General features: G+C 73.5%; 46 protein-coding genes and 1 pseudogene (1 of these 47 running past the window's edge). 29 read left to right on the top strand and 18 right to left on the bottom strand.

Annotation, left to right across the window (positions count from 1 at the left end):
* Together ABD296_RS12160 and ABD296_RS12165 are read right to left on the bottom strand one after the other, a co-directional pair.
* Window positions 1-1,295, bottom strand: a pseudogene (locus tag ABD296_RS12160) (helicase-associated domain-containing protein); the annotation flags it as partial.
* Between the two features lie 202 nt (window positions 1,296-1,497).
* Complete coding sequence (locus ABD296_RS12165) at window positions 1,498-2,115, bottom strand: TetR/AcrR family transcriptional regulator (protein ID WP_344265097.1); 618 nt, start codon at window positions 2,113-2,115, stop codon at window positions 1,498-1,500.
* Between the two features lie 167 nt (window positions 2,116-2,282).
* On the opposite strand from ABD296_RS12165, the gene ABD296_RS12170 reads away from it, so the two are divergent.
* A complete protein-coding gene (locus ABD296_RS12170) occupies window positions 2,283-2,762 on the top strand; it encodes a GNAT family N-acetyltransferase (protein ID WP_344265100.1) in 480 nt (159 codons plus the stop codon).
* Window positions 2,763-2,823: 61 nt separating this feature from the next.
* On the opposite strand, the gene ABD296_RS12175 is transcribed toward ABD296_RS12170, so the two are convergent.
* Window positions 2,824-3,300, bottom strand: coding sequence for a hypothetical protein (locus ABD296_RS12175; RefSeq protein ID WP_344265102.1), 477 nt, complete (start codon window positions 3,298-3,300; stop codon window positions 2,824-2,826).
* A 355-nt stretch (window positions 3,301-3,655) separates the two neighbouring features.
* Here ABD296_RS12175 and ABD296_RS12180 point away from each other — a divergent pair, with 355 nt between their 5' ends.
* Window positions 3,656-4,306 carry an HAD family hydrolase gene (locus ABD296_RS12180; RefSeq protein WP_344265105.1) on the top strand — a complete coding sequence of 217 codons (651 nt, stop codon included), beginning with the start codon at window positions 3,656-3,658 and terminating at the stop codon, window positions 4,304-4,306.
* A 145-nt stretch (window positions 4,307-4,451) separates the two neighbouring features.
* Window positions 4,452-4,847, top strand: a complete 396-nt coding sequence (locus ABD296_RS12185) for a cold-shock protein (protein WP_344265108.1) — start codon at window positions 4,452-4,454, stop codon at window positions 4,845-4,847.
* Between the two features lie 56 nt (window positions 4,848-4,903).
* Here the strand turns inward: ABD296_RS12185 and ABD296_RS12190 are convergent, their stop codons facing one another.
* Window positions 4,904-6,328 carry an MFS transporter gene (locus ABD296_RS12190; protein ID WP_344265111.1) on the bottom strand — a complete coding sequence of 475 codons (1,425 nt, stop codon included), beginning with the start codon at window positions 6,326-6,328 and terminating at the stop codon, window positions 4,904-4,906.
* Window positions 6,329-6,506: 178 nt separating this feature from the next.
* Between ABD296_RS12190 and ABD296_RS12195 the strand changes: the two genes are divergently transcribed.
* Window positions 6,507-7,364, top strand: a complete 858-nt coding sequence (locus ABD296_RS12195) for a DUF3027 domain-containing protein (RefSeq protein ID WP_344265114.1) — start codon at window positions 6,507-6,509, stop codon at window positions 7,362-7,364.
* Between the two features lie 77 nt (window positions 7,365-7,441).
* Window positions 7,442-10,423 (top strand): sacsin N-terminal ATP-binding-like domain-containing protein, encoded by a 2,982-nt coding sequence (locus ABD296_RS12200; RefSeq protein ID WP_344265117.1) that lies wholly within the window; start codon window positions 7,442-7,444, stop codon window positions 10,421-10,423.
* Here ABD296_RS12200 and ABD296_RS12205 read toward each other — a convergent pair.
* The gene (locus tag ABD296_RS12205) at window positions 10,420-10,791 is read right to left on the bottom strand and encodes a DUF2530 domain-containing protein (protein WP_344265120.1); all 372 of its coding nucleotides are present in this window, start codon (window positions 10,789-10,791) and stop codon (window positions 10,420-10,422) included. The two genes, ABD296_RS12200 and ABD296_RS12205, sit on opposite strands and share 4 nt — an antisense overlap.
* 36 nt (window positions 10,792-10,827) lie before the next feature.
* Entirely contained in the window at window positions 10,828-11,391 is a 564-nt protein-coding gene (locus tag ABD296_RS12210; protein ID WP_344265123.1) for a TetR-like C-terminal domain-containing protein, read from the bottom strand.
* A 110-nt stretch (window positions 11,392-11,501) separates the two neighbouring features.
* On the opposite strand from ABD296_RS12210, the gene ABD296_RS12215 reads away from it, so the two are divergent.
* The 3 genes from ABD296_RS12215 to thpR all read left to right on the top strand — a co-directional run bounded on the left by ABD296_RS12215 (window position 11,502) and on the right by thpR (window position 14,494).
* Window positions 11,502-11,969, top strand: a complete 468-nt coding sequence (locus ABD296_RS12215; protein ID WP_344265126.1) for a MarR family winged helix-turn-helix transcriptional regulator — start codon at window positions 11,502-11,504, stop codon at window positions 11,967-11,969.
* 550 nt (window positions 11,970-12,519) lie between these two features.
* A complete protein-coding gene (locus ABD296_RS12220) occupies window positions 12,520-13,761 on the top strand; it encodes an MFS transporter (protein WP_344265349.1) in 1,242 nt (413 codons plus the stop codon).
* Between the two features lie 109 nt (window positions 13,762-13,870).
* Window positions 13,871-14,494 carry an RNA 2',3'-cyclic phosphodiesterase gene (gene thpR, locus ABD296_RS12225; RefSeq protein ID WP_344265129.1) on the top strand — a complete coding sequence of 208 codons (624 nt, stop codon included), beginning with the start codon at window positions 13,871-13,873 and terminating at the stop codon, window positions 14,492-14,494.
* Here thpR and ABD296_RS12230 read toward each other — a convergent pair.
* The gene (locus tag ABD296_RS12230; protein ID WP_344265132.1) at window positions 14,431-16,605 is read right to left on the bottom strand and encodes a hypothetical protein; all 2,175 of its coding nucleotides are present in this window, start codon (window positions 16,603-16,605) and stop codon (window positions 14,431-14,433) included. The genes thpR and ABD296_RS12230 overlap by 64 nt on opposite strands.
* 472 nt (window positions 16,606-17,077) lie before the next feature.
* Window positions 17,078-18,112: a hypothetical protein gene (locus tag ABD296_RS12235; protein WP_344265135.1), complete on the bottom strand. Its 1,035-nt coding sequence runs from the start codon at window positions 18,110-18,112 to the stop codon at window positions 17,078-17,080.
* 240 nt (window positions 18,113-18,352) lie between these two features.
* On the opposite strand from ABD296_RS12235, the gene ABD296_RS12240 reads away from it, so the two are divergent.
* Entirely contained in the window at window positions 18,353-19,231 is an 879-nt protein-coding gene (locus ABD296_RS12240) for a class II glutamine amidotransferase (protein ID WP_344265351.1), read from the top strand.
* A gap of 73 nt (window positions 19,232-19,304) precedes the next feature.
* On the opposite strand, the gene serC is transcribed toward ABD296_RS12240, so the two are convergent.
* Complete coding sequence (serC, locus tag ABD296_RS12245) at window positions 19,305-20,444, bottom strand: phosphoserine transaminase (RefSeq protein WP_344265138.1); 1,140 nt, start codon at window positions 20,442-20,444, stop codon at window positions 19,305-19,307.
* A gap of 10 nt (window positions 20,445-20,454) precedes the next feature.
* Entirely contained in the window at window positions 20,455-20,790 is a 336-nt protein-coding gene (locus ABD296_RS12250) for a hypothetical protein (RefSeq protein ID WP_344265141.1), read from the bottom strand.
* A 208-nt stretch (window positions 20,791-20,998) separates the two neighbouring features.
* On the opposite strand from ABD296_RS12250, the gene ABD296_RS12255 reads away from it, so the two are divergent.
* The gene (locus ABD296_RS12255; RefSeq protein WP_344265144.1) at window positions 20,999-23,890 is read left to right on the top strand and encodes an ABC transporter substrate-binding protein; all 2,892 of its coding nucleotides are present in this window, start codon (window positions 20,999-21,001) and stop codon (window positions 23,888-23,890) included.
* Between the two features lie 91 nt (window positions 23,891-23,981).
* On the opposite strand, the gene ABD296_RS12260 is transcribed toward ABD296_RS12255, so the two are convergent.
* Window positions 23,982-25,091: a citrate synthase 2 gene (locus tag ABD296_RS12260; protein ID WP_344265147.1), complete on the bottom strand. Its 1,110-nt coding sequence runs from the start codon at window positions 25,089-25,091 to the stop codon at window positions 23,982-23,984.
* Window positions 25,092-25,183: 92 nt separating this feature from the next.
* Here ABD296_RS12260 and pdxH point away from each other — a divergent pair, with 92 nt between their 5' ends.
* Window positions 25,184-25,954, top strand: coding sequence for a pyridoxamine 5'-phosphate oxidase (pdxH, locus tag ABD296_RS12265; protein ID WP_344265150.1), 771 nt, complete (start codon window positions 25,184-25,186; stop codon window positions 25,952-25,954).
* Entirely contained in the window at window positions 25,951-27,312 is a 1,362-nt protein-coding gene (locus tag ABD296_RS12270) for an MFS transporter (RefSeq protein WP_344265153.1), read from the top strand. The genes pdxH and ABD296_RS12270 overlap by 4 nt, the downstream gene beginning before the upstream one ends.
* A gap of 66 nt (window positions 27,313-27,378) precedes the next feature.
* Here the strand turns inward: ABD296_RS12270 and ABD296_RS12275 are convergent, their stop codons facing one another.
* The gene (locus ABD296_RS12275) at window positions 27,379-28,083 is read right to left on the bottom strand and encodes a UdgX family uracil-DNA binding protein (protein ID WP_344265156.1); all 705 of its coding nucleotides are present in this window, start codon (window positions 28,081-28,083) and stop codon (window positions 27,379-27,381) included.
* Between the two features lie 100 nt (window positions 28,084-28,183).
* On the opposite strand from ABD296_RS12275, the gene ABD296_RS12280 reads away from it, so the two are divergent.
* The 3 genes from ABD296_RS12280 to ABD296_RS12290 all read left to right on the top strand — a co-directional run bounded on the left by ABD296_RS12280 (window position 28,184) and on the right by ABD296_RS12290 (window position 32,442).
* A complete protein-coding gene (locus tag ABD296_RS12280) occupies window positions 28,184-28,885 on the top strand; it encodes a metal-dependent transcriptional regulator (protein ID WP_344265159.1) in 702 nt (233 codons plus the stop codon).
* Window positions 28,886-29,119: 234 nt separating this feature from the next.
* Complete coding sequence (locus ABD296_RS12285) at window positions 29,120-31,447, top strand: ATP-binding SpoIIE family protein phosphatase (RefSeq protein ID WP_344265162.1); 2,328 nt, start codon at window positions 29,120-29,122, stop codon at window positions 31,445-31,447.
* Complete coding sequence (locus ABD296_RS12290) at window positions 31,447-32,442, top strand: zinc-dependent alcohol dehydrogenase family protein (RefSeq protein WP_344265165.1); 996 nt, start codon at window positions 31,447-31,449, stop codon at window positions 32,440-32,442. The genes ABD296_RS12285 and ABD296_RS12290 overlap by 1 nt, the downstream gene beginning before the upstream one ends.
* Before the next feature lie 192 nt (window positions 32,443-32,634).
* Here the strand turns inward: ABD296_RS12290 and ABD296_RS12295 are convergent, their stop codons facing one another.
* Window positions 32,635-33,453, bottom strand: a complete 819-nt coding sequence (locus ABD296_RS12295; protein ID WP_344265168.1) for a class I SAM-dependent methyltransferase — start codon at window positions 33,451-33,453, stop codon at window positions 32,635-32,637.
* Window positions 33,454-33,586: 133 nt separating this feature from the next.
* Window positions 33,587-33,751 (bottom strand): hypothetical protein, encoded by a 165-nt coding sequence (locus ABD296_RS12300; RefSeq protein ID WP_344265171.1) that lies wholly within the window; start codon window positions 33,749-33,751, stop codon window positions 33,587-33,589.
* A gap of 105 nt (window positions 33,752-33,856) precedes the next feature.
* Here ABD296_RS12300 and ABD296_RS12305 point away from each other — a divergent pair, with 105 nt between their 5' ends.
* The 4 genes from ABD296_RS12305 (at window position 33,857) to ABD296_RS12320 (ending at window position 38,624) form a co-directional block, all read left to right on the top strand.
* Window positions 33,857-34,255, top strand: a complete 399-nt coding sequence (locus ABD296_RS12305) for a hypothetical protein (protein ID WP_344265174.1) — start codon at window positions 33,857-33,859, stop codon at window positions 34,253-34,255.
* A gap of 153 nt (window positions 34,256-34,408) precedes the next feature.
* On the top strand, window positions 34,409-36,448 hold the full coding sequence (locus ABD296_RS12310) for an MFS transporter (protein ID WP_344265177.1): 2,040 nt from the start codon (window positions 34,409-34,411) through the stop codon (window positions 36,446-36,448).
* A 138-nt stretch (window positions 36,449-36,586) separates the two neighbouring features.
* Window positions 36,587-37,720: an acetyl-CoA C-acetyltransferase gene (locus ABD296_RS12315; RefSeq protein ID WP_344265180.1), complete on the top strand. Its 1,134-nt coding sequence runs from the start codon at window positions 36,587-36,589 to the stop codon at window positions 37,718-37,720.
* A 109-nt stretch (window positions 37,721-37,829) separates the two neighbouring features.
* Window positions 37,830-38,624, top strand: a complete 795-nt coding sequence (locus tag ABD296_RS12320) for an enoyl-CoA hydratase-related protein (RefSeq protein WP_344265183.1) — start codon at window positions 37,830-37,832, stop codon at window positions 38,622-38,624.
* A gap of 50 nt (window positions 38,625-38,674) precedes the next feature.
* On the opposite strand, the gene ABD296_RS12325 is transcribed toward ABD296_RS12320, so the two are convergent.
* Complete coding sequence (locus ABD296_RS12325; protein WP_344265185.1) at window positions 38,675-39,439, bottom strand: IclR family transcriptional regulator; 765 nt, start codon at window positions 39,437-39,439, stop codon at window positions 38,675-38,677.
* Between the two features lie 340 nt (window positions 39,440-39,779).
* Here ABD296_RS12325 and ABD296_RS12330 point away from each other — a divergent pair, with 340 nt between their 5' ends.
* Together ABD296_RS12330 and ABD296_RS12335 are read left to right on the top strand one after the other, a co-directional pair.
* Window positions 39,780-41,762: an acyl-CoA dehydrogenase family protein gene (locus tag ABD296_RS12330; RefSeq protein ID WP_344265189.1), complete on the top strand. Its 1,983-nt coding sequence runs from the start codon at window positions 39,780-39,782 to the stop codon at window positions 41,760-41,762.
* A 268-nt stretch (window positions 41,763-42,030) separates the two neighbouring features.
* Window positions 42,031-42,849: a class I SAM-dependent methyltransferase gene (locus ABD296_RS12335; protein WP_344265192.1), complete on the top strand. Its 819-nt coding sequence runs from the start codon at window positions 42,031-42,033 to the stop codon at window positions 42,847-42,849.
* 217 nt (window positions 42,850-43,066) lie between these two features.
* On the opposite strand, the gene ABD296_RS12340 is transcribed toward ABD296_RS12335, so the two are convergent.
* The 3 genes from ABD296_RS12340 to ABD296_RS12350 all read right to left on the bottom strand — a co-directional run bounded on the left by ABD296_RS12340 (window position 43,067) and on the right by ABD296_RS12350 (window position 47,864).
* Window positions 43,067-46,108 carry a helix-turn-helix transcriptional regulator gene (locus tag ABD296_RS12340; RefSeq protein ID WP_344265195.1) on the bottom strand — a complete coding sequence of 1,014 codons (3,042 nt, stop codon included), beginning with the start codon at window positions 46,106-46,108 and terminating at the stop codon, window positions 43,067-43,069.
* Between the two features lie 42 nt (window positions 46,109-46,150).
* Window positions 46,151-47,215, bottom strand: a complete 1,065-nt coding sequence (locus ABD296_RS12345; protein WP_344265197.1) for a CaiB/BaiF CoA transferase family protein — start codon at window positions 47,213-47,215, stop codon at window positions 46,151-46,153.
* A gap of 118 nt (window positions 47,216-47,333) precedes the next feature.
* Window positions 47,334-47,864: a hypothetical protein gene (locus ABD296_RS12350; RefSeq protein ID WP_344265199.1), complete on the bottom strand. Its 531-nt coding sequence runs from the start codon at window positions 47,862-47,864 to the stop codon at window positions 47,334-47,336.
* Between the two features lie 124 nt (window positions 47,865-47,988).
* On the opposite strand from ABD296_RS12350, the gene ABD296_RS12355 reads away from it, so the two are divergent.
* The 8 genes from ABD296_RS12355 to ABD296_RS12390 form a co-directional block, all read left to right on the top strand.
* Entirely contained in the window at window positions 47,989-49,707 is a 1,719-nt protein-coding gene (locus ABD296_RS12355; protein WP_344265201.1) for an LLM class flavin-dependent oxidoreductase, read from the top strand.
* A gap of 181 nt (window positions 49,708-49,888) precedes the next feature.
* Window positions 49,889-51,016 carry an FAD-dependent oxidoreductase gene (locus ABD296_RS12360; RefSeq protein WP_344265204.1) on the top strand — a complete coding sequence of 376 codons (1,128 nt, stop codon included), beginning with the start codon at window positions 49,889-49,891 and terminating at the stop codon, window positions 51,014-51,016.
* A 113-nt stretch (window positions 51,017-51,129) separates the two neighbouring features.
* Window positions 51,130-53,061 (top strand): WD40 repeat domain-containing serine/threonine protein kinase, encoded by a 1,932-nt coding sequence (locus ABD296_RS12365; protein ID WP_344265207.1) that lies wholly within the window; start codon window positions 51,130-51,132, stop codon window positions 53,059-53,061.
* A 52-nt stretch (window positions 53,062-53,113) separates the two neighbouring features.
* Window positions 53,114-54,043 carry a deoxyribose-phosphate aldolase gene (deoC, locus tag ABD296_RS12370; RefSeq protein WP_344265210.1) on the top strand — a complete coding sequence of 310 codons (930 nt, stop codon included), beginning with the start codon at window positions 53,114-53,116 and terminating at the stop codon, window positions 54,041-54,043.
* A 2-nt stretch (window positions 54,044-54,045) separates the two neighbouring features.
* Window positions 54,046-55,476, top strand: a complete 1,431-nt coding sequence (locus ABD296_RS12375) for an aldehyde dehydrogenase family protein (RefSeq protein ID WP_344265213.1) — start codon at window positions 54,046-54,048, stop codon at window positions 55,474-55,476.
* Window positions 55,469-56,320, top strand: a complete 852-nt coding sequence (locus tag ABD296_RS12380) for an aldehyde dehydrogenase family protein (RefSeq protein WP_344265216.1) — start codon at window positions 55,469-55,471, stop codon at window positions 56,318-56,320. Before ABD296_RS12375 ends, ABD296_RS12380 begins: the two co-directional genes overlap by 8 nt.
* 84 nt (window positions 56,321-56,404) lie before the next feature.
* On the top strand, window positions 56,405-57,352 hold the full coding sequence (locus tag ABD296_RS12385) for a hypothetical protein (RefSeq protein ID WP_344265219.1): 948 nt from the start codon (window positions 56,405-56,407) through the stop codon (window positions 57,350-57,352).
* A 254-nt stretch (window positions 57,353-57,606) separates the two neighbouring features.
* Window positions 57,607-57,671: the 5' end (the start) of a DUF2630 family protein gene (locus tag ABD296_RS12390; RefSeq protein ID WP_344265222.1), read on the top strand. It continues 187 nt past the right edge of the window; 65 of the gene's 252 nt are visible here — the first part of the coding sequence; the start codon lies at window positions 57,607-57,609; its stop codon lies beyond the right edge, outside the window.

Raw genomic sequence — 57,671 nt, forward strand, 5'->3', positions numbered from 1 at the left:
CCGCGCTCCGCGCCGGCGAGGATCTCCAGCGCCGCGCGGCGGGCGGCGGGCGCGCTGCTGCGCACCATCGCCTCGCTCAGCGCGTTGATCAGCCGGTCCCGGTCGTCGCGCTCCCCGGCGAGGCCCGCGGCGCGATCCGACTTCAGCCAGCCGCGCGCCAGCTCCGTCCAGCGGCCCGCGGTGTCGCGCATCAGCCACAGGTCGTAGGCGGGGGTCGGCAGCCACTCGCCGTCCAGGTCGCCGCTGCGGGTCAGCAGCCCCGCCGCGTACGCGATCTCGACCAGCAGCGCCGCCTTCCACTCCGGGACGTCCAGCAGGGTCGCGGCGTTGCGCAGGTCGCGGACGGCCAGCCCGCCGCTGCGCAGCACCGGCGGCGGCTCCAGGCCCCAGCGTTCCAGCAGCTCCTCGGTGAGCCGGACCGCGTTGAACGCCTCGCCGGCGGCGGCGCGGACCACCATGTCCTCGCTGCGGGACGCGCCGGACGGCTCCGCGCCGAGCGGCGGCGGTTCGGCGGGCAGGTCCTGGAACAGCCGCCCGCCGCGCAGGTGCAGCGCGACCTCGCGGGGCAGGGTGACCGTCCGGTCGTCCTCGGCGGCGAGGAGGCCGCGGGCGAGGAGACGCTCGATCGGGGTGGCGGCGGTGTCGATCCGGACGGCGCGGCGCGCGTCGGCGACCCGCCCGACCGGCGGGCCCCAGGCGAGCGCGTCCAGCGCGGCGCGTGCCTCGGGGCCGGCGGCCTCGACCAGCGGCGCCGGGTCGGCCAGCAGCTCGGCGAGCCGGCGCAGCAGCCGCGCCGCGTCGGCGAACCCGCGCGGCTCCTCGCCCTGCAGGTCGGTGACCAGCGCGGCGAGCCGCTCGGTGGGGTACCCGGCGAACACCTCCTGGACCGCCGGGCCGAGCCCGGCCGGATGCGGGAGGCCCTGCCGGACGCCCGGGGCGGCGGTCAGCGTGCCCTCGCCGGCGCCGTCCGCGGCGCCCTTCCCGCTGACCCACACCAGCCCGAACCGCATTAGCCGGTCGACCGCGTCCTCGGCCCGGCCCGGGGTGACGCCGAGCGCGCCGGCCAGCGTCTCCGGCCGCACCGGCGGCGGCAGCACGAGCACCGCCTCCAGCGCCGCGAGCGTGAACCGGTCGAGCCGGTCGAGCGCGCGGGACACCGCGGCGGGCGTGGCGGCGCGGGCGGCGAGCGCGGTCAGGTCGGCGGGGACGGGCGCGAGCAGTTCGGGACGCGCGGACAGCAGCGCGCGCAGCTCCTCGTCGGCTCGCGCGCGCAGCCAGTCCGCATACGAATCCATGCCGTTCGCCACCTTAGTGTCGCGTGCGCCCCGGCTCGCCGCGCCCGTGCGGTGGCGCGTTCGCGCACGTCGGACGCTGCGAGCAGGACCCTCCCAGAGTAAGAGGCGGCGCGGTGCGGCCGGTGCGATGCCGCGGCGCGGGGAGGAACGCGCGCCGGACGGGCCGTCCGGCGCGATGAGGGGACCGGCCGGCGGCGGCCGGTCAGGTCGCCGGGGTGCGCTCCAGGTCGACCAGCCCCAGCCCGAGCCGGGCCCAGCTCTCCACGAACCGCTTCTCGTCGATCCGCGTCGGCGGCTCGTACATCGACTCGTTGGCCAGCCAGTAGTTGACCACCGCGCCGCCCAGGATCGAGGCGACGGCCGCCCAGTCCTCGTCGGCGCCCGCGTACTCCGGCTGCTGCGACAGCCAGGTCGCGATCCCGTCGTACAGCGGGTTGACGATGCCCTCGCGCATCTCGGCGACCAGGTTCGGGAACTGGTCGAGGTCGCGGAACAGCACCCGGATCAGGTCCTGCTCCTCGCGCATCTTGGCCAGGCCCGCCTGGCAGGTCATCCGCAGCCGCACCTCCAGCGGGCGGTCGGCGAACACCTCCGCCTGGTCGAGGACCGTGTTGATCTGCCGGCGGGTCCGCTCGATGTGCTCGCGGATGGCGGAGGCGAGCACCTCCTCCTTGGACCGGAAGTGCCGGTACAGGCCCCCAGCGCCCGGGGACAGCCCGGCCGCCGCCTCGATCTCGGCGACCGAGGTCGCCGCGTAGCCCCGGTCGGCGAACAGGCGGAGCGACTCGGCCACGATCCGCTCGCGCGTAGATGTCGTCATAGTGATGAATTCCTCCGCAAGAACAGTAAGGCATCCGGGACCTGCGGACCCCTGCCCCGGCCCGGCGCGCCCGAATTCGTGACGCGTCTCGCCCCGCGCCGGGGTGCGGCTAGAGTTCGTTGCCCCGCGCCCCTGTGCCGGAAGGGGCGTCCCCGGAAGGGTCGACGATGTTCATGTCTCCGCGGAAGGCGGCCGACGGGGCCTTCCTCCCCGAGGACTTCGTGGTGCCCACGCTGGTCGCCGGACCCCGCTTCCAGATCCGCCCGATCACCGTGCACGACGTGGTGAAGGACTACGGCGCGGTGATCGGCAGCCTGGACCGGCTCGCCGGCCGGTTCGGGCCCGAGTGGGGCTGGCCGGACCGCGAGTTCACCTTCGAGCAGGCGTTGATCGACGTGGCGTGGCTGCAGAAGGAGGGCCAGCTGCGCCGCTCCTTCAGCTACGTGGTGAACACGCCGGACGGCGAACGCCAGCTCGGCCGCATCCACGTCGCGCCGTCGGACGAGCCCGGCGCGGACGCGGTCGTGGTGTTCTGGGTGCGCTCCGACGAGGAGGACCGGGCCCTGGAGAAGGACCTCGAGGACTTCGTCCGCGAATGGGTCACCACCGCGTGGCCGTTCGAGGTCGTCCGCTTCCCGGGCCGCTAGCCCTCCCGCCGGGCCGTGCCGGTCGAGCGTGCCGGTCGAGCGTGCCGGTCGAGCGTGCCGGTCAGGCCGCGCGGCGGACGGCGCTCACGATGATCCGTCCGATGACGAGGTAGACGAGCGCGGCGAGGCCGTAGTTGACGGCCACGTCGACCTTGGCGTTGTCGGGCTGGAAGACGTCCTTGAACTGCCAGGCCAGCTCGTCCGCGCGGGCGCCGAACCAGTGCACGATGTCGTTGCCGGTGTTCGCCTCGAACACCACGAACAGGATGTGCACCGCCAGGATCAGCACCGCGATCGTCGTGACGACCGAGATCACGGTGGCGAGGAGGCCGACGCCGCGCTTGCGGGCGGCCGCGGCGGACCCGCCGAACGGCCGCCGGGCGCGGTGCTCGCCGGGGTCGATGCGCGTCCCGGTCATGGCGTGCCGCGCGGTCGCGCCCGTCCCGGCGGGCTCCGTCCGCCCGGTCTCCGGGTTCACCGTGCGGTCGTGGTCGTCCGCCCTGTTGTCCGCCCTGTCTTCCGCCCTGTTGTCCGCCATGGGGGGTTGCCCTCCTTCGCCGGGCCGGCCTGCGGCTGATCGTCCTTGGGGTTCGGGTGGCTCGTTCGAGCCCTACGTTTTCCCTGGTCAAACGGTTTTCGGCAGGGGGTGCGGGCATAACCACGACACGGGCGGCCGCCCGGGACCCGGCGAACCAGACCGGGCCGGGGCATCGAAGGCTCCCGCGCCAAGAGTTCCCGCGCTCTCCTACTCGGATCCCGTCGCATCGCCACTACCGGGAGAGCGCGGGTACTTGCGTCCGGGGCCGGTCCTGGTGGACCCGCTCGGACGGGACCGTCCCACGCGGCACCCGGCGTTGGCAATCGCTCCATACCGGACCTTTACCCTGTGGGACGTGCTGGACCTTGATTCGCCGAAGATTCCCCGTCCGGATGGTGCCGGATTCGCCGTCGGCTTCGACCTCGACCTCACGCTGGCCGACACGCGCGCCGCGATCGGCGCGGTGTACGCGGCCATCGCCGCGGAGACCGGCGTCCCCATCGACGTCGACGCGGTCGTCAGGCGGCTCGGCCCGCCGCTGGAGGACGAGCTGGCGTACTGGTTCCCGCCCGAGCGGATCCCCGCCATGGCGGACCTGTACCGGGCGATCTACCCCGACATAGCGCTCCCGGCGACCGTGGAGATGCCCGGCGCCGCCGCGGCGCTGGCGGCCGTCCGGGCGGCGGGCGCCCGGGTGGTCGTGGTGTCGGGGAAGAACCAGCGGGACACCGAGCGCACCGTCCGCTACCTGGGCCTGGACGTGGACGCGGCCGTCGGCGGGCTGTTCGGCGCCGACAAGGGGGCCGCGCTGCTCGCACACGGCGCCCGCGCCTACATCGGCGACCACACCGCCGACGTGGACGCCGCCCGCGCCGCGTCCGCGGTGGCCGTCGGGGTAGCGACCGGCTCGTTCGACTCGGCCGCCCTCGCCGCCTACGGCGCGGACGTCGTCCTGCCCGATCTGCACGCCTTCCCGGAGTGGCTGTCGGGGTTCCGGGCCGCCTGATATCGGGGTGCCGCGGGGCGGGGGGCCGGGATAGCTTCATCCCGTTGCCCCAAAGGGATTCGCAGGGGTCCCGGCATGTTCACCGGCCCCCGGTGAGGCACTAATCTTGGGGTCGATTCAGGACGATTACCGAACGAGGTCTCCCGTGCCGACTGGCAAGGTCAAGTGGTACGACTCCGACAAGGGATTCGGCTTCCTCACCCGCGACGACGGCGGTGAGGTCTTCGTGCACTCCTCGGCGCTGCCGGGCGGTGTGACGACGCTCAAGCCTGGCCAGCGCATCGAGTTCGGCGTGGTCGAGGGGCGGCGCGGCCAGCAGGCGCTGCAGGTCCGCGTCCTGGAGAGCCTGCCGTCGGTCGAGCGGACCATCGCCAAGCAGCGGCGCAAGAAGCCGGACGAGATGGTCGTCATCACCGAGGACCTGATCAAGCTGCTGGACGGGATCTCCAACACCTACCGGCGCGGCAAGCACCCGGCCCCGGCCGACGCGAAGAAGATCGCGACGGTGCTGCGCGCGGTCGCCGACGACATCAGCACGTAGCCGTCCACCTCCGACTGCGGCCGCGTCAGGGCGTAAGCGTCCCCTGAGGCGAACGGTCAGGCGCGCATCTCGGGGTGGGCGTCCTTGATCGGGGTGCCCGCCCGGGAGCGGACGCGGCGCTGGGCGCCGGCCCGGCGGGTCAGCAGCAGCGCCAGCGACAGCGTGAGCGCCGCCGCGACGATCGCCAGCGCGACCCGGCCGTCCGCGACGATCGACATGCCGAGGCCGAGCAGCCCGCCGACCACCCAGGACAGCTGGTGCAGGGTCTCGGTCACCGCGAACGTGGACGAGCGGACCTCCTCGCCGATCTCCCGCTGGACGACCGCGTCCATCGACAGCTTGCCGAGGACCTGGCCGAGCCCGGCGGCGAGCGAGACGGCGAGCGCCGCCCACAGGCCGAAGAACAGCGCGGAGACGGCCGTGACGGCGGTGACGGCGGCGAGCGTCGCCGACACGATCAGCCGGGGCGCCCGCGCCTTCATCCAGGCGCCGAGCGCGGTGCCGATCAGGCCGCCGGCGCCCGCGAACGCCGCCAGCAGGCCGAGCGCGACGTTGTGCGACACCGGGTCGAACCGCTCCTCGCGCAGCAGGAACGCCAGGTAGAGCACCAGGAAGCCGGACAGCGCGCGCAGCACCGCGTTCGCCTGCATCGCCTCCGCGACGATCGGGCCGACGCGGGGGAGGGTCCGCCAGTGCCTCGCGGCCGGCTCGGCCGGTTCAGGCGGCGTGTCCGCGCCGGTGTCCGCGGCTGTGGAGGCCGCGGGGGCCTTGCCGGTGTCGGGGACGTCCACCCGCTTGGGCAGCCGCATCGCGAAGACGATCCCGAGCAGGAACATCGCCGTGCCGATGCGCAGCACCCAGCCGGTGCCGATCAGCACGGCCAGCCCCGCGCCCGCCGGGGCGGCGATCGAGGAGCCGACCAGCCCGGCGAACGACGCGCGCGCGTTCGCCGTCACCAGCGTGATCTCCTCGGGCAGCAGCTGCGGCGTCACTGCGGCCCGCAGCACCCCGTACGCCTTGGAGACCACCAGCACGCCGAACGCGGCGGGCAGGAAGGTGATCGGGTCGTTGTGCGCGACGGCGCCCGCCATCCCCCAGCACAGCAGCCCGCGGATCGCGAACGTGCTGGCCAGCGCGTACCGGCGGACGTGCCGCATCCGGTCCAGCGCCGGGCCGATCAGCGGCGCGACGAGCGCGAACGGCGCCATCGTCACCAGCAGGTACAGGGCGACCTGGCCGCGCGCCTGGTTGACGTCCAGGCCGAAGAACAGCGACCCGGCCAGCGCGACGGTGACCAGCGCGTCCCCGGCCGAGTTCAGCGCGGACGCCTCGATCAGGACGCCGAGGCCGCTGCGCCCCGCGCCGTGCGCGTGGGTGACCCGGCGGGTGAGCCGCCCGGCCCCGCACACCGTCGTGCGGACACCGCGCAGCGTGTGGCCCGCGCCGCCCATACCGGCGCGCACGGAGCGTCCCAGTCCCATCGCGCCCTGATCTCTCCTTGCGGGGTCGTTGCGGTGGCCCGGCCGCCCTCGCGGCCCGCCTCGTCGCGGATCCGGCCACCTGCTTGAGGGTACGTTCCCTTCTGGCGGGCCGGATCACCTCGCGCCGGGCAGGAGCCCGTGTGTCGGGTCATCCCCCGTGATGCGCGAGAATCGACGTGTGAGCCCAACGCGTCAGTCCAGCCCCGCGCGTCCCGCCGCCGCGCGCACCGTCTCCGGGCCTGCCCGCCGGACCCGCACGCCCGCCGTCGACCCCGCCTGCGCCGAGGCCGCGGACCTCGCGCGGACGGCCGCCGAGGAGACCGCCCATCCGTCGCCCGTCGGCGAGCACCTCGGCATGCACGCCGAGGGCGACCGGGTGGTCACCCACTACTTCGCCGCGCTGGATCCGGCCTACACCGGGTGGCGCTGGGCCGTCACGGTCACCCGTGCCGCCCGCGCCAAGATCGTCACGGTGAGCGAGTGCGTGCTGCTGCCCGGCGACGACGCGCTCCTCGCCCCCCAGTGGGTGCCGTGGCTGGATCGGCTGCGCCCGGGCGACCTCGGCCCCGGCGACCTGCTGCCGACCACGCCCGACGACGTCCGGCTCGCGCCCGGCTACGCGCAGATCGACGACGCGGCCGAGCGCGAGGTGCAGTGGGAGCTCGGCCTCGGCCGGGTCCGGGTGCTGTCCCGCGAGGGCCGCGACGAGGCCGCCGCCCGCTGGTACGACGGCGTCGCGGGCCCCCGCGCGCCGATCGCCGCGTCCGCGCCCGCCCAGTGCTCCACCTGCGGGTTCTACGTCGCGCTGGCCGGTGGGCTGCGGCAGGTGTTCGGGGTGTGCGCCAACGAGTACGCCCCCGACGACGGGCGCGTGGTGTCGGCCGACCACGGCTGCGGCGCGCACTCCGAGGCGGTCAACCTGCCTGCGGCGTCCGAGCACAACCCGCCGGTGATCGACGAGCTGGGCTACGACGTCGTCCCGTCCGCGGGCGAGGAGGCCGAGCCCCTGGACGACGAGGCGCTCGGGCACAGCTGACGACGAGCGGGCCGGTCCGGGGCGCCGAGGGGATTCCTTCGCGCCGCGGCCCGCGCGCGGCGAGGGTGGTGACGGCGGTGGTCCCTGACCCGTTCGGCACGCGCGTCCTGCGCGACCGCGTCCTGCGCGCCTGGGGCGAGTCCCCGGCGCGCTTCCGCGAGGACGCCAACACCGAGGAGGACCACGCCCTCGGCGGCTACCGCGACCGCGTGGTCATCGAGCTGGCGCAGAACGCCGCGGACGCCGCGCTCCGCGCAGCCGTTCCCGGACGGCTGCGCCTGGCCCTGGACACGGTCGCGGCGGAGCTGACGGCCGCCAACACCGGCGCGCCCCTGGACGCCGCCGGGGTCGAGGCCCTGTCCACGCTCCGGGCGTCCGCGAAACGCGATGACGCGGGCGCGGTGGGCCGCTTCGGCGTGGGCTTCGCGGCCGTCGTCGCCGTCACCTCGAACCCGTCCATCGCCTCCGCGACGGGCGGGGTCGAGTGGTCGGAGGAACGGGCCCGGGAACTGGTGCGGGGCCTTCCGGACGTGGCCGGCGAGCTGGCGCGGCGGGAGGGGCGCGTCCCGCTGCTGCGGCTGCCGTTCGCGGCGGACGAGCCGCCGGAGGTGCCGGACGGGTTCGACACCATCGTCCGGTTGCCGTTGAGGGCGGGCGCGGTCGACTCCGTGCGGCGCCAGCTTGAGCAGGTGGACGCGGCGTTGATGCTGGCGCTGCCCGCATTGGAATCGGTCGAGATCGACGTCGACGGGGACGTGCGGGTGGTGTCCGCCGAGCGGCCCCACCCCGGGACGGTCGTCGTCGACGGGCAGGTGTGGCAGACCGTCGAGGCGCATGGGACGACGCCGGCGGAACTGCTGGAGGACCGGCCCGTGGAGGAGCGCGCGCGGGCGGTGTGGCAGGTCCGGTGGGCGCTCCCGGAGGGCGGGCTTCCGGAAGGGACGCCCGCCGTCGTGCACGCGCCGACCCCCAGCGACGAGCGCCTCGACCTGCCCGCGTTGCTCATCGCGTCGTTTCCGCTGGCGCCCGACAGGCGGCACGTCGCGCCGGGCCCGCTGACCGACTTCCTGGTGGACCGGGCCGCCGATGCCTACGTGGCCCTGCTGAAGGCGCGCCCCGCCGATCCCCGGTTGCTCGACCTGGTGCCCGGCCCGGTGGGCGCCGGCGAACTGGACGCGCGGCTGCGGCGGGCCGTCCGCGAGCTTCTCCCCGAAGCGGCGCTGCTGCCCGTCCCGGACGACCCCGAGGGCCGCCGGATGCGCGGCCGGGACGCGGTGGCGCTGGACGCCCCGGCGGCGTTCCTGGACCTCCTCGCGGGCCGGGCCGGCGAGGACACCGTGGTCGGCGGGCTGCTGCCGCCCGGCTGGCCCGCGCGCAGCCCCGCGCTCGGCGCGCTGGGCGTCCGCCGCGTCGAGCTCGCCGACGTCGTGGACGAGCTGGCCGCTGTGGACCGGGGACCGCGCTGGTGGCACCGGGTCTACGAGGCGCTCGCCGAGGCCGCCAGGGACGCCCTGGGGGCGCTCCCGGTGCCGCTGGCGGGCGAGACGGCCCGGACGGTGCGCGGGCCGCGCGGCCTCCTGGTCGCGGACGGCGTCGATCCGGCGGGCCTGGACGCGCTCGGCCTGCGGTTCGTCCATCCGGACGCGTTCCATCCGCTGCTGCTCAGGCTGGGCGCGGTCGAGGCGGGCCCGCGGGCGGTGCTCGCCGACCCTGCGGTGCGGGCCGCGGTGGAGGATTCCTTCGACGCCGACGACCCCGACGCGGTCGCCGAGGCCGTGCTGGGCCTGGTCGCGGCGGCCCGGCTCGATCCCGGGGACGAGCCGTGGCTCGCGGAGCTGGCGCTCCCCGCCGACGACGGCGATCTCTACCCCGCCGGCGAGCTGCTCCTGCCGGACAGCCCGCTGCGGGCCGTGATGGCAGAGGACGCGCCGTTCGGCGTCGTCGCGTCCGAGGCGCTGGAGCGGTGGGGCGCCGAGCCGCTCACGGCCGTGGGCGTCCTGGACGGCTTCGCCCTCGCGCGCGCCGAGGACGTGAACCTGTCGGGCCTGGTGGACGAGGCCGAGACGCTGCACCTCGACGACGAGGACCGCTGGGCCGACGACGTGCTCGAACGGATCGGTCCGCAGGAGCTTCCGCCGCTCGTGCCGGAGTTCCAGGCCGTCCGCGACCTGGAACTGGTGGACGACTGGCCCGCCGCGCTACGGCTGCTGGCCGCGCCCCCATGGCGCGCCGCCATCGTGGAGCCCGCGCACATCGCCCTCCACACGGGACGCCGCGCCACGGTGCCCTCCTACACGGCATGGTGGCTGAGCCACCGTCCCGTCCTGGACGGCCGCAGGCCGGGCGAGTTCCGGCTGCAGGGCGACGAGGTGCTCGCCGGGCTCTACGACGTCGCCCCTACGGGATTCGATGAGCAGCTGTTGCTGGCCCTGGGCGTCCGCACGTCACTGGTCGATCTCCTGGACGAACCCGGCGGCGCGCAAGAACTCCTCGACCGGATGGGCGATCCGGGGCGCGCCGTCAGCCGCGTCCAGCTCGGCGGCCTGTGGACGGCCCTCGCCGACGCCGAGGTGACCGTGGAACCGCCCGAGCACGTCCGCGCCGTGGTGGACGGCGCGGTCGAGGTCGTGGACGCCGCGGACGCCCTCGTCCTGGACAGCCCCGATCTCCTGCCGCTGCTGGCCGGGCAACCCCTCGTCATCGCCGCGCAGGGACGCGACGCCCGGCTCGCCGAACTCCTCGACCTGCCCCTGGCCGGTGACGAGGTGCCGGGCGTGGTGGAGACGGCGGGGGAGAAGCGGCCCGTGCCGGACGCCGTCCGGGCCGTGCTGCCCGACGCCCCGGCCACCTACCTCGCGCATGAGCGGCTCGTAGTGGACGGCCAAGAGGTCCCGTGGTGGACGGGAGACGGTGAGATCCACGCCGGCGGTACCGGCGGCCTCGCGCGCGCGCTCGCCTGGGCCTGCGGGGACTGGGCGGCCCGGCTGCTCGCCGAGGCCGTCCTGCGCGATCCCGGCGCCCTGCCCGTCCTGCTGGCCGAGGACGACCTGGAGCCCTAGACGTCCGCTTCCGAGGTCTCGACGGCGTCCTCGCGAGTGGCGCCGGGGGGCTCCGCTTTGGAGGGCCGCGTCTCGGAGGGCTGCGCTTCGGAGGGCTGCGCGGCGTCCTCGACGGCGGCGTCGCGGCGGGCGGCGCGGGCCGCCTCCTGCCGCTCGCGCCCCGCCTGGAGCCGCGGGATGTACCAGATGCCGAACAGGCCGGTCACGACGCCCGTCACGCACACCCACAGCCACCAGCGGTCCCCGGACGGCGTCCCGGCGATCAGCAGGACGACGAGCGCGACCGCCCACGCCGCGGTGCCCATGAGGGCCACGCGGACGTCGTTGGTCCGCATGGGCGGCGGGTCCGGGCGGCGCGGAGGGGTCATGCGATCAGGTTACGCGGCGGGCCGGGGAGAGCCTCGTCACACCCTGGCCTGGGAGAAGCCGGAGGTCAGGACGGTGATGAGCCGCTCGTAGCTGGCCTCCAGGTCCTCGGGCAGGCCGAACCCGCCGGAGGCCTCCAGGATGGCGAAGCCGTGCACCGCCGAGCGCAGGCAGCGGGCCGCGTGGACGAGTTCCGGGCCGTCGAGGCCGTAGCCGCGCAGCACCGCGTAGATGACGCCTAGGAGGCGCTCCGCGGCGGCGTCCCCGACGTGTTGCCGCTCGGCGGACTGCTCCATGGACGCGTAGCGGCTAGGGTGCTCCACGACGTAGCCGCGGTAGGCGCGCATCAGGGCCGCCACGGCGTCGTCGCGGGAGCGGCCCATGGCGGCGTTCCCGAGCCGGTCGGCCAGCTCTTCCAGGATTCTCGCGGTCACCAGTTGTCGCAACTCGGCCAGGTTGCGGACATGCTTGTAGAGGGAGGGGGTCGCGACCCCGGCCCGTCCGGCGACCGCCGCGAGGGTGAGGGCGCCGGGTCCGCCGGCGTCCACGACGGCGATGGCGGCGTCCACCACCGCGTCCGGCGACAGGCCCGCGCGCGGCATCCCGGTCCCCCTTCTCGTCTACTTAATAGCCAAAAAGCTAATCTCATTAGCCGATCGTGTCAAGGAGCGGGCGTGGCAGCATGGGGCATCAGCACGGGAGACCAATGACGATGACTACGCCACCGACCGGCGGCCGGACCGCCTCGGCCCCGGGGCTGGCCGAGGAGCTGCGCATCTCGATCGCGCGGCTGTCGCGCCGGCTGCGGCACCTGCGCCCGCCGGCGCCCGACGGCGGCCCGAACCCGCTGTCGCTCACCCAGTTCGCCGCGCTCGCGGCCATCGAGCGGCACGGCGCCATGACGCCCCGCGAGCTGGCCGACCACGAGAAGGTGCAGCCGCCCTCGATGACGCGCGTGATCGCCTACCTGGAGGAGCGCGGGCTCGTGGTGCGCAATCCGCACCCGACCGACGGGCGCCAGGTGGTGCTCAACGCCACCGAGGACGGGTCCGCGCTGCTGCGCGCCGAGCGGCGCCGCAAGGAGGCCTGGCTGTCCACGCGGCTCGGCGAGCTGACCGACGGCGAGCGCGAGATCCTGCGCCGCGCCGCGCCCATCATCGACAAGCTCAGCCGCTCCTGACGCCCGCGCGGCGGCGGGTTTCGGACGCTGCGTTCCGGCGTGGTCCGCGATGCCGCGCTGGGGTGCGTTTGCCGGAATAGCACCTGCGCGATTATCGTTAGCCTTGATAATGACTTCTGCTAACGATGGACCTGATGAACCGGACGGTGCTCCGGCGCGCGGGGCACGCTCGGGGCGGCCCGCGCGTCCCGGTGCCGCGCTGCCCGTAGCGCCCCGCGCGCGCCGCCGCCGTCCCGCCCCCCGCACATCCCCCCGTTTCCCGCACTCCCCCTTCCATCCGGCAGGGCGCTCGGACGCCGCCGCGCCGCCGCCGCACGTCGAGGACGTCGCCCGGGGGCAGCGCGCCGGAAGCCCGTCTGGAGCATTCCAAAAGCCCGGCGCCGAGACGTCTCCCGAGACGCCCGCCGAGCCGGACGGCGCGCAGGCCGAGGCGTCCGAGGCCGTCGTCGCCGCCGAGACCGACTCCGTCGCCGCGGAACCGCCGCAGGCCGCCGAGCCTTCCGACGACGCCGCGCCTGCCGACGAAGCCGAAGAGCAGAGCCGCGGCGGCATGTTCCGCTCGCTGCGGACCCGCAACTACCGGCTGTACGCCGGCGGCCAGGTCGTCTCCAACACCGGCACCTGGATGCAGCGCGTCGCGCAGGACTGGCTCGTCCTCGACCTCGCCCACAACAACGGCACCGCGCTCGGCATCACCACCGGCCTGCAGTTCCTGCCGCTGCTGCTGTTCGGCCTGTGGGGCGGGGTGATCGCCGACCGCTACCCCAAGCGCCGCGTCCTGATGATGACGCAGGTGTCCATGGGCGCGCTCGCGCTGATCCTCGGCGTCCTCACCGTCACCGGCCACGCGCAGGTCTGGCACGTGTACCTGCTGGCGTTCGGGCTCGGCCTCGCCACCGTCGTCGACAACCCGACCCGCCAGTCGTTCGTGATCGAGATGGTCGGCAAGAGCGACCTGCCCAACGCCATCGCGCTCAACAGCGCCACCTTCAACGGCGCCCGGCTGCTCGGCCCCGCCGTCGCCGGCGTGCTGATCGCCGTCATCGGCACCGGCCCGGTGTTCCTGGTGAACGCGGCGTCGTTCGGCGCCGTCCTGCTCGGCCTGTACGCGATGCGGGAGAGCGAGCTGTACGCGGCGGCCACCGTCAAGCGCGCCAAGGGGCAGCTGCGCGAGGGCCTGCGCTACGTCCGGGGCCGCCGCGACCTGGTCCTCGTCCTGGTGATGATCGGGTTCGTCGCGACGTTCGGGATGAACTTCCAGATGACGACCGCGCTGGTCGCCAAGGAGGTCTTCCACACGGGGGCGTCCTCGTTCGGCCTGGCGTCCAGCATGCTGGCGCTCGGCGCGCTGACCGGCGCGCTGTTCGCCGCCCGGCGCGTGGCCAAGCCGCGGCTGCGGCTGCTGCTCATCGCGGCGATGACGTTCGGCGTGATGGAGACCGCCGCCGGGCTCGCCCCGACGTACTGGTCGTTCCTGGTGCTGCTCGTCCCGGCGGGGATCGCGCTGATGACCTTCACGACCTCCGCGAACGCGACGATGCAGCTCGGCGTCCAGCCCGAGATGCGCGGCCGCGTGATGGGCCTCTACATGTTCGTGTTCATGGGGACCAATCCGCTCGGGGCACCCACCGTCGGCTGGATGGCCGAGCACTTCGGGCCCCGGCTCAGCATCGTGCTCGGCGGCCTGGTCTCGATGGCCACCGCGGCCGTCGTGGCGCTGCTGGCGGCACCGCGCGGCTCGATCCGGCCCGCGCTGGCCCGGCTGTGCCGCGTCCCCGTCGCCGGCAGGTGACGCCGGGCGCCGTCGCGCCCCGGTAACCGGGGCCGATGGCGCTGCGCAACCGCGTGACAACGGGTGCCGTCTGCTGGAAAGCTGTTGTGGTGGCTCTCCGGACGTTTCCATGAGGCTTTTCGTGGCGCTCGTACCGCCACCGGACATCCTGGACGAACTCGAGGAGGCCGTCCTTCCCCACAAGGGCGACATTCTCGGGCTCAAATGGATCCGGCGGGAGCTGCTCCACGTCACCCTCGCCTTCCTCGGCGAATGCGACGACCGCACCGTGGACCGGCTGCTGCCCCGGCTGGAGCGCGCCGCGCGGCGGCACGAGCGGATGACGCTGTCGCTGGCGGGCAGCGGGGCGTTCCCGGGCAGCGGGACGCACGCCCGCGTCCTGTGGACGGGCCTGTACGGCGACCGCCGCGACCTGGCCCGGCTGGCGGCGTCCGTCGCCGCCGCGGGGCGCCGCGCCGGGACCCCGCCCGACAAGCACCGCTCGTTCCGCCCGCACATGACGCTCGCCCGGTCCCGGCAGCCGATCGACGTCCGGCCGCTCATGGAGGCGCTGTCGGCCTTCGCCACCGGCTCCTGGACGGCGGACTCCGTCCAGCTGATGTGCAGCCACCTGCCGGGCAAGCAGTACGACCAGCTGACCTACGAACCGCTGAAGACCTGGTCGCTGCGTCAGAGCTCGGGCGGCGGGGGTGCGGGCAGGTCGGCGTCCGGCGGGCCCCAGGGGACGCCGTAGCGCTCGCAGGCGCGACGCAGCTCGTCCAGGTCCGGCGGGAACGTCACCTGCCGCAGGACGCGCCCTGAGGGACCCCAGACGACCAGGCGGGGCAGCCGCTCGGTCGACTCGTCGATGCCGACGCCGCCGACCCGGTCGCGGGCCAGGTCCCATTCGACCTTGCCGCGCCGGGTGACGACGGCCAGCCCGGCGGACGACACGCGCAGCTGCGGCCGGTTGCGGTCGTAGAGCCAGTAGCCGGCGAGGCCGATCAGCAGACCGGCCGGCACCGACCAGCTCGCCGTGGTGCCGAACCCGCCGAGGTCGGGGCCGAGCCACACCGCCCCGATCAGCGCGACCGCCTCGCACAGCAGGACGCTCATCCCGTACGTGCCGACGCGCGAGCGCCGCGTGGCGTCCAGCAGCGTCCCGGGCGCGGTCACCGGGCTCGGCGGCTCCGGAACCGCGAAGTCGAACTCCGGCTCACCGGACGGCTCCCCGGACGCCCGCGGCGCCTCCCGCGCGCTCTCCTGCCCGGATCCGGGCCTGGAGCCGGACCGGGTGTCGGGCGCGGCGCCCGGCGCGGGCAGCGACGCCGTCGCGCGGGTCTCCGGCTCCGGCGCCGTCAGCGTCGACATCGCCGAATGGAAGGCGGCGCTCAGGTAGGCGTCGTACTCCGCGTCGTTCACCGGCAGGCCCGCCCGCCGCGCCGACTCCCGCAGGTCCGTCCGCGAGATCCGCAGCGCCGACAGCGGCGCCGCGAAGAACTCGTCGCCGTCGCTGTCGTAGAGCCGCACCCACGCGTGCCCGGCGATCGTCAGCAGCTCGATGCCGCCGATCCGGTCCTCCGGCATCTTCAGCACCACGTCGCCCGCCGCGTCCGCCCAGCCGAGCCCGCCGTCGGCGACGACCAGCCGGCCGCCCGGCACCTGCGCGAAGATGTCCGGCAGCCCCTCCAGGCCGTACTCGGGACGGCGCGGCGCCCGCGCCCCCGGCGTGATCACGTGGTAGCCGTGGTCGTCCAGCGCGTGCGCGAGCTGGAACCCGTCCAGGCCGTGCGCGGGCAGCCGGGCGACCAGCTCCAGCCGGTGCCCGAACGCCAGCGCCGCGAGCTCGGCCCGGCGCGGCTCCCCGCTCAGCGGGTCCAGCCGCAGCCCCGGCCCCACCACGACCGCCGCGACGTTCCCCGTCGGCAGGTCCTGCAGCCGGCGCGAGCCCGGCCGGGCCCGCACCAGCAGCCGGTCCGCGGTGATCGTCCAGCGCACCAGCGCGGCGCGCAGCAGCCGCCGCCGCGCCGCCGGCGCCCCGGTGATCGCGGCCAGCGCCCAGCAGCCCGCGGCCAGCCGCGCCTCGAACCCGCCCGCGCCCTGCACCGCGATCCGCACGATCATGACCGCGCCCAGCACGCCGGTGAGCGTGCCGAGCAGCGCGACGCGGCGCCGCCCGGGCAGCGGGTCGGGGGTGTCGAGCCGGAACTCCCCACGCCCGGCCGCCGCGCCGTCGGCGTCCCTCTCGCGCGGCGGCTCGTGCACGGCCGCGAGCAGCGCCGCCTCCTGGTCCAGCAGCCGCTTCTCCGCGGCGTGGTCGCGCGGCAGCGGACCCGCCGAGAACGGGCCGCCCGGCACGTCCCCGTCCCGGTCCGGCAGCCGCAGCGCCTCGTCCAGCGCGGGATCGAGCAGGTCGCCGGCCTCGCCGTCCAGGATGTGCATCGGGATGCCCAGCCGCCGCGCCGTCACGAACAGCGCCAGCGGCTCCAGCCCCATCGCCGTCAGCCCGCCGACCGCCGTACGGCCGAACCTGTGGAAGACCGTCAGCATGCCGTCGCCGGTCGTGATGGCGAGCCCGTCGATCCGGTCCCGCTCGTAGCGGACCATGCTCGGCCCGCCCTTGCCGACCCGCTCCAGCCCGGCCGCCGACAGCCGCCAGTACGGCCGTGGCCGCCGCCGGCGCGCCTCCGGAGCCGCGCCCAGCACCCACGGGAAGGCCGAGACCACCACGATCAGCAGCGCCCACAACCACACCGGACGGATGGGCAGCAGAGCCAGCGCGACCGCCAGCAACGCGAACGGCCCCGCCGCGACCGGCCGCCACCGACCCCCGACCCCGGAAAGCCCGACCAGTTCGGTGTTCATTGCATCGCCCTTGGCGTCAGGCCCCGGGGGGCCTTCCTTCGGCGGGCGCTGCGTGCGATCGCTGTGTTGATTGCACCGCCCTTGGCGGTCGGGCCCTGGGGGCCCTCCCTTCGACGGGCAATGCGTGCGATCGCTGCATCGCTTCGACTCCGCCCTGGGGGCCTCGCTGCGCGATCAAGTTCTCGCTTCGCTCGAACTTGGCTTCGCTCGCGATCGCGACGGTGAGGTCCGCCGTGGCCGAGGTTCAAGCCACCGGCGGTGGTTCCTGTGGGGGAGGGGTTGGCACCCTGGGGCATTCGGTGCCCTCCTTCGGCGGGCGGCGGGGCGAACAGGGGGGACGCTTCGGCTCGCTTCGCGGTCGAATTCTCGCAAGCGCGGTGCGGGCTTCGCAGAGGTTCGGGGTTTCGCGGAGCAGACCGTGGCGGGACGGTCAGGTCCCGGTCCGCCACAGCGGTCACAGCCGTCCCATGCGTCATCCGCGTCTCCGGAACAGGCCGAATCCGACCAGGGCGGCAATGGCGAGGGCGATGATCAGGCCCGTGCGGGTGCCGCCCGCGTCGCGGTGGCCCTGGTCGGCGTCGTCCTTCTTCTCGGCCTTCGTGGTGGCGGTGATCGAGGGCGATGCCGACGGCCCGGTCTCGCCCGGCACCGGGACCTTGTAGACGGGCTGGTCGTCGCCCTCGGACCCGGCGAGGAAGTACCTGCCGTCGGGCGTGTAGGTGATCGACTCGCCCTGCGGCTGGAACGGCAGCGACACCGAGCCCAGCGACCTGCCGGGCCGGCCGTCCGGCTTCACGGCGTACATGCGGGCGCCGAAGTAGGTGCGGATGACGCAGGTGCTGCCGTCCGGTGCGAACGCCCCGTCCGTCGCGATCGCGGGCGCCTTGCCGATCTTGTGCATGACGTTGTAGCCGGACGTGCGCAGGCGCTTCGGCGCCTCGTAGACCGCGCCGCCGAACAGCTTGCTGGCGATGTAGAGCCGGTTCGTGCGCGGGTTGATCATCATCGTCTCGGCGTTGCGCGGCCCGTCAGCGTATTTGATCTTGAACCTGGTGGCGCGGATGGTCTGGCTGCGCACCTGCGCGGGCTCCGGGATCCGGTAGACGGTGACGTACGGCCAGGCGCCGCCGAGGTTGTCGCCGATGTCGCCCACGTAGATCGCGGGACGGCCCCGCTCGTCCTTGCCGAGCGCCATCGCCTCCCAGTCGCGCGCGCCCGCGCCGCCCAGCGTCAGCACGGCGAGCACCCGCCCGTCCGGGCCCAGCGCGTAGATCTTCGGGACGCCGCCGGAGTCGTTGTGGGTGTAGACGACGCCCGGGTGCGCGGTGCTGGCCGCGAGCCCGCTGGACTCGCTGATCCGCGGGTCAGTGATCTTGAAGGCCACGGTGTCGTCGGGCGCCGACGCGGCCGATGCCGCGGGCGCGGACCAGGCCGTGGCGGCGGCGCCGAGAGCCAGTGCGGCGGCCGCGCGGACGCCGGCACGCGCGGGCAGCGGACGCACTGACATCTCGCGATCAACCCCGTTCCCCCGCCCGGTCGATCATACGACGCGTCCCCGCTCCCGGGACCGCTCCGGCGGTCAACGCAGGAGCGCGCCGACGACCACGGCCAGGATCAGCGCGGTCAGCACGGTGGGGAGCAGCCATTGGGGCGCGCGGTTCACGCATTGAGCTTATGCGGCGTCGCGCACGGCGCGAACCGGACGGCGATGATCTGCATCTCATCTGGCATGTGCGGTTTGTTCGGGGTGGTCCGCTCGCCCTTCGCCGACGATCCCGGCCGGGCGTCGGACGTGTTCGTGACGCTGGGGGCGCTCGCTGAGGAGCGCGGCACGGACTCGGCGGGGGTGGCGCTGCTCGGCGGCTGGCCGGGCCTCGGGCACGACGGCTGCCGGGTGGTGAAGGGCCGCGGCCGGTTCTCCGGCGTCTGGCGCACCGAGCTGCTCGCCGAGCTGGACCGGGCGCCCGTCGCGATGGGCCACACCCGCTGGGCGACGCAGGGGTCCCCGGCGGAGGCGGCGAACGCGAGCCCGATGCTGGTCGCCGGCCCCGGGCCGAAGTCGGCGGGCCTCGTCGGGACCCACAACGGCGACGTCGACGCCCGCGGGCTGCGGGAGCGGTTCGCGCTGCCCGTCCCGTCCGGCACCACCGACAGCGAGACGATCTTCCAGCTGCTCGCCGGCCGGTCCGGCTCGTCGGGCCTGACCGGCGTGCTGGAGGCGCTGGTCGGGCGCGCCGCGCTCGCCTGGGTGGACCGCGACCACCCGACCCAGGTGCATCTGGCGCGTGCCGCGCTGAGCCCGCTGGCCGTCGCCGTCGACTCCGAGCAGAACGTCTACTGGGCGTCGAACCCGCGCTGGTTCCGCGTCGCGCAGCAGTACACGCGAATCCGGTTCGCGACGATCGTCATGCTCCGCGAGGGCACCTACATGCGGGTCGGCATGGAGCGGGTGCCCGGACGCCGCGACCGGCCCCAGGTGCTCGCGGCGGCGTCGTTCGTCCCGACGGCCCGTCCCGCCGACCACGACGACCGGGTCTGGACGGGCTTCACCGACGCCGACCGCCGCCAGGACCTCGCGACCCTCCGCCACCGCCTCACGCCCCCGGACCTGGCCCCCGTCGCCTGACCCCGGGGCCGGAACCCCAGGGTCAGGACGACCTCAGCCGGCAGCCCCGGCCACGCGACGATCTGCGCTGCGGTTAGGACAACCGCTCTACGACGTAGTCGATGCAGGTGGTGAGGGCTTCGACGTCGGACGGGTCGATCGCCGGGAACATGCCGATCCGCAGCTGGTTGCGGCCGAGCTTACGGTACGGCTCGGTGTCGACGATCCCGTTGGCGCGCAGCGCCTTGGCGACGGCCGCGGCGTCGACGTCGTCGTTGAAGTCGATCGTGCCGACGACCTGCGAGCGCTGCGCCGGGTCGGTCACGAACGGCGTCGTGTACGAGGTCTTCTCGGCCCAGATGTACAGGCGCTGCGAGGAGTCGGCGGTGCGGGACGTCGTCCAGGCCAGGCCGCCCTGCGCGTTCATCCACTCGATCTGCTCGGCGAGCAGGATCAGCGTGGCGACGGCGGGGGTGTTGTAGGTCTGGTCCTTGGACGAGTTGTCCCGGACGGTCTTCAGGCTGAAGAACTCCGGCACGTACCGGTCGGACGAGGCGATCTCGTCGATGCGCTCCAGCGCGGCGGGGGAGGCGAGCGCGATCCACAGGCCGCCGTCGGAGGCGAAGCACTTCTGCGGCGCGAAGTAGTAGACGTCGGTCTCGGTGACGTCGACGGGCAGGCCGCCGGCGCCGGACGTGGCGTCCACCAGGACGAGGCCGTCGCGCGCGATGGTCCCGGCGGGACGCTTGATCGGCATCGCGACGCCGGTCGAGGTCTCGTTGTGGGTGAGGGCGTAGACGTCGACGTCCCCCTCGGCGGACGCCTCCGGGTGGGTGCCGGGAGGGCCGGAGATGACGGTCGGGTCCCCCAGCCACGGCGCGCCCGTGGTGACCTTGGCGAACTTGCTGGAGAACTCACCGAACGTCAGGTGCTGCGAGCGCTGCCGGACGAGGCCGAACGCGGCGGCGTCCCAGAACGCGGTGGTGCCGCCGTTGCTGAGCAGCACCTCGTAGCCGTCGGGGAGGGAGAACAGCTGCGCCAGGCCCTCGCGGACCCGGCCGACGAGGGACTTGACCGGCTTCTGCCGGTGCGAGGTGCCCATGTACGTCGAGCCGGACTCGGCGAGCGCGGCGAGCTGCTCGGGTCGGACCTTGGACGGCCCGCATCCGAAGCGGCCGTCCGCGGGCTTGATGTCGGCGGGAATGGCTATGGCTGGATTCGCGCTTTCGGTCACTCGCAGAAGGCTACTTGACCCGCCGTACGGCCCAGGTAAGCAGGGCCACCAGCATGACTCCGCAGACAGCGGCGACGACCCCCGGCGGATAGATCCAGGCGCGGCCGTGCGCGTGGTGGTCGATGGCGGCGCGGACGGCGTCGAAGGTCAGGTACGCCAGCAGCGCGGCGCACAGGGCGACGGCGATGCGCCCGGAGAGGGCGTTGGCGCGGCGGCGTCGTTCCTCGCGTTCCGCCGCGTACCGGCGCATCTCCTCGGCCGTGTCGGTCTCGGGTTCCGCGGGGCGGACGGCCCCGGCGGCCGGGCCGATGTCGCCTTCGAGCGGCTCGTCTGGGTCCTCGGTCACGGGCTCCATGATGACAAACCCGTGCAGGTGAGGGCACCTCGCCCGGGCCGCCGAGGTGGCGGAATCACCGCGATCGGCGGGTGAATCTCGGAAATTTTCGATCCATTTCGCTGTACATGGCGTCCAATGTCCAAAGGGCGCGCGCGCAGGAGGCGCGGGCCGGGACGAGGAGCCGCCGGGGGACGAGGGCGAGAGCGAGGGGTTTTCCATGCCGGGCGACGGCGACCGGATCCTGTCGGAGGATCGGCTGCGCGGAGTGCTCGACCTGTTCGAACGGCTGCGGGAACGGCCGCCGTGGCGCTGGCGGGAGCGGCTGCGGCCGCTGCTGTTGCTGCTCGGTCCCGCCGGGGCCGCCGGGCACGTCGCGGAGATGTTCAAGAACCGGTGCGAGCAGGAGCGGGCGCCGGTCTCGCACATCGCCGCCGACACCCCCGCCACCGACGTCGCCGGCGTGCTGCGCGAGGCCAAGCGGGAGCTGTCGCAGCCGAGCAGCCGGGCGCGCGGCGAGCCGGCGCTGCGGTTCCCGCTGCTGGAGATGGCGCTGTGGCTGCGGGACCTGCGCGAGATCCGGCTCGCCGGCGACCAGTCGCCGCCCCGGTACGCCTCGTCGTCGGAGCGGGAGAACTTCCAGCTCGTCCGGCGGCTCACCCATCCGCCCGTCGGCGACAACGAGAACGCGCGGCGCCGCGAGCTGAACCGGGTGATCCGGCGGCGCGGCCGGGACGTGCTGCGCGACCTGGAGGAGCCGCGCGGCCGGACGACGAACTTCCTGTCGTTCCTGGAGCAGATCGCGCCGATCGGCGTGGCCGTGGTCGCGCTGATCAGCGCCGGGACGGCCGCCGCGCTGGACCTGGCGTCCGCGGTGCTGGCCGCCGTGGTCGGGCTGGCGTTCGTCACGGTCCAGGTCGTCGCGCGGACGCGCGGCTGGTACGGCGTGCGGCGGTTCGGCTGGTTCGTCGGGCAGCCGTACCTGCAGCGCGACTCCACCGGCTTCCTCGGCTTCGCCCTCAACGTGTTCGACCCGCGGCCCGTCGAGCCGGACGACCACGCCGAGCAACTCGACCTGCTGCTGGTCGCCGCGTTCCTGGAGGACCTGCGGCGCAACTACCGGCGCGACTACCGGCGGGCGGCGTGGGCGCGGGTCCGCTACCCGGTGCTGATCTTCGAGCATCTGACGGCGGGGCATCCGGGTGTCCGGGTGATCGAGTACATCGAGCACGTCCGCGCCGACAGCGGCGACGGCGCCGCGCCCCCCGGGTTCGACCCGCTGGTCGTCACCGCGGGCGTCGACCCGACCGCGCCCGCCGAGGACGGCCCGTCCGGCGCGTCCGGGCCCCGGCTGGTGGACCGGCTCGCGCAGGCGGTGCGCGTCGACCTGTGGTCGGGGGAGCCGCAGAGCGTGTTCGCGGCGCGCGCGCTGTGGGACCGGTACTGGCGCGAGCAGCGGCGCGTCGGCGTCCTCGGGTCGCGTCGGGAGTTGCGCGTCGACATCACCCGCGACCCCGGCGGCGACATCCCGCCCGTCCGGGCGGTGCGGCGCCGTCCCCGGATCACGCATCCCGCGCTGCCGTGGATCGCGATGGTGGCGGTCGCCGCCGCGTCGGTCACGGTCATCTCCGTCCAGGTGGACCGGTACTGCTCGCCGTTCGGTATCAAGCGGACGGCGTCCGGCGAGTGCATCGGGATCACTGACGGGTCGTTCAAGTTCGGCGAGGTCAGCGACGGCGAGAACAACGACAACCGGCTCTCGTCGGTGCTGGGGCGGCTGAAGAAGCAGAACGACGCGGTGTCGCGGTCCCGCAAGCCGTACGCGACGGTCGTCTACCTCGGGCCGATCACCGCCGACCCCGCCATCCAGAACCGGCAGCTCGACCTGCTCGCCGGTGCGGAGGGCGAGCTGGTCGGTCTCGCGATGGCGCAGGAGGAGTTCAACGCCGCGAGCCAGAGCCTGCGGATGCGGGTGCTGGTGGCGAACGCGGGCGCCCGGTTCCAGCATGCCCGGCAGGTCGCCGAGCAGATCCGCGAGCTGGCGCTGAAGGATCAGTCCGTCGTCGCGGTCGTCGGGTTCGAGCAGAGCCGCGCCGAGACGCAAGACGCGATCAAGGTGCTGTCGAAGTCGGCGCTGCCGATGGTCGGCACCGCCAACAGCTACAACGAGACGGGGATGCTCGACCACAACGCGGGCTTCTCCCCGTACTACTTCCGCCTGGCGCCGCCCAACAAGCGCCTGGCCGAGCACGCCGCCTACTGGACGAGCCACGGGCAGGTCGGAGGCAAGCCCGCCCGCACCGTGGACGTCATCTACAACGCCGACCCCCACGACCTCTACAGCAAGGACCTGGCCTCCTCCTTCAAGAGCTCCTTCACCGGCTACGTGAAGGGCGGGCAGGTCGTGGTCCGCGACTACGACAGCCCCGGCAACCTCGACAAGACGGTCCACGAGCTGTGCCAGAAGCCGCCGGACCTGTTCTATTACGCGGGCCGGTCGGACGAGTTCCGCACCTTCACCAACGTCCTCCAGCACACCTGCCCCAGCGGGCAGATCATCCTGGCCGACGACGAGATCGCCAAGTACGTCAGCGACAACGCCCCGCAGATCGGCCGGGTCTCGACCTTCCGGCTGTTCTACATGCCGCTCGCCGCGCACGAGGCGTGGACGGACGCCTGGGTCGGCGACCGCCGCAACGTGTTCTTCAACGCCTACCCCGGCGCGGTCGACTCGATCATCGGCGCGAAGGCGCCGCGCGACCTGCGGCCGTCCGAGACCCGGGCCGCGGTCAGCTACGACGCCGCCTCGATGATCGGGTTCGTGGCGAACCAGGTCTTCACCGCGCAGGCCGCGCCGCCGACCGCGGGCGGGGTGTTCGCCGCGCTGGACGACCCTGGCGAGGGCCCGCTGTGGAACGGCGCGAGCGGCGTGCTGCAGTTCACCGGGCGCGACGAGGGCCACGTGGTGCCGGACAAGCCCGTCCTGCTCGCCACCGTCCGTCCGGACGGCGCCGTCGAGGTCGAGGAGGTCTGCGGCCGCCTCGTCACCGGCCACCAGGCCAAGGCGGACTGCCCGGCCGGGGACGGCGCCGCGCCCGGGTCGTCCCGCTGAGGACGCACGAAGCCCCCGGTTCCCTGCGAACCGGGGGCCTCAGGCGCGTTTCGGCGGGGGCGGGCGCCGGCCGGCTCAGCCGGCCGAGCCGTCAAGCACTGCGCTTGAGGACCTCCGCCGCGCCCCGGACGTCCTCGATGGAACGGGTGCCGGGGCCGGTGTAGCGGGCGCTCGGCCGGACGAGGCGGCCGGTGCGCTTCTGCTCCAGGATGTGCGCGGCCCACCCGGCGGTGCGGCCGCAGGTGAACATCGCGGGCATCATCGCGGTCGGGACCTCGGCGAAGTCCAGGATGACCGCGGCCCAGAACTCCACGTTCGTCTCGATCGGACGGTCCGGGCGGCGCTCGCGCAGCTCGGCGAGGGCGGCGTCCTCCAGGGCCTTCGCGGCCTCGAAGCGCGGCGCGTCCAGCTCCCTGGCGGTGCGGCGCAGCACCCGGGCGCGCGGGTCCTCGGCGCGGTAGACGCGGTGGCCGAAGCCCATCAGCCGGTCGCCGGAGTCGAGGATGTCGGCGACGACCTTGCGGGCGTCGCCGAGCTGCTCGACCTTCTCGATCATCGGCAGGACGCGGGCCGGGGCGCCGCCGTGCAGCGGGCCGGACATCGCGCCGATCGCGCCGGAGATGCTGGCCGCCACGTCCGCGCCGGTGGAGGCGATGACGCGGGCGGTGAAGGTGGAGGCGTTCATGCCGTGCTCGGCGGCGGAGACCCAGTAGGCGTCGATGGCCCGGACGTGCTGCGGGTCGGGCTCACCGCGCCAGCGGACCATGAACCGCTCGGTGATGGTGGAGGCCTCGTCGATCCGGCTCTGCGGGACCATCGGGACGCCGATGCCGCGCGCCGACTGGGCGACGAACGACAGCGCGGTCACCGACACCCGGGCGAGGTCGGCCCGGGCCGTCTCGTCGGAGATGTCCAGCAGCGGCTTCAGCCCGTACGCGGGGGCGAGGGTGGGGAGCGCGCTCTGCACGTCCACCCGGACGTCGCCGGAGGTGACCGGCAGGACGTGCGGGTCCGCGGGGGCGAGGCCCGGGTCGAAGCTGTCGTCGACCAGCAGGCCCCAGGCGTCGCCGAAGGAGACGCGGCCGACGAGCTCCTCGATGTCGACGCCCCGGTAGCGGAGGGCGCCGCCCTCCTTGTCCGGTTCGGCGATCTCGGTCTCGAAGGCGACGACCCCCTCAAGACCGGGTTTGAAGTCGGACATGTCGTCCTGCCTTTCGTCCCCAAGAGTGATAAGGCGGTGCCGTGCCATTGAACCCTGTCCGCCCTACTGACCAGTACCCAGGTCCATGTGAGATGCACAATCCCCAGGTGAGAGGCTCAGACGCTGTGGATTCCCCTACGCCCGACCCCGCACGGCTCCGCAGATCCTACGAGGGGGGCGAGTTGGCGGAGGGGGCCCTCCCCGCCGATCCGCTGGCGCTGTTCGCCGCGTGGTTCGCCGACGTGCACGCGTTCGGGCTGCCCGAGCCGAACGCGATGGTGCTGGCCACGGCGTCCGCCGACGGGGTCCCGAGCGCGCGGACGGTCCTGCTCAAGGGGTACGGGCCGCACGGGTTCCGGTTCTTCACCAACTTCACGTCCGACAAGGGCCGGGACCTGGCGGAGAACCCGCGCGCGGCGCTCGTCTTCCCCTGGCATCCGATGCACCGGCAGGTGCGCGTCGCCGGCCCGGTGTTCGAGCTGTCGCGGGACGAGTCGGAGGCGTACTTCCGGACCCGCCCGTACGGGTCGCGGCTCGGCGCGTGGGCGAGCGAGCACCAGTCCGGCGTGATCGCGGACCGCTCGGTGCTGGAGCGGCGGTTCGCGGAACTGGCCGAGCGGTGGCCGGATCCGGCCGCGGCGCCCGGCGCCGGGGCGGTGGCGGAAGGGGACGCGGTGCCGCTGCCGGACTTCTGGGGCGGATACCGGGTCGTCCCGGAGACGATCGAGTTCTGGCAGGGCCGCCGCGACCGGCTCCACGACCGCATCCGGTACCGGCGGACGGCGCTCGACGATCAGGGCCGCCCCCTCGACGCGGACCCGGACGCGGCCGATCGGTGGGTGGCGGAGAGACTGTCTCCGTGACACCGGAACAGCAGCCACCCCCCGCCTGTGCTCCTGACACCCCCGACGAAGGCGGCCCGGAAACGCCGGACGCCGCCGACGAGCCCGCGAATCCCGGGCCCCGGCGCCGGGGCCTCGTGCGCCGCCTCGCGATCGACACCCGCCCCCTGCGGCACCCGCCGTACCGGCGGCTGTGGCTCGGGCAGGGCGTGTCGTTCATCGGGTTCCAGGTCACCGCCGTGGCGGTGCCCGTCCAGGTCTACGAGATGACCGGTTCGTCGTTCTGGGTGGGCGTGCTCGGGCTGGTCAACCTCGTCCCGCTGATCGTGTTCGGGCTGTGGGGCGGCGCGGTCGCCGACCACATGGACCGGCGCCGGCTGCTGTTCTCCGCGTCCTGCGTGATGTGGGTCGCGACGCTGCTGCTGCTCGTCCAGGCGCTGCTGCACCTGGAGAGCCTGCTGCTGATCATGATCGTGGTGGCGGTGCAGGCGACCGGGTTCGCGGTGTCGTCGCCGACCCGCAGCGCGATCATCCCCCGGCTGGTCGACAAGCCGCTCGTCCCGGCGGCCAACACGCTGAACTTCACCGCCAGCCAGGTGGGGATGCTCGCCGGCCCGCTGTTCGCCGGCGTGATCCTGGCCCGCTGGAGCTACGGCGCCGCATACGGGCTGGACGCGGTGCTGTTCACCGTCGGGCTGTGGGCGGCGCTGCGGCTGCCCTCGATCCCGCCGCTCGGCGACATCACCGGCACCCCCGGCCTCCGGTCGGTGATCGACGGGCTGCGCTACCTCGGCACCCAGCCGGTCCTGCTGATGTCGTTCGTCGTGGACATCATCGCGATGGGCGTCGCGATGCCGCGGGCGCTGTTCCCCGAACTGGCCGAGACGCGGTTCGGCGGGGAGGGCGCGGTCGGCTACCTGTTCGCCGCGATCGCGATCGGGGCGTTCCTCGGCGGGCTGATCTCCGGCTGGATCGGCCGCGTGCACCGGCAGGGGATCGCGCTGGTGGTGTCGATCGTCGTGTGGGGCCTGGCCGTGGCCGCCGCCGGGCTCGCCCATCAGCTGTGGCTCGCGGTCGTGCTGCTCGCCTTCGGCGGAGCCGCCGACCTGGTGTCGTCGGTGTTCCGGCAGACGATGCTCCAGACCTACGCCCCGGACGAGATGCGCGGCCGCCTCCAGGGCGTGTTCACCGTCGTCGTCGCGGGCGGTCCCCGGCTCGGCGACCTGCGCGCGGGCGCGGTCGCGAGCGCCGCCGGCGCCACCGCGTCCTGGGTCGGCGGCGGCATCGCCTGCGCCGTCCTGGTCGTCGCGGTAGCCCTCCTGGTCCCCGCCCTGCTCCGCTACGACACCCGCACCGCCGAGACCGTCCCCACCACCTGACCGGACCACGTTCACTTGCGGCGAGTCGTCGTTATGAGACGGCTCATAACGACGACTCGCCGCAAGTCAACGGAGGGCTTGGGCGGCGACCTTGAGGTCGTCGAGGAGGCCCGCGTACACGGCGTCGCGGTCCTCGGCGCGCAGGACGGCGGACGGGTGGATCGTCGCGACGACCCGGGTGTCGGCCTCGCCCGGCGGGGTCTCGTCGATCTCCCGGCCGGCGGCCGGGGTGCCGATCGTCTCCAGCTCGGGCAGGGCGAGGAGGCGCCCGCGCAGCTTCGTCACCCGGAACGAGGAGCCGAGCAGCGCCTTGCCGGCCGTCGCGCCCAGCGCGACGACCACGTCCGGGTCGAGGGCCCGCAGCTCGGCCAGCAGCCACGGACGGCACGCGCGCATCTCGCCCACGTTCGGCGCCTCGTGGATGCGCCGCTTGCCGCCCGCTTGGCGCTTGAACTTGAAGTGCTTGACGGCGTTGGTGATGTACACCTCGCCGCGCTCGATCCCGGCCTCCTCAAGGGCCCGGTCGAGGACGCGTCCGGCCGGGCCGACGAACGGGTGGCCCTGGCGGTCCTCCTGGTCGCCGGGCTGCTCGCCGACCAGCACGACGCGTCCGCCGGCGGAGCCCTCGCCGAACACCGTCTGCGTGGCGTTCTCGTAGAGGCCGCAGCCGCGGCAGCCCGCCGCCGCGTGGCGCAGAGCGTCCAGATCGGAGCGCTCCTTGGGGGAGTCCGGGAGGTACGGCTCGGCGTCCTGGGAAGTTTTCGCGTTCATCTCGCGTTCCCCCGTACCCGCCGTCCGGGGGATATTCGCGCGGTCCGGCGGCAGGGGCCCATAGCAAGTAGACTTCAAGGCCATAAGACTGGAGGGAGCTGTGACCTCACACGGCCTGATCGATACCACGGAGATGTATCTCCGGACGGTGTTCGAGCTCGAAGAGGAGGGGATCATCCCCCTCCGCGCGCGCATCGCCGAGCGGCTCTCCCAGAGCGGCCCGACGGTGAGCCAGACGGTCGCGCGGATGGAGCGGGACGGGCTGCTGCGGGTCGAGGGTGATCGGCACCTCGAACTGACCGACAGCGGCCGTGGCCTCGCCACCCGCGTGATGCGCAAGCACAGGCTCGCCGAGTGCCTGCTGGTCAACGTCATCGGACTGCCCTGGGAGGACGTCCACATCGAGGCCTGCCGGTGGGAGCACGTGATGTCGGAGGAGGTCGAGCGGCGGCTGGTCGCGCTGCTGGACAACCCGACCACCTGCCCGCACGGCAACCCGATCCCCGGCCTCGACGAGCTGGGCGGGCACGGGGACGACGCCGCCGCCGCGCCGCTGTCGGTGATGACCGCGGTCGCGAGCACGTCCGGCGCCGCCGCCGTGGTCCGGCGGATCAGCGAGCAGGTGCAGATGGACAGCGACCTGATGCTTAGACTCAAGCAAATAGGGATACAACCGGGACGAGAGGTGACTCTCCGGGCGACCGATGACGGGGTGCGGGTGACCTGTGACGACGAGGCCGACGGTGCTGCGACGGAACTGCCGCGCGACATCGCCGAGCACGTCTTCGTCAGCAGGCGCTGACACGGTCGGCGTGCCGCCCCCCGCCCCCGCCTCGACGGTCTATACCGAAGATCTCCACACCATCGCGCCGTTCGGGCGTATCCCGGCGGCGGGTTCGTCGTTCAATACGACGAGGCAGACACGTACGCGGCCCCTGCCGCGACGCCCGGTGATCATCGCCGCGGGCGCCGCGGGCCGGCCGCGCGGAGGCGAGGCGGTCACCGGCGGGACCGCGACTGTTATCGGGATGGGGAGATGAAGCGTTGGGGGGAAGCGTCCTTCGAGGCGCATCTGCCGCCCGAGACCGTCCTCAACCAGATGGAGATGGCGGTCATCGTCTGTGACCGCTTCAGCAACGTCATCTACGGCAACGCGTTCGCGCGGCAGCTGTTCGGCTTCGGCGGCGACGAGATCATCGGGCACTCGGTGCTGTCCCTCGGCATCGCCGAGGAGGACCACGAGCAGGCCACCGAGCTCGCCAAGCACGTGCTCAAGGGCGGCGTGTGGGAGGGCACCTTCTGCAACCTGCGCGCCGACGGCACCACCGTGTACACGCGCGCGCACGCCGTCCCGCTGCGGCACCCGTCCGGCGCCGTCGACGGGGTCGTGATCTTCGCGCGGGAGGCCCTGCGCTCCAACCAGCGCGACCAGGAGCGCTACGGGCTGCTGGAGCGCATCGGCGAGCGGCTCGCCGGGTCCCTCGAGCTGGAGGCGACGCTGCGGCGCGTCGCCGACACCCTCGTCCCGCAGTTCGCCGACCACTGCTTCATCGATCTCTACAGCGGCGACCGCCTCTACCGGCGGGTGTCGCGGCACGCCGGCAACTGGGAGCCGCCGCCCGGCACCTGGGCCGAGGTCGGCGAGCCGGTCTCCTACCCGCCCGGCCACTTCAGCGCCAAGGCGATGGCGCGCCGCGACGCCGTCCTCGTCGAGGACATGGTCCAGCACCGGTTCTCCGCCCCGAGCGAGTCGTCGCTGCGGCTCGGCGAGTCCATGGGCGTCACCTCGGTGATCTCCGCGCCGCTGCTGGTGCGCGGCGAGATGCTCGGCGTGATGAGCCTGGCGCTGTCCAACCTGTCCAAGCGGCCCGACCCGCACTACGACGGCTTCGACCGCGACCTGCTCGGCGCCATCGCCAGCCGCGTCGCGCTCGCCGTCGACAACGCGATGCTGTTCGAGGAGGAGCGCGAGACCGCGCTGGCCTTCCAGAAGCACCTGCTGCCCGGCGACCGGCCGCCGCACCTGGACGGCCTGCAGATCGCCTGGCGGTACGAGCCGGCCCGCCCGCTGGAGGCGCACGGGCACGGCATCCAGACCCAGGTCGGCGGCGACTGGTACGACGTGATCCCGCTGTCGGCCGGCCGCGTCGGCCTCGTCATCGGCGACGTCGAGGGCCGCGGCGCCCGCGCCGCCGCCGTGATGGGCCAGTTGCGCGCCGCGCTGCGCGCCTTCGCCCAGGACGACAAGCCCCCCGCCGACATCCTGCGCAAGCTCGACGAATGGGTCCGCACGATGACCCGGCCCGAGCGGATGCGGTCCGGCTGGAACAGCGACGACCTCGTCCGGCCGCCTCTGGTGTCGTGCACCTACTTCGTCTACGACGCCTGGTCGCGGGTGCTGGAGTTCGCCAACGCCGGCCACGACCCGCCGCTGCTCATCGTCGACGGCGAGGTCGGCGAGCTGGACTTCGAGAGCGAGGGCGCCATGCTCGGCGTCCGCGCCCCCGGCATGGGCGGCGAGATCCTCTTCAACGAGGAGCAGACCGAGCTCAAGCCCGGCGCCACGCTGGTGCTGTACACCGACGGCCTCATCGACCGGCGGCCCAAGGACGACGGCGAGTACTACACGCGGGAGGAGTCCCGCGAGATGGTCCGCGCGGCCGTCCAGCGGGTCGCGCGCGGCGGCGTCGAGGCCATCGCCAACGCCGCCTACGACGCCGTCCCCGGCGACATCGACGACGACGTGGCGATCGTGGTGATCCGCACCGCCGGCGACGAGCTGGCCGTCGAGGAGCGCACCTTCCCCGCCGAGCCGATCATGGTGTCGGAGGCGCGCCGGATGGCCGCCGACGCGTTCGCGACCTGGGGCATGCTCGACGAGCAGGCCGAACTGGCGTGCCTGCTGGTCTCCGAGGTCGTCACCAACGTCGTCCTGCACGCCACCGCGACGCCGCAGCCGCGCCGCGAGACGGTCGTCCCGGTGCCCGCCGGGCCGCCCGGCCGAGGCGGCGAGCCGCTGAGCGCGCCGCCGCCCGTCCAGTTCAACACCGCGCAGGTCGGCGGCGCGTTCGACGCCGCCCTCGACCCGGGCGGGTTCGACGAGGACGACTGGAACCTCGGCGCCGACCTCGGCCGCCGCGAGCCGCCCACCAAGGAGTTCCGGCTCCGGCTGCGGCGCGGCGCCGACGCGATCTGGGTCGAGGTGTTCGACTCCGACATGCGGCTGCCGCGCATCCGCAGCGCCGGCGAGACCGACGAGGGCGGCCGCGGCCTGTACCTGGTCGACCAGCTCGCCACCCGGTGGGGCGCCCGGCCGACCAACGACGGCAAGGCCGTCTGGTTCGAGCTGCCGCTCACCCCCTGATGCGGGCGTGGGCGGTGCACGCGCCGGCTCCGGTCGCCTCGGGGCCGCTGCGCCGCGCCGACCGGGACGTCCCGTCGCCGGGCCCGGGTGAGCTGCTGGTGCGCGTCCTCGCGTGCGGCGTGTGCCGGACGGACCTGCACGTCGTGGAGGGCGACCTGCCCGTCCACCTGCCCGGGGTGACGCCCGGCCACGAGATCGTCGGCGAGGTCGTCGAGGCGGGCGCGGGCGCGCTGCACGCCGCGGGCGACCGGGTCGGCGTCGCATGGCTGCGCGGCACCTGCGGCGCCTGCCGGTTCTGCCGCCGCGGCGCCGAGAACCTGTGCCCGTACTCGGTCTACACCGGCTGGGACGCCCACGGCGGCTACGCCGAGTACGCCCTGGCCGTCGACGCCTACACCTACGCGCTGCCGCCCGAACTCGACGACGTCCGCGCCGCACCGCTGCTGTGCGCGGGCATCATCGGCTACCGCGCGCTGCGCCGCGCCGACCTCCCGCCCGGCGGGCGCCTCGGCATCTGGGGCTTCGGCGGCTCCGCGCACCTCGCCGCGCAGATCGCCATCGCCGAGGGCGCCGACGTGCACGTGTTCACCCGCAGCCCGGCCGCCCGCGAGCTGGCCCGCTCCCTGGGCGCCTCATGGGCCGGCGACTCCTTCGACGCCTCGCCCGACCCGCTCGACTCGGCGATCATCTTCGCGCCCGCCGGCGGGCTCGTCCCCGCCGCGCTCGAACGCCTGGACCGCGGCGGCACCCTCGCCATCGCCGGCATCCACCTGAGCGACGTCCCGTCCCTGGAGTACCAGCGGCACCTGTTCCAGGAACGCCAGGTCCGCTCCGTCACCGCCAACACCCGCGCCGACGGCGAGGAGTTCCTCCGCCTCGCCGCCCGCCTCGACGTAGCCGTCACGACCCACCCCTACCCCCTGGACGAAGCCGACCGCGCCCTAGCCGACCTGGCCACCGACCACTTCACCGGCGCCGCCGTCCTCGTCCCGTGACCCCGTTTACGACGACCTCAGCCAACGGCCCCAGCCACGCGACGACGTCGACCGTCGCGATCGCGAGCGAAGCCAAGTTCGAGCTTGCGAGAACTTGATCGCGCAGCGAGCCCCCAGGCGAGTCGGAGCGATGCAGCGATCGCACGATCGCCCGTTGAAGGAAGGCGCTCCAGCGCCTGACGCCGAGGGCGATCAAATAGGCACGACGGCGACGTGGGCCCAGGATTGGGTGAACCAGAGTTCGCCGCCGATCACGCGGGGCTTGGCGCCGGTGCGGGGGCCGCCGTCGACCTCGTCGGTGAGCGCCTCGCGGATCATGTCGGCGGACGCGTCGTCCCGCGCGCCCGCCAACCACGGCTCGACCGGCCGCTCGACGGTGAACACGTCGAGGCGGCGGATGCTGCCGCCCGCCGAGGTGATCATCTCGGTGAGGCGGGCGATGGACGGGGTGCCCGGGTGGTCCGGGTCGCGCAGCCGCTCGATCCGGTCCCGCTCCGGGCCGGCCAGGTTGCCGCGGACCAGGTCGGCGATGATGAGCCGGCCGCCGGGCCGGCACACCCGCAGCAGCTCGCGCAGCACCTGCTCCGGTTCGCCCAGGGTGTAGAGCGAGAACCGGGCCGTGACCAGGGAGAACGTGTCGCTCCGGTAGGGCAGGGCGGTGGCGTCGGCCTGGACCGCCGGGTCGGCGGGACGGGGGCGGGGGTCCTCGCGCGTCGCGGTGGCGGGCGGCCGGTCCGGGTCGGTGGACGGGCCGGTGATGCGCACCGGGCCCGTCCCGAACTCGACCGTGGACATGCGGCCGCCCCTGCTCGGCTCCGCGGGCGCCGGCGCGGCGTCCACCGCGGTCATATGCCGGACGCGGGGACCGAGCGCGGCGGGCATCGGCCCGCGGCCGCGCGCCACGTCCAGGCAGACGTCGTCGCGGTCGGGCTCGACGAACTCCAGCAGGCGCCTCAGGTGCGGGGCGATGCCGCCTGCGGTCTCCTGGACCGCGGTCGCCGGATGCGGCACGGGTGGTCTCCCTCGGCTCGGACCGGCTCCGCGGGGTACGGGGAACGGGCGTGAAGCCGGTTTCGCCAGTTATGACTCCCGGGCCCGGCGGGAAGTTCGGAGCCGGCGCCGGGCAATTGCCCCGGCGGGCGCGTCAGCCGCGCAGGTGCTCGCCGTACAGCGCCCCCACGACCAGCACGAACACGATGATCGCCGCGCTGCGGGTGGGCATCGGCATGCGCAGCTTCACCGCGACCCAGCGCACGCAGAACGCGGCGAGCAGCGCGACGACCGCGAGGCTGAGAAGGCCCTCGTTCATGGTCACCTTCAATCCGGGAGATGCCGCCACCTAGAACGATAGACGCGTAAGGCAAGGGTTACCTCGGCGTAGGGGTCCGGCGCGGGCCCCGATAACCTCGCGGATGTGGCAGATGCGAAGGAAGTAGACGGCCGGGACCGCCTGGACGGCCTCATGACCAACGTGGCGCGGGCGCGCGTGGCCCTCGGCCTCGCGGCGTTCGCCGCCCCCAAGCTGACCGTGAAGCTGATGACGTCGGCCGGCGGCACCGACCCGGGACGCGACTACGTCGCCCGGATGTTCGCCGCCCGCGAGATCGCCCTCGGCGCCGGCTACCTGCTGAGCGACGAGACCGGGCGGCGGCTGTGGGCCCGTGCCGGCCTGCTCGTCGACTCCCTCGACACCGCGAGTGGGCTGCGGACCCGCCGCGGCCTCCCGCTGTGGGTGACCGCCGGGGCCACCGCGATCGCGGGCGGCTCCGCCGCCCTCGGCGCCGCCAAGGTGGCCCGCGACATCCTGCGCTGACGCGCTTTCGGACGGGCCCCGGCGCGCCGCGCGCCGGGGCCCGTTCCGGCGCGTCGCGCGCCCGTCCACGGGCTCGGGCTCGCCGGGTTCCGATTTGGGGTGATCTCCGTGGGTAGTCCTCTCCCGTCACGCTGGTGAGGGGGGAACGGCGGAATGACCGCTGACACGGTGGCGCGCGACGAGAAGGCGATGCCCAAGGGCCGGGACCTGTACGTCATCCTCGGCGCGCTGATGCTGGCCATGCTGCTGGCCGCGCTGGACCAGACGATCGTCTCCACCGCCCTGCCGACCATCGTCAGCGACCTCGGCGGCCTGAACCACCTGTCCTGGGTCGTCACCGCGTACCTGCTCGCCTCCACCGCCTCGACGCCGCTGTGGGGCAAGCTCGGCGACCAGTACGGCCGCAAGCGGCTGTTCCAGGGCTCGATCGTCATCTTCCTGATCGGGTCGGCGCTGTGCGGCATCGCGCAGGACATGAACCAGCTGATCTTCTTCCGCGCGCTGCAGGGCCTCGGCGGCGGCGGCCTGATGGTGCTCGTCGTCGCGATCGTCGGCGACGTCGTCCCGCCCCGCAACCGCGGCCGGTTCCAGGGCCTGTTCGGCGCCGTGTTCGGCGTGGCCAGCGTGTGCGGGCCGCTGCTCGGCGGCTGGTTCGTCGACAATCTCTCCTGGCGCTGGGTGTTCTACATCAACGTCCCGATCGGCATCGTCGCGCTGCTGGTCATCGCCGCCGTCCTGCACGCCGCGGGGGAGCGCGAGCGGCACCGCATCGACTACCTCGGCACGCTGCTGATCGTCGGCTGGTCCGTCGGCCTGGTGCTGATGACGACCTGGGGCGGCACCCGCTACGACTGGCTGTCGGTGCCGATCATCGTGCTCGCCGCCGTCTCGGTGGTGCTGATCGGGGTCTGGCTGCTGGTGGAGCGGCGCGCCGCCGAGCCGGTCATGCCGCCGCACCTGCTGCGCCACTCGGTGTTCGCGCTGTCCTCGGCGATCAGCTTCGTCGTCGGCTTCGCGATGTTCGGCGCGCTGACCTTCCTGCCGATCTTCCTGCAGGTCGTGCACGGCGTCTCGCCGACCCTGTCCGGGGTGCACCTGCTGCCGATGATGATCGGCATGCTGGTCGCCTCGATCGGCTCCGGCCAGCTGATCAGCAAGACCGGCCGCTACAAGCTCTTCCCGGTGGTCGGCACGCCGCTGATCGCGATCGCCCTGTTCCTGCTGTCGCAGCTGGACGAGAACTCCTCCACGCTGTCGATGAGCCTGCGGTTCGCGCTGCTCGGGTTCGGCCTCGGCCTGGTGATGCAGGTCCTGATCATCGCCGTGCAGAACGCCGTCTCCTACTCCGACCTCGGCTCGGCCACGTCCGGCGTCACCTTCTTCCGGCAGATCGGCGGCTCGTTCGGCGTCGCGGTGTTCGGCTCCATCTTCAGCAACGAGCTGGCCTCCCACGTCACGGACCTCGCGAAGAACCGGATGCTGCCGCCCGGCTTCGACCCGGCCGCCGTCCAGGGCAATCCCAAGCTCCTCGACAGGTTCCCGGGGCCGGTGAAGCACAATGTCCTGCACGCCTACGCCCAGTCGATCGACACGGTGTTCCTGTGGGCCGTCCCGTTCGCGGCGGTCGCGTTCGTCCTCACCTGGTTCCTGCGCGAGGTCCCGCTCCGCGCCACCTCCCAGACGCGCGACTACGGCGAGGGCTTCGGCGCGGCGCCGACCGTCCGCTCGTCCCGGCACGAGATCGAGCGGGCGCTCAGCGAGCTCATGCGCCGGGACGCCAAGGCCGCGGAGGCCTACAACCGGCTCGCCCGGCTCTGCGGCGTCGACATGCCCGCCGGGAGCATCTGGGCGCTGTGCCGGATCGCCAAGGACGGGACGGTCTCCGGCACCGACCTGGCCGACCGCGCCGGCGTGCCCGTCGAGGACGGCCGGCCCTACGTCGACCGCCTCGTCGAGGCCGGGTACGTCCAGCGGGCCGACGGCGCCCTGACGGTCACCCCGTCCGGCGAGGCCACCGCGGAACGGCTGTTCGCCGCCCGCCGCGAGGGCCTGGCGAAGCACGTCGAGGGCTGGTCGCCCGAGGATTCCCCCGAGCTGTCGGACGTTCTGACCCGCCTCGCCCGCGTCTCCCTGGGCCAGGACGCCGACGGCGAGGTCCTCCGTCCGGGCGAGGCCGCCCGGACCGCGTCCTGACGACGTCCCCACAGGGCCTTCGGGGACGGGCTGCCGAGACTCAGCTCACATAGCGTTGCGCTATCGGAGATGTAATCTCATACTGACGACCGAATCTCACTCGGTTTCGGGACGGAACCCCAGAATTTTGGAGGCGTAGTGGCCGAGGCGTACATCGTCGGCGCGGTCCGTACCCCCGTCGGTACCAAGAAGGGCGCCCTCAAGGACGTGCACCCCGCCGACCTCGGCGCGCACGTGCTCAAGGAGCTCGTCAACCGGACCGGCGTCGACCCCTCCGCGGTCGAAGACGTGATCATGGGCTGCGTCATGCAGGCCGGCCCGCAGGCCCTGGACATCGCGCGCACCGCCTGGCTGTCGGCCGGGCTGCCGGAGAGCGTGCCCGGCGTCACCATCGACCGCCAGTGCGGCTCCTCCCAGCAGGCGATCCACTTCGCCGCGCAGGGCGTGCTGTCCGGCACCCAGGACCTGGTCGTCGCCTCCGGCGTCGAGCACATGGCCAAGGTGCCAATGGGCGCGACCATCGTCCAGGGCCTCGACTTCCCGTACGGCGAGGGCTGGGGCGAGCGCTACGGCCAGCAGGAGGTCTCCCAGTTCCGCGGCGCCGAGCTGATGGCCGAGAAGTGGGGCTTCACCCGCGAGGACCTGGAGAAGTTCGCGCTGGAGAGCCACAAGCGCGCCGCCAAGGCCATCGAGGCCGGCTACTTCGACCGCGAGATCGCCCCGCTGGCCGGGCTGTCCAAGGACGAGGGCGCCCGCCCCGACACCACGCTGGAGAAGATGGCGGGCCTGAAGACCCTCCGCGAGGGCGGCGTCATCACCGCCGCGGTGTCCTCACAGATCTCCATCGGCGCGTCGGCGCTGCTGCTGGCCTCCGAGGAGGCCGTCAAGCAGCACAACCTGACCCCGCGCGCCCGCATCCACACCCTCGCCGTCACCGGCTCGGACCCGGTCTACATGCTGACCGGCCCGATCCCGGCGACGGAGAAGGCCCTGAGCAGGGCCGGCCTCAAGATCGACGACATCGACGTCTTCGAGGTGAACGAGGCGTTCGCCCCGGTCCCGATGGCGTGGGCGCACGACACCGGCGCCTCGCTGGAGAAGACCAACCCGAACGGCGGCGCGATCGCCACCGGCCACCCCCTGGGCGCGACCGGCGGCATCCTGATGACCAAGCTGCTGCACGAGCTGGAGCGCACCGGCGGCCGCTACGGCCTCCAGACGATGTGCGAGGGCGGCGGCCAGGCCAACGCCACCATCATCGAGCGTCTCTGATCCGACGAACGTCCTCCCGTGGCCCGTCCCTGCTGCAGGGGTGGGCCACGGGCGTTCGCGGCGGGCGGGATGATGGCCCGGTCGTTCCCTGGACCGCTGAGGGTGGAGCATGTACGAGACGATCCTTTACGAGGCCGCGGACCGGGTCGCGCGGATCACGCTGAACCGGCCCGACGCCCGCAACGCGCTCAGCGACCGGATGATCGACGAGCTGCTCGACGCCTTCGAGCGGGCCAAGGCCGATGACGGAGTGCGGGTCATCGTGCTGACCGGAGCCGGTGACCGGGCGTTCTGCGCGGGCGCCGACCTCGGCGGGCTCGGCCGGGCCCAGGCGGACGGGCGGTCCGTCGCCGACGCGGGCGCGATTCGCGAGAGCGCCCCGTTCCGGCTGTTCACCGCGTTCCCGAAGCTCGGCAAGCCGATCATCGCGCGGCTCGCCGGGCACGCGGTCGCCGGCGGCCTCGGCCTCGCCGCCGCGTGCGACCTGGTGGTGGCGGCCGACGACGTCAAGCTCGGCACCCCCGAGGTCAACGTGGGCCTCTGGCCCATGATGATCATGGCGATCATCAACCGGAACGTCGCACCGAAGCACGCCTTCAAGCTCTACTACACCGGGCAGCGGATCACCGCCGCCGAGGGCCGTGACATCGGCCTGGTCACCGAGGTGGTGCCGCGCGCCGAGCTGGACGCGCGGGTGGACGATCTGGCCCGCACCATCGCGTCCAAGAGCCCGCTCGGCCTGCGCCGGGGCCGTGACGCGTTCTTTGCGATCGAGGGCCGCCCGCTGGAGGACCAGGTGGAGCACCTGCTGTCCGAGCTCGTCGGCCTGGCCGCGACCGAGGACGCCAAGGAGGGCATCACCGCGTTCCTGGAGAACCGCACCCCGGACTTCCAGGGCCGCTGACGGCACGCGCCGCCGACGGGGGTCAGGAGGCGGCGGTCAGGAGGCGGCGGTCAGGAGGCGGCGGTCAGGGTGAGCGTCCGCTGGAGTTCGGCGGCGCGGGCGCGCATCCGGTCGGCGGACTTCTCGATCCTCGGCAGCTTGCCGGGGCGGCAGGAGATGGCCAGCGCGCCGACGGCGGTGCCGGTGGCGTCGGTGACCGGCACGGCGGCGCAGCCGGTGCCGAGGGCGTACTCCTCGAGGTCGAGGGAGAGGCCCTCCGGCGAGCTGAGCGCGCCGAGCAGCCGCCCGGGCTCGGTGATGGTGTGCGGGGTCAGGTCGACCAGCGGGTGCCGGGACAGGTAGTCGCGGCGCCGCTCCTCGTCGAGCTGGCTCAGCATGCACTTGCCGAGCGCCGTGGCGTGCGCGGCCTCGTCGAAGCCGACCCACACGTCCACGCGGGGCGCGCGCGGGCCGTCGGCGATGTCGATGAGCCGGATCTCGTCGTCCACGTGCATGCCGAAGTAGCAGGCGACGCCCAGCTCGTCGCGGAGCGCGACGAGGGTCGGGCGGACGTGCGCGAGCAGCTGCTGCGTCCGGCTGCGGCCGTGCAGCGACTGGACGCGGTCGCCCAGCACCCAGACGCCGTCCGGGAGCCGCATGGCGTAGCCCTCGTGGGCGAGGGTGCGGAGCAGGTGGTACGTGGTGGCGAGGGGCAGCCCGGACTCGCGGGCCAGCTGCTTGGCGGGCGCGCCGCTCGGATGCGACGCCACCGCCTCCATGAGATGCAGGGCGCGCTGCACCGACGCGATGAGCGTGGGTTTGCGTGTCTCATCCATTACGCACAGCGAACCCTTCCGGCCCGGCCAGGTCAAGGCCTTTGCCGATACTCGGGTCATTGGATCACTTCGCGGGCGTCTTCGCAGGTGCTTTCCGAAGTCCCCCGGCTAATGGCGATCTGATGGAACGGTCCTGTTCGTGAGCCTTTCCGGTTGTCGGCATCTTTCTCACCCGCAGTCCCGTAAATCGCACGCGACACGCCTGGACGGCGCGGGAGTGGGCGGCGCGCCGACCGGGGAGTAACTTCGGGTGGGTGCAACCTCCGGGGCGCCGAACCCGGAGCCCAGGGCCGCCGTCCGCGAGGGCGGGAACAGCGCAAGCCGCTTCGAGGAGCCGGGCATGAGCCAGCCGAGTCGCAGCCAGACACCCGTCGACGAGCGGACCGCCCGGCGGGTCGCCGAGGAGGCCCGGGAGACCGAATGGCGGCTTCCGAGCTTCGGGAAGCAGCTGTTCCTCGGCGATTTCCGGCTCGATCTCGTCCACCCGCATCCCCGCCCGGACGACGACGCGCGGCGCCGCGGCGAGCAATTCCTCGCGCGGCTCACCGAGTTCTGCGCCACCCGGATCGACGCCGCGCTGATCGAGCGCGAGTCCCGCATTCCGGACGAGGTGGTCGAAGGGCTGCGGGAGATGGGCGCGCTCGGCATGAAGATTCCCGAGCGCTATGGCGGGCTCGGCCTCAGCCAGCTCTATTACGGCCGGGCGCTGATGGTCGTCGGGTCGGTCAGCCCGGCGCTCGGGGCGCTGCTGTCGGCGCACCAGTCCATCGGCGTCCCGCAGCCGGTCAAGATGTTCGGCACGCAGGAGCAGAAGGACGCCTGGCTGCCGCGCTGCGCCCGGGAGATCAGCGCGTTCCTGCTCACCGAGCCCGACGTCGGCTCCGACCCGGCCCGGCTGCGCGCCACGGCCGTGCCCGACGGCGACGACTACGTCCTCAACGGGGTCAAGCTGTGGACGACCAACGGCGTCGTCGCCGACCTCGTCGTCGTCATGGCGCGCGTCCCCAAGCCGGACGGCAGGCAGTCGGACGGACGCAAGGGCGGCATCTCCGCGTTCATCGTGGACATGTCCACGCCCGGCATCACCGTCGAGAACCGCAACGCGTTCATGGGGCTGCGCGGCATCGAGAACGGCGTGACGCGCTTCCACGACGTGCGCGTCCCCAAGGCCAACCTGGTCGGCGCGGAGGGCGCGGGCCTGAAGATCGCGCTCACCACGCTGAACACCGGCCGGCTCTCGCTGCCCGCGATCTGCGCGGCGAGCGGCAAGTGGGCCGCCAAGATCGCCCGCGAGTGGTCGAAGGAGCGGGTGCAGTGGGGGCGGCCGGTCGGCGAGCACGAGGCCGTGGCCCGCAAGGTCGCGTTCATCGCCGCCACCGCGTACGCGCTGGAGGCCATGCTCGACCTGTCCGGGCAGCTCGCCGACGACGAGCGCAACGACATCCGGATCGAGGCGGCCCTCGCCAAGCTGTGGTCGTCGGAGATGGCCTGCCGGATCGCCGACGAGCTGGTCCAGCTGCGCGGCGGGCGCGGTTTCGAGACGGCCGAGTCGCTGGCCGCGCGGGGCGAGCGCGGCGTGCCCGCCGAGCAGGTGCTGCGCGACCTGCGGATCAACCGGATCTTCGAGGGCTCCACCGAGATCATGCATCTGCTGATCGCGCGGGAGGCGGTGGACGCCCACCTGTCCGTCGCGGGCGACATCATCGACCCCGACGCCTCCGCCGCGGCTAAGGCGCGCGCGGCGGCGAAGGCGGGCGGCTTCTACGCGCGCTGGCTGCCGACCCTGGTGACGGGCGCGGGGCAGCGGCCGAAGGCGTACGCGGAGTTCGGCGCGCTCGCCAAGCACCTGCGCTACGTCGAGCGCGCCTCCCGCAAGCTGGCCCGGTCCATCTTCTACGCGGCGGGCCGCTGGCAGGGCAGGCTGGAGTACAAGCAGGGGTTCCTCGGCCGGATGGTCGACATCGGCGCCGAGCTGTACGCGATGAGCGCCGTCTGCGTCCGCGCCAACGCCGATTCCGCCGGCCTCGGCCCGCTCACCGGATCCATCGCGGACGGCCCGAGCGAGACCGATGGTCCCGGCGCCTCCGCCGTCCTGCTGGCCGACGCGTTCTGCCGCCAGGCGCGGGTGCGCGTCGAGGAGCTCTTCGACGGCCTGTGGCGCAACACCGACGAGATGGACGTCAGACTCGCGCGGGCGGTCCTCGCCGGCGATTTCGCCTGGGTGGAGGAAGGCGTATTGGACCCCTCCATTCCCGGCCCCTGGATCGCGCCCGCCGAACCAGGCCCGAGCGGCAAGCCGGACGTGCACCGCACGATCGGCTGAGAACGCCGCCTTGACCTGCGGTGCGTGACCGGTGGACTGCCGTGCGCTACGGTGACCTGGCCCGGCGACCGGTTCGCGCGACCGGTTGTGCCGGGATACACCGGTCGTCGACCCTGCGCACCGTTTCCTGAACGCCGGGCAATGCGCTCGCGTACGGATGGGTAGACTGTCCCGACCTTGCGCCAGAGATCAGACCATCCCGAGGGATCCGGTCACGTCGATCCGGCGAAAACAAGCAGAACGCCAACGCACCCAGCGAGCGGGAAGTATGCAGCAACCTGGTCAGAAGAAGTCCATCGCAGGAACCCTACTCAATCTCATCGGCAGCGGTCCGAAACCCGCTCCCGCGTCACCCACGGCGGGAGACGGGGAGGTCATCCAGCCCGCCGCCGGCGAGGGGGCCCTGGAGAACCATCTGGGCGGTGACGAGGCCCGCAACTACCGCAAGTACGAGTACGAGACCGTCGCCCCCCACGTCGGGCGCTCCCTGCTGGAGATCGGCTCCGGGCTCGGGCACTTCTCCGAGCAGTTCGCCGGACGGCTCGACTACCTCGTCGTGAGCGACAACGACCCGTACTGCGTCGGAGAGCTGCGCGAGCGCTACGACGCCGACGACGACGTCGAGGTCATCGACCTCGAACTGCCGGCCGAGATCCAGATCCGGCAGAAGGTCGACACGGTCGTGATGATGAACGTCCTGGAGCACATCAAGGACGACGTCCAGGCGCTGCGCGACCTGGCCTCCGTCACCCTGCCCGGCGGCCGGATCGTGATCTGGGTGCCCGGCTACATGCAGCTGTACGGCGACTTCGACCGCAAGGTCGGGCACGTCACCCGGTACACCCCGGCGACGCTGGAGGCCTCGGTGCGCGAGGCCGGCCTCGTCCCCGAGGTGCTCAAGCCGATCAACTTCCTGGGCGGGATCGCCTGGTGGTTCGCGGTGCGCCGCGGCGGCGCCGGCTACCCCGACCCGCGGCTGGTCAAGATCTACGACCGGACGGTCGTGCCGGTGACCCGCGCCATCGAGCGCGTGGTCCGTCCGCCGTTCGGGCAGACCGTCTTCTGCGTGGCGCGCGTCCCGCGCTAGCGGTCCGCGACGGGCACGGCGGGCACGAGATCATCACCATGTGAACTCGTGCCCGCCGTTTTCGGTATGTCGCCCGTTACACGGCGCAATGGGCGGAGCACACTGGGCAGTGGCCGGAACGGTCGCGGGCCGCCTCTCCGGGGGGAGAAGCACCGCCTGCTTCCGCGGCGCGCGACCGCGAAGGCCGGCCACGTCAGTTCCCGTGTGGTCCGACGGTTCAGTGGCGGGAGTCCGGGAGGGGGGCTCCCGCCACCGAGCCCTGCCTGCTCGAACTCCGCTCGCCCGAACCCGGCCCGCCCGAGCCCTGCCCGCTCGAACCCCGCCCGTTCGAGGCGGAGTGCTCGCGGGAGCCGGCGAACAGGGCCAGCCGGTGCGCGGTCGCGGCGGCCTCGCCGCGGTTGGCCACCTCGAGCTTGCTCAGGATGTTCGACACGTGCACGCTGGCCGTCTTGGCCGAGATGAACAGCGCCTCGGCAATGTCGCGGTTGCTGCGTCCCTCGGCGACGAGGCGGAGCACCTCGTACTCGCGCGGGGTCAGGCCGAGCGGCGCGGACGGCTCGGCGCCGCCGCGGCGCGGGGCCCGGGTCCGCCGCAGCAGGTCGGCGACCCGTTCCGCCAGCGGCGCGGCGCCGACGTCGGCGGCGGCGTCCGCCGCGATCCGCAGCCGGGCCGTCGCCCCGTCGTGGTCGCCGTCCGCCAGCGCGGCCTCGGCGGCGTGGACGAGGGCCTGCGCCCGGGCGAACGGGTTGCCGAGCGCCTCCCACGCGGCCGCGACCCCGTCCCAGGCCGCCAGGTCGAGGACGCCCCGGGCGCGGGCCGCCTCGGCGTCGAGGGTGAGCCTGTGGGCGCGCTGCAGGGGGCCGCTGATCGTCAGGCCGGCGGCGCGCTCCTCGATCCGCCGCAGCATCGGCGCGGCGGACGGCCCGAGCTCGGCGCAGGCCGTGGCGCCCGCGACCAGCACCGGCAGCGCGTAGCGGGCGTCGTCGGGCAGGCCCGCCTCCTCGATCACGCCCTCCACCGCCGGGAGCACGTCCTGCGGGCGGCCCTCGGCCAGCGCCATCCGCGCCTCGAGCCAGAGGGTGCTGAAGTAGTCCTGCGTCTTCAGCCACTTCATCTTGAGCTGCATGATCTCGCGGGCGCCGCCGAGGCGCTGGCGGGCGGCGGCGAGGTCGCCGCGCGCGAGCGCCACCCCGCCCAGCAGCACCAGCAGCGAGGTGCGGATCGTCACCGACGGCTCCTGCTCCATCGCGTGGTTCATCACGGCCAGGGCCTCGTCCCACCGTCCGAGCGAGACCAGCGGCTCGGCCTGGTTGATGCACAGGAACGTGCCCTGCGTCCGCGACACCCCGTACTCGCCCGCGAGCTCCTTGCCCTGCGCGGCGACGGCCGCGGCCTCCTCGTGCCGGCCCGCGCCCTCCAGGAAGTGCGACTTGATGACGTAGAACCGCAGCACCGAATGGTGGTCGCCGCTGGCGAGGGCGGCCCGCTCGACATCGGCGAGCGTGTCCCCGGTCGAGAGATCCGGGTACTCGGAGTAGTCGATGTCGGCGCAGAACAGCGTGATGAGCGCCTGCGCCTCGGCGACGGGGTCGGCGAGCCTGCGCGCGATGGCCAGCGACTCGGCCGCCGCGGCGCGGGCCTCGGGGATGTCGGTACTGAAGCGCACATAGGTCGCCAGGGCCGACAGCACGCGCGCGCGCAGGACGGTCGGGGGATCGGCGGGCAGCGCCTTCACCGCGGCGCGCACGTCGTCGACGAAACCGGGCCGCGCCATCTCGTAGCGCATGTGGCCGCGCAGCTTCAGCAGCTCGGCCCAGCGCTCGGTGTCCATCGCCTCCTCGCCGGCGGCCTCGACCTCCTTCAGCGCGGCGGTGACGAACTTGATGCCCCGGTCGTACTCGCCGGCCAGGTCGGCGGCGTTCGCGGCGTCCTCCATGACCTTGACGTGGTCGGCGCCGATGCGGTCCGCGGCGTCGGGCACGCGGTCCCACAGGTTCAGCACCCGCGACAGCATCGTCAGGCACTCGGCGTAGGCGAGCGCCTTGCGCGCGTCGGCCGCCGCCCGCCACGACGCGACGAGCGCCCACGTGGCGTCGTTCGCGGCCTTCCAGTGGTGGCTGAGCTCCACCCAGAGCCGCCCGGACGGGACGAGCCCCGGGTCGTTCTCCAGGGCCTCGGCGTAGCGGGTGTGCAGCCGCGTGTACTCGCCGGGCAGCAGGTCGTCGTGGATCGCCTCGCGGATCAGCGCGTGCCGGAACGCGTAGCCGTCGCCGTCCACGACCAGGACGTTCGCCGCGACGGCGGGCCGCAGCACGCGGGTCAGCGCGGTGTCGTCGAGCCCCGACACGGCGGCCAGCAGGGCGTGCTCGATCCGGGTGCCGCCGCCGCTGGCGTCCCGCAGCACGTCCTGGGTCTCCTCGGGCAGCCGCTGCACGCCCGCCAGCAGCAGGTCGCGCAGCGACTCGGGCAGCTCGCACGCCAGCGTGCCGTCGTCGTCGAGCAGCGCCTCGATGAACAGCGGGTTCCCCTCGCTGCGCGCGTCGATCCGGTCGACCAGGCCGGGCGGCGGCGCCTGCCCGAGCACCGCGGTGACCAGCGCCGCGACGTCCGAGCGGGCCAGCCTGGTGATCTCCAGCCGGGTGACCCGGTCGACCCGTTCCAGCCCGCCGAGCAGCGGGCGCAGCGGATGGGTGCGGTGCAGCTCGTCCGACCGGTACGTCACGACGATCATGACCGGCGCGGCGCTCTGGTTGCGCACCAGGAACGACAGCAGGTCGCGGGTGGACCGGTCCGCCCAGTGCGCGTCCTCGATGACCAGGACGACCGGCTCGCGCTCGGCGAGCCGGTCCAGCAGGGTGAGCACCACCTCGAACAGCCGGGCGCGCTCCTCGCCGGACGCGGCGTCGCTCTCCGGCTCGCCGAACTCCGGCAGCAGCCGGGCGAGGCTCCCGGTGTCGCCGCGCGGGACGAGCGCCGCGACGCCGTCGATGCCGATGTCGCGGACCAGCCCGCGCAGCACGGTGGTGAACGGCGCGAACGGCAGGCCGTCGGAGCCGAGCTCCAGGCAGCCGCCGACCAGCACGCGGGCCCGCCCGGTGCCGCCGACGGACGCCGCGAACTCGCGGATCAGCCGGGTCTTGCCGAGGCCGGCCTCGCCGCCGACCAGGATCGCGCCGGGGGCCGCCGCCAGCGCGTCCTCCAGCACGCCCAGCTCGGCCGACCTGCCGACCAGGACGGGACTCATCGCACGCGCGCTCACGTCACAAGAATGCCAAATGAATCCGACAATCCCACCTGAATATCAATCGGTGAGACGTTGCCAGCCCTGCCCGCGGTGCTCGTCCAGCCCGGCGACCGGGCCGCCCGGCAGCGGCGGGTGGGCGGTGGTGCGCACCGGCCCCGCGTCCAGCACGCCGCGCGCCCGGAAGTGCTCGAGCTCCAGCATCTCGGCGCCGCTCAGCAGCGGCGCCACCGGCGCCCCGGCGGCCGACAGCCGCTCCATCGCCTCGTCCCTGGTCAGCCGGGCGATGGCGACCGCGACCTCGGCGTCCAGCTCGGCGACGCGGCCGAGCCGCTCGGCGAACGGCACCTCCGCCGCCTCGTCCAGGCCGAGCGCGCGGCAGGCGGCCGCCCAGAGCCGCTCCTCCGACACGACCCCGAGTGTGATCTTCGACCCGTCCTTGGTGGCGTACACGCCGTATCCGGGCACGGGCCCGGTCACGTGGGGCGCCGGGTCGGCCTTCGCGGGTTCCTGCGGACGGGTCGCCTCGGGGACGGTGCTCGTCCAGTGCGCCAGCACGTCGGCCATGCCGAGGTCGATCCGGTCGCCGGCGCCGGTGGCGCGGGCCTTCAGGCACGCCGAGGTGATCGCGAAAGCGGCCATCGTCGCGGCGGCCATGTCGGCGACGGGCAGCTCTTCGAGCGTCGGGGACACCGCGTCCGGCGGCAGCGTCGCCGCGTACGCGCGGTAGTTGACGTCGTGGCCCGGCACCTGCGCGAGCGGCCCCTCGGCCCCGTAGCCGGAAATGGAGCAGTACACCAGCCGGGGATTGAGCGCGCGCAGGGCTGCGTCGCCCACCCCCAGCCGGTCGGCCACTCCGGGCCGGAACCCCTCCACGAACACCTCGGCGTCCGCCGCTAGCTCCCGGCACCGCTCTTGCCCGTCCTCGGACTTCAGGTCCAGCACGATGCTCCGCTTGCGCCGGTTGAGCAGGTCGAAGTGCCCCTGGAACATCCGCATGGGCTCGCCGCCGGGCGGTTCCACCTTGATGACGTCGGCGCCGAGCTGGGCGAGGAGCTGCGTGGTGTAGGGGCCGGGCCGCCACATCGTCAGGTCCAGTACGCGCAGTCCGTCCAGCGGCGCCATGGCTCTCCTCCGCGTCGGCTCGCCGTCCCCGCACTGGTGGGACGGACGTTCCGGCCATGGTGTCCGTCGCCCGCCCACCCAGTCAAGCGAGCGCTTGGTTCGCCACGCGCCGGCCGGCCTAGGCGCTGGCCACGTCCGGGGCGGAAGGCCGTTCCAGCGTGAACGCGAGGGTGGCCGGGTCGACCCGAGCCGGCAGCACCGTGCCCTGTGCGGCGCTCCCGAACCGGTAGCGCGGGACCTCGTTGCTCGACTCGAACGAGGCGAATCCCGGCCCGCTGATCCGCATCAGGAGCCGGACCTGGGAGTAGTGGTCGTTGGTCGGCGGGGCGGAGGAGACCGTCAGGACGAGCGCGGTCGCCTCGACGCCGTGGGCGGCGAGCCGGATCGTGGCATGCCGTTCGTCACGGGCGGAGACGACGGTGGAGAGCCCGACATAGGCGACGAAAGCCGAGACCAGGGCCAGCCCGACGGCCGCCCATGTCCAGCCGCCGCGGGTTCCGCCGATGCCCGTGGTGGCGAGGACCGTGCAGAACACGGCGGCGGCGCCCGCGCCGAGCATCAGGATCCCGCCCACGACGCAGGCGATCAACGTGATCACTGGGCCCTTGGGGTCCAGCAGGACGGGTTCGCGGACGCGGAAGGCGGGCACGGCGGCATGGTAGCGGGAGGTGATCGCGGCCGGGGACGTCCGTTGACGGCGCGTCCAATTCGGGTGATGCTGGCCGGGCAGGGCCGGGTTCGCGCGCCTGTTCTCGCTGGTCACGCGTGTGGAGGTGGTCACGATCCGTTTCGGGCTCTTCTACGAGCACCAGTTGCCGCGGCCGTGGGAGGACGGGCGGGAGCTGCGGCTCTATCAGGACGCGCTGGACCAGGTGGAGATCGCCGACCGGGTGGGGTTCGACTACATCTGGGAGGTCGAGCACCACTTCCTGGAGGAGTACAGCCATTCGCCGGCGCCGGAGGTGTTCCTCGCGGCGGCGTCGCAGCGGACGAAGCGGGTGCGGCTCGGGCACGGGATCGTCCAGCTGCCGCCGGCCGTCAACCATCCCGCGCGGATCGCCGAGCGGATCGCGGCGCTCGACCTGGTGTCGAACGGGCGGGTGGACTTCGGGACGGGCGAGTCGAGCTCCGGCGCGGAACTCGGCGGGTTCGGCGTGCGGCGGACGGAGAAGCGGGCGCAGTGGCAGGACGCGATCGACGCCGTCACCCGGATGTTCGTCGAGGAGCCGTTCGCCGGGTGGAGGTCGCCGTATCTGCGGATGCCGCCGCGCAACGTGATTCCGAAGCCGGTGCAGAAACCGCACCCGCCGCTGTGGGTGGCGTGTTCGCGGCGGGAGACCATCCAGTTCGCGGCCCGGAACGGGATCGGGGCGCTGTCGTTCTCGTTCGTGGAGCCCGAGGACGCGGGCAAGTGGGTGGACGAGTACTACCGCATCCTGGCCTCGGAGGAATGCGTCCCGGCCGGGTTCGCGGTGAATCCGAACGTGTCCGTGGTGCTTCCCATGATGCTGCACGAGGACGAGGCCACCGCGATCGACCGTGGAATCGACGGCGCGCATTTCTTCGCGTTCGCGCTGGCCCACTATTACGGGACGACACCGCACGACCCCGGGCGCACCAGCGTGTGGGACGAGTTCCAGGAGCGCCGGGCGTCCAAGGGGTTCGACCGCGAGCAGATCATCGCCAATGCCGAGTCGCTGAACGTGAATGTCGGCTCTTTGCGCGGCGCGGTGGGGACTCCCGAGCAGGTCGTCGATCTGATCCGGCGGTACGAGTCGGTCGGCGTCGACCAGATCTCGTTCGTGTTGCAGTCCGGCCGGAACGAGCACGAGCACATCTGCGAGAGCCTCGAATTGTTCGGCTCGTCGGTGCTGCCGCATTTCGTCGGGGGCCGGGAGGAGCGGGAGGCGGCCAAGGCGGAGCGTCTCGCGCCCGCGATCGAGGCGGCGCTGGCGCGGCGGAAGCCCGCCCGGGAGATGCCGCCCGGTTACCGGATCGACGAGGACGCGGAGGTGGCCCGGGCGCTGCGCCCGTCCCGGTCGCGGCGGCCGGTGCGGCGGGAGATCCGCGCGACGGCCCGGCGGCGGGCCGCGCAGGGCTTCTACAAGCTGGTGCACGGCAGGACCGACGAGCAGATCGAGCGGCGGTTCGGGCCGGGCGCGCAGCGGCTGTTCTTCGCCGGGATGGCCCGCGCGTTCGATCCGTCGGCGGCGGCGGGGTTCGAGGGCGACATCGAGTTCCGCCTGACGCCCGGTCGCGGGGCCCCGACCGCATGGACGGTCCGGATCTCGGACGGCCGGGCCCGGGCCCTCGCCGGCGGGTCGAAGGAGCCGGACGTCGCGCTCGTCGTCCGGACGGCCGACTTCCTGCGGATCCTCGCGGGCGACGCCAACCCGGCGTCGATGCTCATGGACGGGAAGCTGCGGATCCGGGGGAACTATGAGCTGGCGCCGCGGCTCAGCGAGATGTTCGGCGGCCCGTCCCCCTACTGAGGTCGAGGGTGGCCGTGGTCCCCCGATCACCACGGCCACCATGACGTCTGATGCAGGATGCGACGTCCGGGTTCGGGGAACGATCCGACGAATGCCGGGAACTTTCGCTTGGGGTGTTGTGGGGGACGGGCTCGTGTACTACAAGTAGTAGTACTACAGCCTGTCGTCGATTGGGGCGGGGATGCGCATTCTCATCGTGGGCGCGGGGATCAGCGGCCTCGCGGCGGCACGGGGCTTCCAGGCGGCGGGGCATCGGGTGACCGTGCTGGAGCGGGCGGAGCGGCTGCGCGCCGGGGGCGGGGCGATCACGCTGTGGCCCAACGGCGTGACCGTGCTGCGCGACCTCGGCGTCGACCTGGCCGGGCTCGGCGCGACGCTGTCCGCGGTCGGGCTGCTGAGCGCGCGGGGCAGGCCCGTCCTGACCGTCCCGGGGGAGGACCTGGAGGCCCGGCTGGGCGCGCCCGCCCTGGGCGTCGCGAGGACCGACCTGCTCGCCCGGCTCTTCGAGGGGCTGCCCGAGGGGACGGTGCGGTTCGGCGAGCGGTTCGCGCGCTACGTCCAGCACGGCCGGACCGTGCGAGTCGAGACCGAGTCGGGGACCGTCCACGACGCCGACCTCCTGATCGGCGCGGACGGCGCCTGGTCCCGTGTGCGCGCGGCCGCGTTCGGCGCCAACGTCCCGAAGGCGACCGGCGTGGCGACCGTGCAGGGGCTCATCCCCTCGAAGGTCGAGCTCGACGGGCGCTCGCTGATGCTCATGGGACGGGAGGGCGACGCGGGGTTCGGGCCGGCGGGCGACGGGCGCGTGTGGTTCTTCTTCGACGTCCCGTGGCCGCCGGACGGCCCGGCCGGACGGCCGCTGGAGCTCCTCCGGCGGCGCTTCGGCGGCTGGGCCTGGCCCGTCCGCGACCTCCTGGCCGAACTGACCGAGGACGACGTGCAGGTCTTCCCGAACCACCGGCACGCGATCCCGCGCCACTGGGGCCGGGGACGGTGCCTGCTGATCGGCGACGCCATGCACGTCATGCCCCCGTTCTTCGCGCAGGGGACCAACCAGGCGCTCGAGGACGTCTCCGCGCTCCTGCGCCTGCTGGCCCGAGGCGAGGAGCAGCTCAAGCACTACGGCCCGCTGCGCCGCCGCCGGGCCCGTCTCGCCGCATCGCTCGCCACCAACGGCCGCTTCGTGAAGGAGCCGCTCAGCCTCGTGCAGTCCGAGCCCGTCCTGCGCCTCATGGCCGCGACCTCCGACTCCTCGGCGACGGCAGCCGTGACCACGATCCTCCGGACCACCAGCAACCGCCTCCCCTGACGCTGGGCGCGTGAGGACGTGCAGGGGCGCGATTTCATCGATCTGCTGACGATGCGCCTTTGGGGCTATTGGACCCCGTGTCGGCATGGTTATGTGCCCCTGTGACACGGGACGTGGGAAAAGTCGTGATCGGCCGGTACCGGCTGGAGGAGATGCTCGGCGAGGGCGGGATGGGCGCCGTCTGGCGCGCGCACGATGAGCGGATGCGCCGCGACGTGGCGCTCAAGCAGCTCAAGCTGCCCGCGAGCCTGGAGCCCGGGCTGCGCGAACAGCTGGTGGCGCGCATGGAGCGCGAGGCCCGGTCGGTCGGGATGCTCAAGCATCCCGGCATCATCACCGTCCATGACCAGTTCCACGACGAGGACGGCCTGCCCTGGATCGTGATGGAGCTGGTGCGGGGCCGCTCCCTGGACGCCGCCATCCGCGCGGACGGTCCGCTGGACGAGGCGGAGACCGCCCGGATCGGTGCGCGGATCGCCGAGGCGCTGGCGGCCGCGCACGAGGCGGGGGTCGTGCACCGCGACATCAAACCGGCCAACATCCTGCTGGAGGGCGACCGGGTCGTGGTCTCCGACTTCGGGCTCGCCGCCGTCCCGGGGGAGACCGCCCTGACCGCCACCGGCGCCCTGCTGGGCACGCCCGCCTTCCTGGCGCCCGAGCAGGTCGACGACCGTGAGGCCATCGCCGCGTCCGACGTCTGGTCGCTGGGCGTCACCCTGTACGCCACCGTCGAAGGGCGTCCGGCCTTCACCGGCGGCACCATCGCGGCGCTGCTCCTGGCCATCTCCCGGGGCGAACCCGCCCCGATGCAGCGGGCGCGGCTTCTGGCGCCGGTCCTGCGGGACCTGCTGCGCCGCGATCCGCTGCGGCGGCCGAGCGCCAGGGCCGTCGCCGCCAGCCTCAACGCGCTGGCCGGAACGCCGCCCGTCGAAACCCCGCCCGTGGAGGCCCCGCCCGCCGATGCCGTTCCGCCGCTGCCGTTCGCGGAGCCCTCCCGGCGCGCCTTCCTGATCAGCGGGGGCGCCGCCGCCGTCGCCCTGGCGGTCCCCATCGGCTACGCCCTCACGCACGACGGGGGGTCGGGGAGCCCCCGGCCGAGCCGCACGCCCACCGCCTCGGGCACGCCTTCCCTAGGGAAGGTGCTCCAGGGCCATACGGGCCCGGTCACCGCGGTGGCGTTCAGCCCGGACGGGAAGACCCTCGCCAGCACGAGCGACGATCGCACGGTGCGGTTGTGGGACCCCGCGACCCGCGCGCCCATCGGGCAGCCCCTCATGGGCCACAAGGACGCGGTGCTCGCGGTGGCGTTCGATCCGCACGGGAAGACCCTGGTCACAGGGAGCAGCGACAAGACGGCGCGCGTGTGGGACGCCGCCACCCGCCTCCCGGTCGGCAAACCTCTCACCGGCCAGTACGACGCCGTCTGGGCGGTCGCGTTCAGCCCCGACGGCAGGATCCTCGCCACCTCGGGCGGCAGCGACGTGCTGCTGCGGCGCGCGAACACCCGCAAAGCCTTCGGCGATCCCGTCGTGCACCTGAACACCGTCAGCGCGATGGTGTTCAGCCCGGACGGGAAGACCCTGGTGACCACGGCCGGCGACAACGTGTACGTGTGGGACCTGACCGACCCCGCGCACGCCCGCTGGCGGAACCTCAAGGAACGCGCCAGCGGTATCGGCGGGGTGGCGTTCACCCCCGACGGCAAGAACCTCGCCACCGCAAGCGCGGCCGACGGCGAGATGCGGTTGTGGAAGGCGGCCACCCGCAGGCCCATCGGCAAGCCCTTCTCCGGCGGTGACCGCGGGATCGACGGGGTGGCGTTCAGCCCGGACGGCAAGATCCTGGCCACCGGAGGCAACGACAGCATGGTGCGGTTGTGGGACGTGGCCACCCGCGAACTCCTCAGAGCGCCCCTCACAGGGCATGCGGACAGCGTCGTCTCGGTGGCGTTCAGTCCCGACGGCAGGACCCTGGCCAGCGCGAGCAGCGACCGCACCCTGCGGTTGTGGGACATGGCGGACCTGGGCGTGCACGTACCGGCCTGACCGGGCACATGGGCCGTTTGTGCCGGTGCGGGTCTTGGGCGATGCTTGGGGCGTGTCAACGGAGACTCTGCTCGGCGCCGCCGAGCTGCGCGCGTTCCTGGACGGGCTGCCGGGCGTCGACGAGGTCGGCGCGCAGGAGCGCGCGGCCCGGCTCGCCACGCGGTCGATCAAGACGTCGGCGAAGGCCGAGGCCATCGACCTGGCCATCTCGATGGTGGACCTGACCACCCTGGAGGGCGCCGACACCGCCGGGAAGGTGCGGGCGCTGTGCGCGAAGGCCGTCCGGCCCGACCCGTCGGATCCGACCGTCCCCAAGGTCGGCGCGGTGTGCGTGTACCCCGACATGGTGGAGACGGCCGTCGCGGCGCTGGACGGCTCGGGGATCGGCGTCGCGTCGGTGGCGACGGCGTTCCCGTCGGGGCGGGCGCCGCTGGAGGCCAAGCTCGCCGACACCCGGGCGGCGGTCGCGGCGGGCGCGGCCGAGATCGACATGGTGATCGACCGGGGCGCGTTCCTGTCCGGCGACGTGCTGAAGGTCTTCGAGGAGATCACCGCGGTCAAGCAGGCGTGCGGCCAGGCGCACCTGAAGGTGATCCTGGAGACGGGCGAGCTGGCGACGCTCGACAACGTGCGGCGCGCGTCGTGGCTGGCGATGCGGGCCGGCGCCGACTTCATCAAGACCTCCACCGGCAAGGTGTCGCCCGCCGCGACGCTGCCGGTGACGCTGGTGATGCTGGAGGCCGTCCGCGACTACCGGGCCGCGACGGGACGCCAGATCGGGGTGAAGCCCGCGGGCGGCATCCGCACCACCAAGGACGCGATCAAGTACCTGGTGCTGGTGAACGAGACCGCCGGCCCGGACTGGCTGTCCCCGCAGTGGTTCCGGCTCGGCGCGTCGTCGGTGCTGAACGACCTGCTGATGCAGCGCCGCAAGCTGTCCACCGGGGTGTACTCCGGTCCCGACTACTTCACCCTGGACTGATCATGGTGTTCGAGTACGCGCCCGCCCCCGAGTCCCGGTCGGTCGTCGACATCCGGCCGTCCTACGGGCTGTTCGTCGGCGGCGAGTTCGTCGACGGGCACGGGGAGCCGTTCAAGTCGATCAACCCGGCCGACGAGAGCGTGCTGGCCGACATCGCCTGCGCCGACGAGGCGGACGTCGACCGCGCCGTGCAGGCCGCCCGCACCGCCTACGACACGGTGTGGGGGCCGATGCCCGGCGCCGAGCGCGCCAAGTACCTGTACCGGATCGCCCGGATCATCCAGGAACGTTCCCGCGAGCTGGCCGTGCTGGAGTCGATCGACAACGGCAAGCCGATCCGCGAGTCGCGGGACGTGGACGTCCCGCTGGTCGCGGCGTGGTTCTTCTACTACGCGGGCTGGGCCGACAAGCTCGGCTACGCCGGGTTCGGCCCCGACCCGCGCCCGGTCGGCGTCGCGGGCCAGGTCATCCCGTGGAACTTCCCGCTGCTGATGCTCGCCTGGAAGATCGCGCCCGCGCTGGCCTGCGGCAACACCGTCGTGCTGAAACCGGCGGAGACGACGCCGCTGACCGCGCTGCTGTTCGCCGACATCTGCCGCCAGGCCGACCTGCCGCCCGGCGTCGTCAACATCATCACCGGCGCGGGCGAGACGGGCCGCGCGCTGGTCGCGCACCCCGGCATCGACAAGGTCGCGTTCACCGGCTCCACCGACGTCGGCCGCCAGATCGCCCGCACCCTCGCCGGCACGTCGAAGAAGCTGACGCTGGAGCTGGGCGGGAAGGCCGCCAACATCGTCTACGCGGACGCCGCGCTCGACCAGGCCGTCGAGGGCATCGTCAACGGCATCTTCTTCAACCAGGGGCACGTGTGCTGCGCCGGGTCGCGGCTGCTGGTGCAGGAGTCGGTGGCCGACGAGGTCCTCGACCGGCTCAAGGCGCGGATGGCGACGCTGCGGGTCGGCGACCCGCTCGACAAGAACACCGACATCGGCGCCATCAACTCCGCCGAGCAGCTCGACCGGATCCGCGAGCTGTCGTCCGCCGGCGAGCAGGAGGGCGCGACCCGCTGGTCACCGCCCTGCGACCTGCCCGACCGCGGGTTCTGGTTCGCGCCGACCGTCTTCACCGGCGTCGCGCAGTCGCACCGGATCGCGCAGGAGGAGATCTTCGGCCCCGTCCTGTCGGTGCTGACGTTCCGCACCCCCGACGAGGCCGTCACCAAGGCCAACAACACGCCCTACGGGCTGTCCGCCGGGATCTGGACGGAGAAGGGCTCGCAGATCCTGTGGACCGCGCAGCGGCTCCGCGCCGGGGTCGTATGGGCCAACACCTTCAACAAGTTCGACCCCGCCTCCCCGTTCGGCGGCTACAAGGAATCGGGGTTCGGCCGCGAAGGCGGACGCCACGGGCTGGAGGCCTACCTCAATGTCTGACCGTCTCACCGTGCGCAAGACCTACAAGCTGTACATCGGCGGCGCGTTCCCGCGTTCGGAGTCAGGCAGGTCCTATCCCGTGACCGACGGCAAGGGACGGTTCGTCGCCAACGCGTCCCAGGCGTCCCGCAAGGACGTCCGCGACGCGGTCGTCGCCGCCCGCAAGGCGTTCGGCGGCTGGTCGGGACGCACCGCCTACAACCGCGCCCAGATCCTCTACCGCGTCGCCGAGATGCTGGAGGGACGCCGCGACCAGTTCGTCGACGAGGTCAGGCACACCGGCGCGTCCAAGACGCAGGCCGCCGCCGAAGTCGACGCGGCGATCGACCGGTGGGTCTGGTACGCCGGATGGGCCGACAAGATCTCCGCCGTCGCCGGCGCCGCCAACCCCGTCTCCGGGCCGTTCTTCAACTTCTCGACGCCCGAGCCCACCGGCGTCGTCGGCATCGTCGCGCCCGACTCGCCGCTGCTCGGCCTGGTGTCGGTGGTCGCGCCCGCGATCGTCACCGGCAACACCGCCGTCGTCGTCGCGTCCGAGCCCGCGCCGCTCGCCGCCGTCACCCTCGCCGAGGTGCTCGCCACGTCCGACCTGCCCGGCGGCGTCGTCAACGTCCTCACCGGGCACCGCGCGGAACTCGCGCCGTGGCTCGCGTCCCACATGGACGTCAACGCCGTCGACCTCACCGGCGTCCCGGACGGCGACGTGGCCGGTCTGCAGGACAAGGCGGCGGAGAACCTCAAGCGCGTCTTCCGCGCCGCAGGCGACTGGGCCGGGGACCCCGGAACCGCGCGTATGACGGCGTTTCTGGAGGTCAAGACGGTGTGGCACACCGTGGGCGTCTGAAAGCGGAAATGGCGCGGAGTGTGTAGAGCGTCACGAACGGTGGAATAGATCTCCCCGTAACTGATCATCACGGGGGGTAGATCAGTGCCTACCAAGACCGCATCGCGTACGACGACGAGCCGAGGCACGGCGGGTCGTACGAAGAGCACCACGACCAAGTCCACGGCCGCCAAGAAGACGGCCTCCAAGAGCACCTCGGCCGCGAAGTCGCCGTCGAGGTCCACGACCAGCCGCTCGACCGGGAGCAAGTCTCCGGCGAAGCGGACCAGCGCGGCGTCCAGCCGCACGTCCTCGGCGGCGTCGACGCGCGTCACCAAGGCCGCCGACCAGGCCAAGGCCGCCGCCACGCAGATGAAGTCGGTGGCGACCAAGGCGTCCTCGTCGGCCAAGGCCATGACCGCGATGACCAAGGCCATGACCACCGCCACCAAGGCGATGGCCGACGCCGCCAAGGCCATGAACGCCGCGGCCAAGGACATGGCGAAGCAGAAGGCGTCCACGACCAAGTCCACGGCCGCCAAGGGCAAGACCGGCACGACCGCGCGCAAGAGCACGGCGTCCGGGACGGCCCGCAAGTCGACCGCGGCGGCGAGCCGCTCACGGTCCACGACGTCGGCGCGGGTGGGCTCACCGAAGTCGACCGCGCGCAAGACCACGGCGTCCAAGACCCGGCCGGCCACCGCGAAGAAGACGACGGCGGCCAAGCCGCGGACGAGCGCCGCGCGCAAGACCACCGCGTCCTCGTCCCGGACGACCGCGAGCACCAGGAGCGGCACGGCGCGCAAGAGCGCCGCGTCCCGCTCGGCCGGCACCGCCCGCAAGTCGAGCGCCTCGTGGACGGGCAAGGCCGCCTCCACGCGCCCGCGAGCTGGCGGCGCCGCGGCCCGCCGCGCCGCCGAGTCGGCCGCCGCGACGGCACCGCCCGCCGGGCCCCTGGGCGAGTCGAAGACCTCCAACGGCCTGCAGCACTCGACCAGCACCGACGGCGGTTTCCTGACCGGCCTCACCAACGCCGGCCAGCGCGAGCGCTGACTCGCTGTTCGGGCGGTAGCCCTGGGGGTCTGGGGGTCCGCCCCCAGAGGGCTGACTCGCTGTTCGGGCGGTAGCCCTGGGGGTCTGGGGGTCCGCCCCCAGAGGGAGTACCGCCCCGCCCGGCGCCCGGCGCCGCGCCCTGCCCGACGGGCGGGGCCGTACCGGGGCACGGGCGCGGGCGGAGCCGGCCGCGTCGCGCACGCCGCGCACGCCGCCGGCCGGCGACGCACACGGCCGCCTCACGGGAGGGCCCATTGGACGAGAAGGACATCCTGGCGCGCATCGACGACTACGTCGGCGAGGAGCAGCGGCTGCGCGA

It is taken from the genome of Actinomadura napierensis (assembly GCF_039529375.1).
GTDB lineage: Bacteria > Actinomycetota > Actinomycetes > Streptosporangiales > Streptosporangiaceae > Spirillospora > Spirillospora napierensis.

Excerpts from the sequence above, each read along its gene's own strand:
- ABD296_RS12230 (WP_344265132.1), bottom strand. The coding sequence starts at position 16,605 with ATGAACACCGAACTGGTCGGGCTTTCCGGGGTCGGGGGTCGGTGGCGG.
- ABD296_RS12210 (WP_344265123.1), bottom strand. The coding sequence starts at position 11,391 with ATGCCGCGCGCGGGCCTGTCGCCGGACGCGGTGGTGGACGCCGCCATC.
- ABD296_RS12190 (WP_344265111.1), bottom strand. The coding sequence starts at position 6,328 with ATGGGACTGGGACGCTCCGTGCGCGCCGGTATGGGCGGCGCGGGCCAC.
- ABD296_RS12330 (WP_344265189.1), top strand. The coding sequence starts at position 39,780 with ATGAGCCAGCCGAGTCGCAGCCAGACACCCGTCGACGAGCGGACCGCC.
- ABD296_RS12220 (WP_344265349.1), top strand. The coding sequence starts at position 12,520 with ATGTTCCGCTCGCTGCGGACCCGCAACTACCGGCTGTACGCCGGCGGC.
- ABD296_RS12260 (WP_344265147.1), bottom strand. The coding sequence starts at position 25,091 with ATGTCCGACTTCAAACCCGGTCTTGAGGGGGTCGTCGCCTTCGAGACC.
- ABD296_RS12165 (WP_344265097.1), bottom strand. The coding sequence starts at position 2,115 with ATGACGACATCTACGCGCGAGCGGATCGTGGCCGAGTCGCTCCGCCTG.
- ABD296_RS12290 (WP_344265165.1), top strand. The coding sequence starts at position 31,447 with ATGCGGGCGTGGGCGGTGCACGCGCCGGCTCCGGTCGCCTCGGGGCCG.
- pdxH (WP_344265150.1), top strand. The coding sequence starts at position 25,184 with ATGCACAATCCCCAGGTGAGAGGCTCAGACGCTGTGGATTCCCCTACG.
- ABD296_RS12175 (WP_344265102.1), bottom strand. The coding sequence starts at position 3,300 with ATGGCGGACAACAGGGCGGAAGACAGGGCGGACAACAGGGCGGACGAC.
- ABD296_RS12300 (WP_344265171.1), bottom strand. The coding sequence starts at position 33,751 with ATGAACGAGGGCCTTCTCAGCCTCGCGGTCGTCGCGCTGCTCGCCGCG.
- ABD296_RS12205 (WP_344265120.1), bottom strand. The coding sequence starts at position 10,791 with ATGACCCCTCCGCGCCGCCCGGACCCGCCGCCCATGCGGACCAACGAC.
- ABD296_RS12380 (WP_344265216.1), top strand. The coding sequence starts at position 55,469 with ATGTCTGACCGTCTCACCGTGCGCAAGACCTACAAGCTGTACATCGGC.
- ABD296_RS12375 (WP_344265213.1), top strand. The coding sequence starts at position 54,046 with ATGGTGTTCGAGTACGCGCCCGCCCCCGAGTCCCGGTCGGTCGTCGAC.
- ABD296_RS12320 (WP_344265183.1), top strand. The coding sequence starts at position 37,830 with ATGTACGAGACGATCCTTTACGAGGCCGCGGACCGGGTCGCGCGGATC.
- ABD296_RS12335 (WP_344265192.1), top strand. The coding sequence starts at position 42,031 with ATGCAGCAACCTGGTCAGAAGAAGTCCATCGCAGGAACCCTACTCAAT.
- thpR (WP_344265129.1), top strand. The coding sequence starts at position 13,871 with ATGAGGCTTTTCGTGGCGCTCGTACCGCCACCGGACATCCTGGACGAA.
- ABD296_RS12325 (WP_344265185.1), bottom strand. The coding sequence starts at position 39,439 with ATGGATGAGACACGCAAACCCACGCTCATCGCGTCGGTGCAGCGCGCC.
- ABD296_RS12255 (WP_344265144.1), top strand. The coding sequence starts at position 20,999 with ATGCCGGGCGACGGCGACCGGATCCTGTCGGAGGATCGGCTGCGCGGA.
- ABD296_RS12285 (WP_344265162.1), top strand. The coding sequence starts at position 29,120 with ATGAAGCGTTGGGGGGAAGCGTCCTTCGAGGCGCATCTGCCGCCCGAG.
- ABD296_RS12235 (WP_344265135.1), bottom strand. The coding sequence starts at position 18,112 with ATGTCAGTGCGTCCGCTGCCCGCGCGTGCCGGCGTCCGCGCGGCCGCC.
- ABD296_RS12215 (WP_344265126.1), top strand. The coding sequence starts at position 11,502 with ATGACTACGCCACCGACCGGCGGCCGGACCGCCTCGGCCCCGGGGCTG.
- ABD296_RS12360 (WP_344265204.1), top strand. The coding sequence starts at position 49,889 with ATGCGCATTCTCATCGTGGGCGCGGGGATCAGCGGCCTCGCGGCGGCA.
- ABD296_RS12310 (WP_344265177.1), top strand. The coding sequence starts at position 34,409 with ATGACCGCTGACACGGTGGCGCGCGACGAGAAGGCGATGCCCAAGGGC.
- ABD296_RS12275 (WP_344265156.1), bottom strand. The coding sequence starts at position 28,083 with ATGAACGCGAAAACTTCCCAGGACGCCGAGCCGTACCTCCCGGACTCC.
- ABD296_RS12345 (WP_344265197.1), bottom strand. The coding sequence starts at position 47,215 with ATGGCGCCGCTGGACGGACTGCGCGTACTGGACCTGACGATGTGGCGG.
- ABD296_RS12170 (WP_344265100.1), top strand. The coding sequence starts at position 2,283 with ATGTTCATGTCTCCGCGGAAGGCGGCCGACGGGGCCTTCCTCCCCGAG.